Origin of the sequence: Paraburkholderia sp. RL17-383-BIF-A, from assembly GCF_046028015.1 — a bacterium.
In the GTDB taxonomy this organism is placed as follows: domain Bacteria; phylum Pseudomonadota; class Gammaproteobacteria; order Burkholderiales; family Burkholderiaceae; genus Paraburkholderia.
The window spans coordinates 1-57,021 of sequence record NZ_JARESR010000012.1; the positions used below are offsets into that span (position 1 = coordinate 1).

General features: G+C 63.6%; 52 protein-coding genes and 1 pseudogene (1 of these 53 only partly in view). 20 read left to right on the forward strand and 33 right to left on the reverse strand.

Annotated features, from left to right (window positions below; translation table 11 throughout):
* Window positions 1-308: 308 nt before the first annotated feature.
* From P0D71_RS15930 to phnS, 8 genes are all read right to left on the reverse strand, one after another.
* The gene (locus P0D71_RS15930; protein WP_408480928.1) at window positions 309-869 is read right to left on the reverse strand and encodes a phosphonate degradation HD-domain oxygenase; all 561 of its coding nucleotides are present in this window, start codon (window positions 867-869) and stop codon (window positions 309-311) included.
* Between the two features lie 4 nt (window positions 870-873).
* A complete protein-coding gene (gene phnY, locus P0D71_RS15935) occupies window positions 874-2,325 on the reverse strand; it encodes a phosphonoacetaldehyde dehydrogenase (RefSeq protein WP_408480930.1) in 1,452 nt (483 codons plus the stop codon).
* Window positions 2,322-3,608, reverse strand: coding sequence for a phosphonoacetate hydrolase (gene phnA / locus P0D71_RS15940; protein WP_408480932.1), 1,287 nt, complete (start codon window positions 3,606-3,608; stop codon window positions 2,322-2,324). Before phnA ends, phnY begins: the two co-directional genes overlap by 4 nt.
* A gap of 56 nt (window positions 3,609-3,664) precedes the next feature.
* Entirely contained in the window at window positions 3,665-4,399 is a 735-nt protein-coding gene (locus tag P0D71_RS15945) for a phosphonate utilization associated transcriptional regulator (protein WP_091808760.1), read from the reverse strand.
* A 76-nt stretch (window positions 4,400-4,475) separates the two neighbouring features.
* The gene (gene phnV / locus P0D71_RS15950) at window positions 4,476-5,339 is read right to left on the reverse strand and encodes a 2-aminoethylphosphonate ABC transport system, membrane component PhnV (RefSeq protein WP_091802269.1); all 864 of its coding nucleotides are present in this window, start codon (window positions 5,337-5,339) and stop codon (window positions 4,476-4,478) included.
* Window positions 5,329-6,282, reverse strand: coding sequence for a 2-aminoethylphosphonate ABC transporter permease subunit (locus tag P0D71_RS15955; protein WP_408300704.1), 954 nt, complete (start codon window positions 6,280-6,282; stop codon window positions 5,329-5,331). The genes phnV and P0D71_RS15955 overlap by 11 nt, the downstream gene beginning before the upstream one ends.
* Window positions 6,260-7,360 (reverse strand): 2-aminoethylphosphonate ABC transport system ATP-binding subunit PhnT, encoded by a 1,101-nt coding sequence (gene phnT, locus P0D71_RS15960; RefSeq protein ID WP_408480934.1) that lies wholly within the window; start codon window positions 7,358-7,360, stop codon window positions 6,260-6,262. The genes P0D71_RS15955 and phnT overlap by 23 nt, the downstream gene beginning before the upstream one ends.
* Before the next feature lie 128 nt (window positions 7,361-7,488).
* On the reverse strand, window positions 7,489-8,577 hold the full coding sequence (gene phnS, locus P0D71_RS15965; protein ID WP_408181860.1) for a 2-aminoethylphosphonate ABC transporter substrate-binding protein: 1,089 nt from the start codon (window positions 8,575-8,577) through the stop codon (window positions 7,489-7,491).
* Window positions 8,578-8,862: 285 nt separating this feature from the next.
* Here phnS and P0D71_RS15970 point away from each other — a divergent pair.
* Window positions 8,863-9,211 (forward strand): annotated as a pseudogene (locus P0D71_RS15970) (2-aminoethylphosphonate--pyruvate transaminase); the annotation flags it as partial.
* A 150-nt stretch (window positions 9,212-9,361) separates the two neighbouring features.
* On the opposite strand, the gene P0D71_RS15975 reads toward P0D71_RS15970, so the two are convergent.
* Entirely contained in the window at window positions 9,362-10,117 is a 756-nt protein-coding gene (locus P0D71_RS15975; protein ID WP_091802278.1) for a DeoR/GlpR family DNA-binding transcription regulator, read from the reverse strand.
* A 186-nt stretch (window positions 10,118-10,303) separates the two neighbouring features.
* Between P0D71_RS15975 and P0D71_RS15980 the strand changes: the two genes are divergently transcribed.
* The gene (locus P0D71_RS15980) at window positions 10,304-11,863 is read left to right on the forward strand and encodes an ABC1 kinase family protein (protein ID WP_408480936.1); all 1,560 of its coding nucleotides are present in this window, start codon (window positions 10,304-10,306) and stop codon (window positions 11,861-11,863) included.
* 274 nt (window positions 11,864-12,137) lie between these two features.
* Complete coding sequence (locus P0D71_RS15985; RefSeq protein ID WP_408181865.1) at window positions 12,138-13,013, forward strand: DMT family transporter; 876 nt, start codon at window positions 12,138-12,140, stop codon at window positions 13,011-13,013.
* 201 nt (window positions 13,014-13,214) lie between these two features.
* Here P0D71_RS15985 and P0D71_RS15990 read toward each other — a convergent pair whose 3' ends face one another.
* Window positions 13,215-14,285, reverse strand: coding sequence for a L,D-transpeptidase (locus P0D71_RS15990; RefSeq protein ID WP_408480938.1), 1,071 nt, complete (start codon window positions 14,283-14,285; stop codon window positions 13,215-13,217).
* Between the two features lie 348 nt (window positions 14,286-14,633).
* Between P0D71_RS15990 and nadE the strand changes: the two genes are divergently transcribed.
* A complete protein-coding gene (nadE, locus tag P0D71_RS15995) occupies window positions 14,634-15,494 on the forward strand; it encodes an NAD(+) synthase (RefSeq protein WP_408181869.1) in 861 nt (286 codons plus the stop codon).
* 118 nt (window positions 15,495-15,612) lie between these two features.
* On the opposite strand, the gene P0D71_RS16000 is transcribed toward nadE, so the two are convergent.
* The 5 genes from P0D71_RS16000 to P0D71_RS16020 all read right to left on the reverse strand — a co-directional run bounded on the left by P0D71_RS16000 (window position 15,613) and on the right by P0D71_RS16020 (window position 20,975).
* The gene (locus P0D71_RS16000) at window positions 15,613-15,879 is read right to left on the reverse strand and encodes a hypothetical protein (protein WP_091802295.1); all 267 of its coding nucleotides are present in this window, start codon (window positions 15,877-15,879) and stop codon (window positions 15,613-15,615) included.
* 428 nt (window positions 15,880-16,307) lie between these two features.
* Entirely contained in the window at window positions 16,308-16,658 is a 351-nt protein-coding gene (locus P0D71_RS16005) for a hypothetical protein (protein ID WP_091802299.1), read from the reverse strand.
* Window positions 16,659-16,749: 91 nt separating this feature from the next.
* Window positions 16,750-17,403: a hypothetical protein gene (locus P0D71_RS16010; RefSeq protein WP_408181872.1), complete on the reverse strand. Its 654-nt coding sequence runs from the start codon at window positions 17,401-17,403 to the stop codon at window positions 16,750-16,752.
* Between the two features lie 264 nt (window positions 17,404-17,667).
* Entirely contained in the window at window positions 17,668-19,341 is a 1,674-nt protein-coding gene (locus P0D71_RS16015; protein WP_408181874.1) for a S10 family peptidase, read from the reverse strand.
* A 74-nt stretch (window positions 19,342-19,415) separates the two neighbouring features.
* Window positions 19,416-20,975, reverse strand: coding sequence for a S53 family peptidase (locus P0D71_RS16020; RefSeq protein WP_091802308.1), 1,560 nt, complete (start codon window positions 20,973-20,975; stop codon window positions 19,416-19,418).
* A gap of 304 nt (window positions 20,976-21,279) precedes the next feature.
* Here P0D71_RS16020 and P0D71_RS16025 point away from each other — a divergent pair, with 304 nt between their 5' ends.
* Window positions 21,280-21,789: a DUF1993 domain-containing protein gene (locus P0D71_RS16025; RefSeq protein WP_408181878.1), complete on the forward strand. Its 510-nt coding sequence runs from the start codon at window positions 21,280-21,282 to the stop codon at window positions 21,787-21,789.
* A 108-nt stretch (window positions 21,790-21,897) separates the two neighbouring features.
* On the opposite strand, the gene P0D71_RS16030 is transcribed toward P0D71_RS16025, so the two are convergent.
* Entirely contained in the window at window positions 21,898-22,218 is a 321-nt protein-coding gene (locus P0D71_RS16030; RefSeq protein ID WP_091802314.1) for a YnfA family protein, read from the reverse strand.
* Between the two features lie 136 nt (window positions 22,219-22,354).
* Between P0D71_RS16030 and P0D71_RS16035 the strand changes: the two genes are divergently transcribed.
* Window positions 22,355-22,528 (forward strand): DUF1289 domain-containing protein, encoded by a 174-nt coding sequence (locus P0D71_RS16035; RefSeq protein WP_091802317.1) that lies wholly within the window; start codon window positions 22,355-22,357, stop codon window positions 22,526-22,528.
* 56 nt (window positions 22,529-22,584) lie between these two features.
* Here the strand turns inward: P0D71_RS16035 and P0D71_RS16040 are convergent, their stop codons facing one another.
* On the reverse strand, window positions 22,585-23,238 hold the full coding sequence (locus P0D71_RS16040; protein WP_408480941.1) for a LysE family translocator: 654 nt from the start codon (window positions 23,236-23,238) through the stop codon (window positions 22,585-22,587).
* A gap of 155 nt (window positions 23,239-23,393) precedes the next feature.
* On the opposite strand from P0D71_RS16040, the gene P0D71_RS16045 reads away from it, so the two are divergent.
* Both P0D71_RS16045 and P0D71_RS16050 read left to right on the forward strand, forming a co-directional pair.
* The gene (locus P0D71_RS16045; protein ID WP_408300727.1) at window positions 23,394-23,861 is read left to right on the forward strand and encodes an Lrp/AsnC family transcriptional regulator; all 468 of its coding nucleotides are present in this window, start codon (window positions 23,394-23,396) and stop codon (window positions 23,859-23,861) included.
* Window positions 23,862-23,926: 65 nt separating this feature from the next.
* On the forward strand, window positions 23,927-24,160 hold the full coding sequence (locus P0D71_RS16050) for a hypothetical protein (protein ID WP_091802324.1): 234 nt from the start codon (window positions 23,927-23,929) through the stop codon (window positions 24,158-24,160).
* A 76-nt stretch (window positions 24,161-24,236) separates the two neighbouring features.
* On the opposite strand, the gene P0D71_RS16055 is transcribed toward P0D71_RS16050, so the two are convergent.
* The gene (locus tag P0D71_RS16055) at window positions 24,237-24,713 is read right to left on the reverse strand and encodes an OsmC family protein (RefSeq protein WP_408480943.1); all 477 of its coding nucleotides are present in this window, start codon (window positions 24,711-24,713) and stop codon (window positions 24,237-24,239) included.
* Between the two features lie 91 nt (window positions 24,714-24,804).
* Window positions 24,805-25,143 (reverse strand): hypothetical protein, encoded by a 339-nt coding sequence (locus tag P0D71_RS16060; RefSeq protein WP_091802330.1) that lies wholly within the window; start codon window positions 25,141-25,143, stop codon window positions 24,805-24,807.
* Between the two features lie 157 nt (window positions 25,144-25,300).
* Between P0D71_RS16060 and P0D71_RS16065 the strand changes: the two genes are divergently transcribed.
* From P0D71_RS16065 to P0D71_RS16090, 6 genes are all read left to right on the forward strand, one after another.
* Window positions 25,301-25,972: an HD domain-containing protein gene (locus tag P0D71_RS16065; protein ID WP_408480945.1), complete on the forward strand. Its 672-nt coding sequence runs from the start codon at window positions 25,301-25,303 to the stop codon at window positions 25,970-25,972.
* Window positions 25,973-26,172: 200 nt separating this feature from the next.
* Window positions 26,173-28,179 carry a bifunctional DedA family/phosphatase PAP2 family protein gene (locus P0D71_RS16070; protein WP_408300735.1) on the forward strand — a complete coding sequence of 669 codons (2,007 nt, stop codon included), beginning with the start codon at window positions 26,173-26,175 and terminating at the stop codon, window positions 28,177-28,179.
* 404 nt (window positions 28,180-28,583) lie between these two features.
* Entirely contained in the window at window positions 28,584-29,840 is a 1,257-nt protein-coding gene (locus tag P0D71_RS16075; protein WP_408480947.1) for an efflux RND transporter periplasmic adaptor subunit, read from the forward strand.
* Window positions 29,841-29,855: 15 nt separating this feature from the next.
* Window positions 29,856-32,981, forward strand: a complete 3,126-nt coding sequence (locus P0D71_RS16080; RefSeq protein ID WP_408480949.1) for an efflux RND transporter permease subunit — start codon at window positions 29,856-29,858, stop codon at window positions 32,979-32,981.
* On the forward strand, window positions 32,978-36,298 hold the full coding sequence (locus P0D71_RS16085; protein WP_091802342.1) for an efflux RND transporter permease subunit: 3,321 nt from the start codon (window positions 32,978-32,980) through the stop codon (window positions 36,296-36,298). Before P0D71_RS16080 ends, P0D71_RS16085 begins: the two co-directional genes overlap by 4 nt.
* Entirely contained in the window at window positions 36,295-37,788 is a 1,494-nt protein-coding gene (locus P0D71_RS16090) for an efflux transporter outer membrane subunit (protein ID WP_408480952.1), read from the forward strand. The genes P0D71_RS16085 and P0D71_RS16090 overlap by 4 nt, the downstream gene beginning before the upstream one ends.
* A 17-nt stretch (window positions 37,789-37,805) precedes the next feature.
* Here the strand turns inward: P0D71_RS16090 and P0D71_RS16095 are convergent, their stop codons facing one another.
* From P0D71_RS16095 to P0D71_RS16150, 12 genes are all read right to left on the reverse strand, one after another.
* Window positions 37,806-38,213, reverse strand: a complete 408-nt coding sequence (locus tag P0D71_RS16095) for a universal stress protein (protein WP_408181913.1) — start codon at window positions 38,211-38,213, stop codon at window positions 37,806-37,808.
* 125 nt (window positions 38,214-38,338) lie between these two features.
* The gene (locus P0D71_RS16100) at window positions 38,339-38,683 is read right to left on the reverse strand and encodes a hypothetical protein (RefSeq protein WP_408480954.1); all 345 of its coding nucleotides are present in this window, start codon (window positions 38,681-38,683) and stop codon (window positions 38,339-38,341) included.
* 6 nt (window positions 38,684-38,689) lie between these two features.
* Complete coding sequence (locus tag P0D71_RS16105; RefSeq protein ID WP_408300745.1) at window positions 38,690-38,905, reverse strand: hypothetical protein; 216 nt, start codon at window positions 38,903-38,905, stop codon at window positions 38,690-38,692.
* Window positions 38,906-39,126: 221 nt separating this feature from the next.
* Complete coding sequence (locus tag P0D71_RS16110) at window positions 39,127-40,245, reverse strand: DUF294 nucleotidyltransferase-like domain-containing protein (RefSeq protein ID WP_408480956.1); 1,119 nt, start codon at window positions 40,243-40,245, stop codon at window positions 39,127-39,129.
* A 14-nt stretch (window positions 40,246-40,259) separates the two neighbouring features.
* Window positions 40,260-42,395 carry a 3'-5' exonuclease gene (locus P0D71_RS16115; RefSeq protein ID WP_408480958.1) on the reverse strand — a complete coding sequence of 712 codons (2,136 nt, stop codon included), beginning with the start codon at window positions 42,393-42,395 and terminating at the stop codon, window positions 40,260-40,262.
* An 8-nt stretch (window positions 42,396-42,403) separates the two neighbouring features.
* Window positions 42,404-42,790, reverse strand: coding sequence for a response regulator transcription factor (locus P0D71_RS16120; protein WP_408480960.1), 387 nt, complete (start codon window positions 42,788-42,790; stop codon window positions 42,404-42,406).
* On the reverse strand, window positions 42,787-45,558 hold the full coding sequence (locus P0D71_RS16125; protein WP_408480962.1) for an ATP-binding protein: 2,772 nt from the start codon (window positions 45,556-45,558) through the stop codon (window positions 42,787-42,789). The genes P0D71_RS16120 and P0D71_RS16125 overlap by 4 nt, the downstream gene beginning before the upstream one ends.
* Before the next feature lies 1 nt (window position 45,559).
* Entirely contained in the window at window positions 45,560-45,901 is a 342-nt protein-coding gene (locus P0D71_RS16130) for a hypothetical protein (protein ID WP_286162080.1), read from the reverse strand.
* Between the two features lie 67 nt (window positions 45,902-45,968).
* Window positions 45,969-47,633, reverse strand: coding sequence for a cation acetate symporter (locus tag P0D71_RS16135; RefSeq protein ID WP_408300755.1), 1,665 nt, complete (start codon window positions 47,631-47,633; stop codon window positions 45,969-45,971).
* Window positions 47,633-47,938 (reverse strand): DUF485 domain-containing protein, encoded by a 306-nt coding sequence (locus P0D71_RS16140; RefSeq protein WP_408181932.1) that lies wholly within the window; start codon window positions 47,936-47,938, stop codon window positions 47,633-47,635. Before P0D71_RS16140 ends, P0D71_RS16135 begins: the two co-directional genes overlap by 1 nt.
* Window positions 47,939-48,386: 448 nt before the next feature.
* On the reverse strand, window positions 48,387-49,340 hold the full coding sequence (locus P0D71_RS16145; protein WP_408480964.1) for a Tim44 domain-containing protein: 954 nt from the start codon (window positions 49,338-49,340) through the stop codon (window positions 48,387-48,389).
* Between the two features lie 81 nt (window positions 49,341-49,421).
* Window positions 49,422-49,916, reverse strand: coding sequence for a CBS domain-containing protein (locus P0D71_RS16150; RefSeq protein WP_408480965.1), 495 nt, complete (start codon window positions 49,914-49,916; stop codon window positions 49,422-49,424).
* Between the two features lie 147 nt (window positions 49,917-50,063).
* On the opposite strand from P0D71_RS16150, the gene nhaR reads away from it, so the two are divergent.
* The 3 genes from nhaR (at window position 50,064) to P0D71_RS16165 (ending at window position 52,679) form a co-directional block, all read left to right on the forward strand.
* The gene (gene nhaR, locus P0D71_RS16155) at window positions 50,064-50,957 is read left to right on the forward strand and encodes a transcriptional activator NhaR (protein ID WP_091802380.1); all 894 of its coding nucleotides are present in this window, start codon (window positions 50,064-50,066) and stop codon (window positions 50,955-50,957) included.
* Between the two features lie 257 nt (window positions 50,958-51,214).
* Window positions 51,215-51,517 carry an ArsR/SmtB family transcription factor gene (locus tag P0D71_RS16160; RefSeq protein WP_091802383.1) on the forward strand — a complete coding sequence of 101 codons (303 nt, stop codon included), beginning with the start codon at window positions 51,215-51,217 and terminating at the stop codon, window positions 51,515-51,517.
* Between the two features lie 100 nt (window positions 51,518-51,617).
* A complete protein-coding gene (locus P0D71_RS16165; RefSeq protein WP_408480967.1) occupies window positions 51,618-52,679 on the forward strand; it encodes an alkene reductase in 1,062 nt (353 codons plus the stop codon).
* Window positions 52,680-52,869: 190 nt separating this feature from the next.
* On the opposite strand, the gene P0D71_RS16170 is transcribed toward P0D71_RS16165, so the two are convergent.
* Window positions 52,870-53,397, reverse strand: a complete 528-nt coding sequence (locus tag P0D71_RS16170; RefSeq protein WP_408300758.1) for a GNAT family N-acetyltransferase — start codon at window positions 53,395-53,397, stop codon at window positions 52,870-52,872.
* A 218-nt stretch (window positions 53,398-53,615) separates the two neighbouring features.
* On the opposite strand from P0D71_RS16170, the gene P0D71_RS16175 reads away from it, so the two are divergent.
* The 3 genes from P0D71_RS16175 to P0D71_RS16185 all read left to right on the forward strand — a co-directional run bounded on the left by P0D71_RS16175 (window position 53,616) and on the right by P0D71_RS16185 (window position 56,052).
* Window positions 53,616-54,068 (forward strand): MarR family winged helix-turn-helix transcriptional regulator, encoded by a 453-nt coding sequence (locus P0D71_RS16175; RefSeq protein ID WP_408300760.1) that lies wholly within the window; start codon window positions 53,616-53,618, stop codon window positions 54,066-54,068.
* 15 nt (window positions 54,069-54,083) lie between these two features.
* Entirely contained in the window at window positions 54,084-54,647 is a 564-nt protein-coding gene (locus P0D71_RS16180; RefSeq protein ID WP_408181947.1) for an isochorismatase family protein, read from the forward strand.
* Window positions 54,648-54,711: 64 nt separating this feature from the next.
* Window positions 54,712-56,052, forward strand: a complete 1,341-nt coding sequence (locus P0D71_RS16185; RefSeq protein ID WP_408480968.1) for an MFS transporter — start codon at window positions 54,712-54,714, stop codon at window positions 56,050-56,052.
* A gap of 82 nt (window positions 56,053-56,134) precedes the next feature.
* Here P0D71_RS16185 and P0D71_RS16190 read toward each other — a convergent pair whose 3' ends face one another.
* On the reverse strand, window positions 56,135-57,021 hold the 3' portion of the coding sequence (locus P0D71_RS16190) for a CoA-acylating methylmalonate-semialdehyde dehydrogenase (RefSeq protein ID WP_408300764.1). It continues 637 nt past the right edge of the window; the window shows 887 of its 1,524 coding nt (coding positions 638-1,524); its start codon lies beyond the right edge, outside the window; its stop codon occupies window positions 56,135-56,137.

The following is a 57,021-nucleotide window of genomic DNA, read 5'->3' on the forward strand; positions in this document are numbered from 1 at the left end:
CTTCGCTACGTCGTCAACAGGTTTTTCCAACTTTCTCAACCCGCCCACGCCGCTGAAAGCCTTGCCACTGCTGGCTCTCCCGCCTCCCGCGCTCCGTTCTCCGAAGCACGAAAGAGCGAGATTCTAGCGAGCCGCCCAGCGCCTTGCAAGCCTTATTTTGATACGCATGGATTGCGCCAGAAACGATGCGGAAACGACGAACGAATCAGAAGACGAGGAAGCGCGCGTAGGGCCAAAGCCGCCTCAATCACCCCCCCCCCTCAAACAGACCTTGAACAGTTCAAGCAGCTCAAACACCGTCAAGAGGTTCAAACAGCCGCGTATTTAAGCATCGCTCGCTCGACAACGCCCAGATAGTGCGCGAGATCCGGCGTCGCGCGGTTCTCTTCCTTGGCGAGATCGTCCCATCTGCGCAGGCGCAACGCGTCTTCCGCGTGAGGCTTCTGCAGAAACGCCTCCGCCTCCTCCTTGCTGAAGATGCCGCCCTGCAATTCCAGGCTTCGCACGGAATCGGCGGAAAGCTGGCCGAAATAGGTATTGTCGATGGCGCACAGGCAGCGCTTGGCGTCGACGTGCAGCCGAATCGGCTCCAACACCGCCTCCGACAACACCGGCCGCAGGAACGGCAGCGCGAAATACTGATGCAGATCGTCGATGCCCCGCTCCGTCGGCGTCTCGCCCTGCAGATTGAGCAGGTGGCCGAGGTCGTGTAGAAACGCCGCGGCGACCAGTTCCTCGTCAGCGCCAGCCTCTTCCGCCAAAAAACCGCTCTGCAAGGCATGTTCGAGTTGCGTCACCGGCTCGCCGCTATAAGCCAGATTGCCGTACTGTTCAAACAGGGAACGGATGTCCTTCACACTCAATGCCACGCTATCACTCCCACGGTAATGAAAAGGTCTTCAGATTGGTGAAGCTCTTCATGGCTTCCTGAACACCTTCCTTATAGCCAAGCCCGGAGTCCTTGATGCCGCCGAACGGAGTCAGCTCGATCCGGTAGCCGGGCACTTCCCATACGTTGACCGTCCCCACGCGCAATTCGTTGATGAACCGCGTGATCGCATCCTGCCGGTTTGTGCACACGCCTGACGACAACCCGAACGGCGTGCCATTGCTGATGCGGATGGCGTCGTCGAGCGTGTCGAAGGTGATGATCGGCGACACCGGCCCGAAGGTTTCCTCGCGCACGAGTGTCATGGAAGGATCGACGCGGTCCAGCACCGTCGGCGCGTACAGCGCGCCGTTGCGCTGGTTGCCGCTCAGCAGACGCGCCCCGCTCGCCACCGCCTCGTTCACGCGTGCCTCGAAGAGCTGCGCCGCGGCGACGTCGATCACGGTGCCCATCTGGTTCGACGCATCGAACGGATCGCCGAAAGACCAGGCCCGCGTCTTCTCGACGACCAGATCGGTGAAGTCCGCAGCCACGCTCTTTTGAACCAGCATCCGCTTGACCGCAGTGCAGCGCTGCCCGGAGTTCTTGTACGAGCCCTGCACGGCAAGCGTCGCCGCGCGGTCGAGATCGGCGTCTTCGAGCACGATCAGCGGATCGTTGCCGCCCAACTCCAGCACTACGCGCCGGTATGCCGCCTTGCCCGCGATGTATTTGCCGATCGCCACACCGCCCGTGAACGTGACGAGCTCCGCCAACGGATGCGTGATCAATTCATCGGCGATTTCGCGCGGGTCGCCGGTCAGCACCTGCAGCATCGGCGCGGGCAAACCAGCTTCGTATAGAACGTCGGCGAGATAGAGCGCCGACAGCGGCACCTTTTCCGACGGTTTCAGCACCACCCGATTATTGGTCGCGATGGCCGGCGCGATCTTGTGCGCAACCTGGTTCATCGGATGGTTGAACGGGGTAATCGCGACGATCACGCCCGCCAGCGGCTCGCGCTGTGAGAACACGCGCCGCTTCTTGCCATGCGGCGTCAGATCGCAGGAAAAGCTCTGCCCATCGTCACGCAACGCTTCGATCGAGGCGAACTTGAACACATCGGCCACGCGGCCGATCTCGTAACGCGAGTCCTGCTTCGACAAACCGGATTCGAGCGAAATCAGATCCGATGCCTCTTCGGTGCGCTCACGCATGAGCGCCGCCGCGCGTTCGAGAATCTGCGAGCGTTCGTAACGCGTGAGCTGAGCCTGATAGGCTGCCGCATATTCGAACGCAGCGCGCACGTCGTCGACGCTCGCCAACGGGACCGTACCGACGCGTGTTCCCGTATAAGGATCGAACACGTCGAGCGTGCGCGAGCGCGTCACGCGTTCGCCTTTGAGCCGCAGCGCTTCCGCCCGAAAAGCCGGATGGTCCCGCAGCGTGGCGTTCATGATGCCGACACGCGATTCAGGGCGATGTCGAAGATATCGAAGTTACGCAGTCGCTTGCCGTCATTGCCGGCACTGCTGGACGGCAACCCTTCGACACGCCGGTTGAACAGCAGCGGCACTTCCTGCTCGGAGATACCGCCGTGCGAGCGCAACGGCACGGTCAGGCCCGACAGGTCGTGCTCATCGCGCCGCGTGCCGAGCACGACATGCTTCGTGCTGACCACGACGATATCGCCGACGCGGTCATTCGGCAGTTCGAAGCGCTCGCACGCGGCGCGGTTGTCGAGCACGGTTTCGATCCCTTGCATGCCGCCGATCCGTTCGATCACCTGCGCGACGCTGACATCGCGCGGAAGATAAATCGTTGCGAACGAGCCGAGCGCGCCGTGATGCACCACGTACGGATCCGTGATCGGCAAAATGACACGCGCGCGGCCGGCGCCGAGCCACTCGTCCAGCACGTCTTGCAGATAGATCACATTCGGCTCGCCGGTCTGCGGATCGTGCTTCGCGTTCATGCCATGGTCGGCGGTCAGGCCGATCACCCAGCCGAGCGCGTCGAGCTTTGCAAGGTAGCCGTCCATCATCGCGTAGAACGCGTTCGCGCCCTCGGTGCCGGGCGCGAACTTGTGCTGGATGTAATCAGTCGTCGACAGATACATCAGATCGAGCTTGCGCGTTTGCGCGAGCCGCACGCCGGCGGCGAACACGAACTCGGACAACCCCGCGCTGTACACGTCGGGCACCGGCAAGCCGACCAGATCAAGGACTTCGTCGATGCCGTTTTCTTCCAGCGTGACCTTGTCGGCTTTTTCCGCCGAGAAGCAGATGCCCTTCAACTGCCAGCCGAGCAGCCGGCGCAGTTTGTCTTTCGCGGTGACCACGGCCACCGCGGCGCCGGCTCCGGCGGCAGCGGCCAGCAACGTGCCGGCGCGCAAATACGCGGGATCGTTCATCATCACTTCCGCGCCTTCGCCGCCGTTCTCGTCCGGATCCCAGAAGTAATTGCCGCAGATGCCGTGCACCGAAGGCGGCACGCCGCACACGATCGAGAGATTGTTCGGGTTGGTGAACGACGGGATCACGCAGTCGCCCTTGAACGCGCCGCCGCCTTTGAGCATCTTGCCGATGAACGGCGCGACGCCCGCCGCGACCGCGGCTTCGAGATAGTCGAACTCGCAACCGTCGACGCACACCACGACCGTCGGTTGCGAAGGTAGCCGGTAGCGGCGGCCGTTGACTTCGATCGTGCGTTCGTTCGTGCCTGTGCTCGTATTTGCCATCGTTGCCTTCCATGCGTGCAGGGCACGCGTGTTGTAGTCAGTCCGTTGCCCGTCTTTTATTCGTTCGATGCCGGCGGCATCCGCACCACGCCCAGCGTTCCTTCCGGTTCGCATGCCGCATGGGCGCGCTGCAAGCCGCCGTTCACGTGCGCATGCATCAACGCCGCGGCCTGCTCGGGCTCGCGCGACGCCAGCGCCGTCAAGATCGCGCGATGCTCGGCCAGCGAGCGCTCCATCGCATCGGCATGCACGACCAGCGCGGCACGCCGAAACAGACTCAACTCGCACACCAGCCTTCGGTACGTCTCATACAGCTTCAGATTGCCCGATGCCGCTACCAGCGCATCGTGAAACGCCACATTCGCGCGCGCGTACGCATCGTGATCCTGGGCGTCGAGCGCCGCGCGCATGGCGTCGAGCCAATCGCGCAACACCGCGAGCTTGCGCGCATCGATACTCACCGCCAGCATCCGGCACGCCGCCTCTTCCAGCACCGCGCGCACCGCGTAAATCTCGTCGGCTTCCGCCAGCGACACCGTCCGCACGAACACGCCGCGGTTCTTCTCGGTACGCACGAGGCCGGCCTGCTCCAGCGCGCGAAACGCCTCGCGCACCGGACCGCGCGACACCTGCAGCCGCGTCGCCCAGTCGGCTTCGTTGAGCTTGTCGCCGGGCGCGAGCGCCCCTTCGATGATGTGCCGTTCGATTTCGTCGCGAACCAGCGTGGTCAGCGAATGCCTGCGCACAACCTCGATCGGATCGACAGAAGCAGTTTGCATATATTCGGTCATTTCGACAATTTTTGCCACATCGATAAGTGCAGGCCCGCCGTCGAGGCGCGCCTGCTGACGCATCAGAAGTTGCCCGTCAGTCCGCCCGACGGCGCGGAACGCGCGCCGCGATCAACAACAGCGCGGCCAGCGAGACCAGCAGAAGAATCAGCGACAGCGCGGAGGCCGGCAGGTAATAGCCGCGCTCCACCTGCCCGACGACCACGATCGGCACCGTCGCGAAGCCCGGCGGATACACGGTGAGGGTGGCGCCGAGTTCGCCGAGCGAGAGTGCGAAACCCAGCGCGAGACTCGCGCGGATCGCCGGCACCAGTTGCGGCAGCACGACCCGGCGCAACACCATCGAAGGCGGCGCACCCAGGCTTGCCGCCGCTTCGCGCAGAATCGTCAGCTCCGGACGCAACGCGGCGGCGGCGCAGCGGTAGCAGAACGGCAGCACCAGTGCGAGCTGCACGAACACGACGATCGCCGCGGAGCTCGACAGATCGAACGGACGCTTGTGATACGCGATCAGCACCGCGAGCCCGAGCACCACGCTCGGCACGCCGTTGGGCATCATCGCAATGGTGTCGACGAAGGCGCCGAGGCCACGCCGGTCACGCCCTTCGAGCGCGAGCGCGAGCCACAGGCCGAGAATCGTGCCGAGCACCGCGACGCCCATGCCGATTTCGAGGCTGGTGGTGAGCGCGTCGAAATCGCTCGAACCGAGACGCTCGAACCAGCGCATGCTGAAGCCGTCGGGCAGGATCGTGCCGGACCAGTGCGCGGCCACGCTCGAGAGCGCGACGACCAGCACGGGCAACACGAACAGCCAGAAGCACAGCAACGCGGCAAAACCGAGAAACAGGCCGCCGAGCATGCGCACCACCAGGCTGCGGCGCACCGGCCGGGCTTTCTTGTGCATGACCGGCAAAACGGTCGGGTCGAGTTCAACGGCCATGGCCCGCTCCTTTCACCTTGCGACGGTTGACCTGGCGGTACAACGCGTACAGCGACAAAGACATGATCAGCATCACGACCGCGCCGGCCGCGGCGGTCGGCAGATCGAGATCGACCGTGGCGGAGCTGTAGATCGCCACCGGCAGCGTGATCAGATGCGCGCTGCCGAGCACGAGCAGAATGCCGAACTCGTTGAGCGTGAGCAGAAAGCACAGGATCGTGCCCGCGGCGATGCCCGGCCATGCGAGCGGCAATATCACCTTGAATGCGACCATCCAGCCGTTCGCGCCGAGGCTGCGGGCGGCTTCGATCAGGCGCATGTCGAGCGTGGCGAACGAAGCCAGCGTGGGACGCACCACGAACGGCGCGTAGAACACGACTTCCGCGAGAATCACGCCGCCTACGCCGAACAGGAAATCGAGCGGCGGCGCCTGCAGATGAAAGAGTCGCTGCAAGCCGATGCTGACGGAACCTTGCGAGCCGTACAGAAAGATCAACGTGAACGCGACCAGAAACGACGGGAACGCGACGAACAGTTCGAGAAAGCGCGTGATCATCCGCGCGCCGGGGAACGGCTTGAAGAACAGGATCGACGCCAGCGCGACGCCGAGCAGCGACGCGAGGCCGGCACTGGCGAACAGGATCCACAACGTCGTGCCGATCACGCCGCTCGTTTCCGGATTGCCGAAGAACGCCGAATAGGCGTGCAGGCTCAAACCGTGCGGGCCGGTCAGACTGAGCAGCACCAGACGCACGAGCGGATAGATCACCAACGGCCCGAGCACGACCACGGCGATGAAAAGCAAATGCCATTGCGCGACGCGTTCGCGGCGCTTCACCGCGGCGCTATGCGAGGCGGCGCTGGCGCTGCGGCGCGCGGCGGCAGCATCGGCGGCGGCCGTGCCGAGCGGGTTGGGCGTATCAGGGGTTGATAAGGACGACATCGTCAGCCTCGTAACACAGGGAAACACGCGCGCCCTTCTCCGGCATCATGCCGTGGCCGCGCTGCATGGTAACGAGCACCGGCTCGTTGGGCATGGCGTCCAGTGCAACGGATATCGACAACACCGCGCCGTACCATTCAACCGAGGCGATCGTGCCGTGCAAGTGCCCCTCGCCGAGCGGCACGATACGCAACGCCTCGGGACGCAGACAGGCCACGCGCTCGCGCTCGTTATAGCGCGCGTCGCTCATGCTGAACGCGATCTGCGGCGGCAGCAGATTGGCCGCGCCCAGATAACGCGCGACAAACCCGTCGGCCGGCGTGTCGTACAACTGCTGCGGCGTGCCGAGTTGCGCGATGCGACCTTCACGCATCAGCAGCGTGCGGTCGGACAGCACCAGCGCGTCGTCCTGATCGTGCGTCACGCAGACGATCGTCAGATTCGGCAGGCGCTCATGCAGCGCCTTGAGTTCGGAACGCACCGACGCGCGCAGATTGGCGTCGAGTGCGGAAAGCGGTTCGTCGAGCAACAATACATCGGGTTCGATCACCAGCGCGCGCGCGAGCGCCACGCGCTGCTGCATGCCGCCCGACAGTTGCGCGGGCATCACGTGACCGGCGTCGCCGAGTTGTACCAGCTTCAACGCATCGGCGACACGCCGGGCCACGTCTTTGGCCGGCGTGCGACGCGCACGCAAGCCGAAGGCGACGTTCTCGAATACCGACAAATGGGGAAACAGCGCATAGCTCTGAAACAGCAGGCCGAGATTGCGCTTGTGCGGCGGCACGTGCGTGAGGTCGTGACCGGCCACGGTCAGCGTGCCGGACAGGCCGTCTGCTTCGATAAACCCGGCGATGAAACGCAACAAGGTAGTCTTGCCGCAACCGCTGCGGCCGAGCACGGTGAGCAATTCGCCGCGCTGGATGGTCAGCGACAGATCGTCGAGCACCGTGCGCGAACCGAAGCGCACCGTCAGATGGTCGATCTGCACGCCGCCCGGCGTATTCGAACGCGCGGCATCGAGCGCGTCCGGTGAGGCGCCGAGCGCGCCTGGGTGAGCAAGACTGGCCGTATTCACCGGGTTCATCCTCCAACTGGATTAATGCTGATGCAGCGCCTCGGGAGCGAGTCCCGAAAGCGCCGCCTGACTCTGTGACGCCACCCGGCTACGTCCCGAGTGAGGTCGATTGCGTGACGAACGACGGCTTACTTCGGCTTGACCACTTCGATCTGCTTGCCCGACGAACCGATCACTTCATTCTTCCAGCGCGCGGTCCAGTCGGCCTTCTTGGCCATCACCTGAGTCCAGTCCACCGGAATCAGCTTCACGCCGGCGATCGCCTGCTTGACGATTTCGCCGTTCTTGCCTGCCAGCGGCACGTCGGTACGGCCCGGAATACCGAAGATGTCCGGCACCTTCGACTGCACTTCCGTCGACATCAGGTAGTCGATCAGCTTCTTGCCTCCGGCCTGGTTCGGACCGTTCTTGATCAGGCCGATTGCGTACGGCAGCTGGAACGTGGTCGGCTGGCCGCCTTCGTGCGCGAGGAAAATCGGCTTGAGCGACAGGCCGCCGTTGGCCGCGTCGTCGAGATCCATTTGCAGGTCGCCGTTGGCAACCGCGATTTCGTTACGCGAGAGCAGCACGTCGAGGTAGCCCGTGCCCTTGGTGTGGAACTTGGCGCTGTTTTCGAGCTTCTTCAGATAGTCGAACGCCTTGTCTTCGCCCATCAGCGACGACGTCAGGATGATCACCGCCATACCGTCGCCCGCCGTGGCCGGGTTCGAGTAGGCAACCTTGCCGCTGAAGTCCGGGTGCAGCAGGTCGGCGAAGGTCTTCGGCGCCGTCTTGGTGACTTCCGGGTTGATCGCGAACGAGAAGTAGTTGTTCACGAAGGTCGCCCACGCGCCGTTCGACGCCTTGGCGATCGCCGGCACGTTCTTGTAGTTGGCGCTCTGGTAAGCCTGCAGCAGGCCGCTCTGGTCGGCTTGCTGGATGAACGGCGGCAGCGTGACGAGCACGTCCGCCTTCGGCTGATCTTTTTCGATGGTGGCGCGGTTCACCACTTCGCCGCTGCCCGCCGTGACGATGTTGACCTTCACGCCTTCCTTCTTTTCGAAGGCCGGCAGCACGTCCTTGTAGAGGTTCTCGAGGCCGTCGGCGGTGTAGAGCACCACGGCGTCGGCCGCGTGCGCCTGCATGGCCGTGGCGCCGAAGGCTGCCGCGGCGACCAGCGCCGGCAACAGTTTGCGTGCGAGACCGGCCGTAGCGTGAAGGGAATTCGTCTTTGTCATGTCGCTTTCTCCGAAAGGCAAAAAACCAGACGGTCGGGATATCCCGATACCTGTTGTGATTGAACGGCGGTAGCGCCGCGCCGCTTGCGTGTTGCCCGCATCAAGCCGTGTGCGGATCATGCGGATTGCAGATTGCCAACAACTTTGCTGCTTCTTGTACCCTCTTTTCCTGCCCGACTTACAGCCCACCTACGACGCTCGCGCTGCCAGCCATGCCTGAACGGGCACGGCAAGGATCACAGGTTTCCATGACAACGCCATGACGATTCTGCTCAATTCCAAAAAATGACACAATTCGCCAATAATATCCAAATGAATCTTTTCGTCATCTGGTCTCGGGCGGTGCCTCTTCCCAGACGATGGCGGAGGCTTGCGCGCTCTTCTGGAAACGCCCCGATCGTGTTGACGGCGAGGCCCGCTCACTTCCACGCGGACGCGCGAAGCACTCCCGCGCGGCTGGGATTCGTGGGACGCCGCGTTCAACCGCTTGACCGACAGCGCATGCGCCGACCCGGTGAAGATCGTACATGGCGAAAATGACTATGCATGCGCACCGCTTCAACGCAGCGGGACGATCACAGTCGAAGCGGCGCCCGGCACGCTCGTGCCGCGCCACGGCTCCCTGCTGGTTCCGGGCAAACTGACTCAGGTGGAATCGTTTCGCTTGGGTGGCATCGGCGCGATCGATGTGAGTGAACTGCTCGACGCGGCGGCCGCGATCGGCCGCACGTCCGAACGGCCCTGCACCCCCGTGGAACAGACAGGCTCGCCGTGGCACGCACGCTCAGGCGATCAGGATTTCCGGGCCATGCGCCGTGATCGCCTTGCCGAGAGCGCGCTCCGGAGCCAGTTCGGTCACGAGGTAACGCGCCGACTCGATACCGTTGATGCGCACCGGCGTCACGCGGCCGAACTTCGAATGATCGGCGACGATCACCACCATGTCCGCAGCGGCGATCATGCGGCTGCGTACCTCCGCGGCCATGCGGCTGTAGTCGGTCAGATAGCCGTCCGGCGAAATCCCGCCCGCGCCGATGAAGGCAAAGTCCGCGTGGTACTGCGTGAGTTGATGAACCGTATCGAGCCCGAAGGTGGCGTCTTCGATATCCGACAGTTCGCCGCCCAGCAGCGTGACGCGGTTGTCGTTACGCCGGCCGAGCAGCAGCGCGATGCGCCAGTCGTTCGTGTACACCGACAGCCGATGCCGGTCGAGCAGCGCCCGCGCCACCGCTTGCGTGGTGCTGCCCGAATCGATGATCAGCGACGCGCCGTCCGGCACGAACTCCGCCGCGCGCTCGCCGATGGCGCGCTTCGCGCCGGCGTTCGCCGCTTCGCGTGTGTCGAGGTCGGGCTCGCGCCGGTCGCTCGACAGCGCGCCGCCGTGAGTCGTGACCAGCAGGCCGCGCCCGGCCAGCGCGTTCAGGTCACGGCGAATGGTTTCGCGCGACACGTTCAATTCGCGTACCAGTTCCGCGACGGAAAGCGCGCCCGTTTTGGCGACTTGCGCCAGGATGTATTGGTGACGTTGTTCTGCGAGCATCGATAAAAGGCCGGAAGCCGGCACGCTTGGGTTTCGCCACGGTTTGAGAAGGCCGGCGTATTGTATTACGCGACGCGCGGCGATGCTCCCCTCGGCGCGCTTACCTGCTAACCTGAACGCTCAGGCCGCGCGCGATCGTCCTTCGATAGCTTTGAACGCACGCGTGCCCCGTCAACCGAACTGCCGATGCCGCCACTGTTTCGCCGTCTACTGTTGCTGTTCCACGCGCTGCGTTACGGCGCTCGCCTGATCTGGCTTGCCGCTCCGCAAAATCACAAGCTGCACTGGATGATCGGGCTGGTCGGCCGCTTGCACGCGGCAGGACGCGGCGGCCAGAGCCTGAACGGCGTGCTGCCCGCACTCGGGCCGCTGGCGGAGCGGTTCGCGCAAACCCTGGTCGAACGGCCCGAACTCGCGACCGGCACCCTGCACGACGCGCTCGACGCGATCGATCACATGGAAGCTCCGCTGCCGCCGCGCGAGGCGGAACAGGCACTCGCGCGCGCCTTCGGCAAGCCGCTCGCCACGCTTTTCAGTGCCGTGGATCTGGTGCCGGTACGCGGCGGCTTCGCCGAACAGACGCATTTTGCACGGCTGCTCGCGCCGGTGAACGGTCACTACGAAGTGGCGATCAAGCTCGTGCGCGCCGACCAGTTGCAGCAGATCGGCGACGAACTCGCGCTGCTGCGCTGGGTCGCGCGCTGGCTGGAGAAGCTCTCCGGCACCGCGCGCCGCCTGCAACTGCGCGCGCAGGCGCAGACCTTCACGGACGACATCCTGCGCCGTTTCGATCTGCGCGCGGAAGCCGCCAATCTGAGCCAGACCGGCCATCATTTCGACGGCGACGCGCGCATCGTCGTGCCGGGCGTGATCTGGGATCTCTGCACCCACTACACGCTGACGATGCAACGCGTCAGCACCTTGCCGGCCAACGATCTGCCCGGTCTGCACGCGCATCACATCAAACTCGCGCCGCTCGCCGCGCATATCGTCGAAGTGGTGACCGAGCAAGCGTTCGAACATGGCTTCTTTCACGCCACACTCGACGCGCGCCGCGTGCGGGTCAGCATCGAACCGGACACGCTCGGGCGTCTCGTGCTGGCGGAATTTTCGATCATGTCGAGCCTCTCGACCGGCGAGCGCGAGTTCTTCGTGCATGGCGCAACCGCGCTGTTCGACCAGGACTACGCGCGCCTCGCCGAAATGCATCGCGATGCCGGGCACGTGCCGCACGACACGCGCGCCGAGGTGCTCGAAGCCGAGTTGCGCACGCGCGCGGAAGCGCATTTCGCGGCCGAACCGGAAGACCGCTCGGCGGGTTCGCTGTTTCATCATCTGCTGCAAGCGGTGCATCCGTTCGACGGCGCGGTGCCCGGGCGGCTCGCGAGCGCGCAACGCTCGTTTCATCAAGCGGAAATGCTGGCACGTGCGCTGCATCCAGGCGTCGACACGTGGAATATCACGCGCGGCGTGCTGGCGGATATCGCGCGGCGCGACATCGACCATCGCGGCTGGATCAAGCGGATCACGCGCGAGTTGCCGCACCTCGCGCATATGCTGCCGCGCGTGCCGCAACTGGCGGTTCGGTATCTGCAGCATGAGCATGATCGTGCGCGCAAGCCGCAGCAGAATGCGCAGCTCATGGCGGAGATCGGCCGGGAATACCGGCGCACGCGCGCGCTGCTGTGGGCGTGCGCCGTGTGCGGTGGCGTGCTCGGTGCGGGGACTGTGCTGCTGATGTGGTGATGGCGTTGGTGGGGGTTCATGCGGCGGGGTGGCAACCCGCGGTGCGGTGCGGTGCCTTGCGCGTTGCGGTGCCTTGCCGCGTTGCGTTGCCTTACGCGTTGCCTTGCCTTGCGCGTTGCCTTGCCTTACGCGTTCCTTTGCCTTACGCGTTCCTTTGCCTTACGCATTGCTTTGCGTTACGCGTTGCGTTGCACTGCCTCGCCGATTGCAGCTTCGAACAAGACACGCATCGCCTATCCCGACAAGATGGCGGCTTTTTACACCCCCCTTTCCGATGCTCGCTTCTTTAATCGCCGCCGTCTTCGTCGTGTTGTGGTCGACCGGTTTCGTGGTCGCCCGCGCGATCACGCCCTATGCCGATCCCAATCTTTTCCTGCTCGCGCGCTTCGGCGGCACGGCGCTGATCTTCGCGCTGGCCGCGCTGGCGGCACGCGCCGCGTGGCCTGGCAGGCGCGACTTCGGCAAACATCTGGTGGCGGGCGCGCTGCTGCAAGGCGTGTATCTCGGCGCCGGCTACTGGGCCGTCGCCCAAGGCTTGAGCGCGGGTGTGATGGCTTTGCTCGGCGCGCTTCAACCGCTTGCAACGGCTGCCGTCGCCGCGCCGCTCTTCGGCGAGCGGTTGTCGCGGCGTGGCTGGAGCGGCATGGCGCTCGGCCTCGCCGGCGTCGTGCTGGTGCTCGAACCGAAGCTGGCGGCGGCCAGCCCGGCGACACCGCACGGCAGCGCGCCCGCCTGGCTGGTCGTAGCGATCTCGATCGCCGCGATCGGCGCGATTACCGCGGGCACGCTGTTTCAGAAGACTTCGCTTGCCAAGGCCGATATTCGCAGCGCGAGCGCGGTGCAGAACCTGGGCGCGGCGCTCGTCGCGGGCGTGCTCGTGCTGGCGCTCGGTGAGCATCGCTGGATTGCGTCGCCTACGCTGTGGGCGTCGCTGGCGTGGGGCATCGTGATGCTCTCGGGCATCAGCGTCACGTTGCTCGTGTGGATGGTCAGACGTGGAGACGCGGCCCGCGCCACCGCGCTGATGTTTCTCGCTCCACCGCTCGCCGCGCTCGAAGGGTATGCGGGCTTCGGCGAGACCTTGCTGCCGCTGCAGGTCGCCGGTTTCGCCGTGGCGCTGGTGGGCGTGGTGCTGGCGCGCTCGCGCTGAGCGGGCTGACGTGATCGCGCCAAACGGGCTGGCGCACTCTCGCCGAACGAGCTGACGTGATCACGCCAAACGGGCTAACGTACTCTCGCTGAACGATCCGACGCGATCACGCCAAACGGGGCTGGCGTACTCTCGCTGAACAAGGTGACGCGCCCGCACCAAACGGACTGGCACGCCCACATTCAGCGCCGCGACCGCGCATCAATCCGCCGTGTCCGCCCCGGCCGGCACATTGGCGCGCGCCTTGCCGCCAGGCGCGGGCGCCCATGCCGGGCGGCTCTTGCGTTCCGAATCCAGCACGACGATGTATCGCCCTGCCCACGGCGTCACCTGACGATCGCTCTTCAACACCCACAGCGATCTACCCGACTCGACGAGCGCCGCATACTCGGCGTCGAGAATGCCGTAGTGATCAAGAAACGTATTGAGCGACGCGGGAATCCTCACGCAACCCTTCGAATGACGAATGCCGAGCAGCGGTTCGAGTCGGTCAGGGTCGGTGGCATGCATCTGGAAGCGCATCTGCGACATCCCGCCTTTGCCCCAGCCACGCTCGCCCTCTGCCCAGCCGAGGTCGAAGATCCGCATGTCACGTTTGCCATAACCACGAATATGGTTTTCGTTCTGCGTGCCTTCCGAGCGGAAATCCATGTTGGCGGGCGTATGTTCGAACACGCCGAGCGGCGTGACGAAGTGGTCATACTCGCCCGGCCGCCCGGTCGAGACCGGCGACGCGCCGATCATCTGCCAGACATCCGCCGGCGCGGCGCGAAAATAGATGAAGAGTGCCTGGACATTGGCGTTTCGATCGACCAGCACGACATACTCGCCCGATAAATCGCCCAGCATGTGCGCGTCGAGCACTGCTTGCATGCGATCCGCATAGGCTTGCTGATCCGCCGCCGGCACCACCAGCTTACGTGTGACGCTCTGCGCGAACACGTCCCGCAGGATGAATGCGCGGCGCGGATCGACCACGCCGGCCGCATCGGGCGCGGCGACAGCGGACGCGCTGACGCTCGCCTGCGGACGATTCGCCACGTGCGCCGCCGACGCCGCGGCGGGTGCCGAGGCGGCGATCGCCGCGCCGCAGGACAACCCGCAAAGGGCGGCGCCCAGCGCTTGCATCAGACGGTGAAAAGAAGGCAATCTGCGCGCGATGTTCCGCACGGTGAGTCGATACGAATGACGCGACACGTCGCGCGGACAATCTACCGACGCGAAGGTCAGGCGGTCCACTACAGGCTGGCCAGGCCGATTGGAGTAGTTCATCGCTTATTGGAGCAAACCTGATTATTATTGACTGCCCGCCGGCTTATGCGGCGCTCTCAGACCGAGGATGTTACTAAGCACATGGCAATCTGTCGATAAAGTTTCGACGATTCGAATATATCGCTGTAATACCCGGACACATTTGCTGTTCCACGCGACAAATTGAAAGCGACGCGAAGGTGATTTAAAGCTGATTGACGGCGAATAAACTCTGTAAAACGGATGCGGCGCAGCGTATCAACCAAAAACTGCCGTCGTACCGGCGCGCGGCTGTGCCTCTTACGGCCGTTGCGCGCGCAACGTTAATCGTTCGACACATGCGCGAGCGCGCAAGGAGCAAAAGGAATCATGACGCAACACGATCCAGTCGCACGCCAGGCGAACATTTCTCAAGAAATGCACATTAGCGACGGGTTCGACGCCGAATCAGAAATCGAGCGGCGGGTCGCTTTTCTCGCGGATTATCTGCGCAGCAGCGGCCTGAAAACATACGTGCTTGGAATCAGTGGCGGCGTGGACTCGACAACTGCCGGCCGGCTTGCGCAACTCGCGGTCGAACGATTGCGCGCCGAGCAATACGACGCGCACTTCGTCGCAATACGTCTGCCTTACGGTGAACAAAAAGACGAAGCCGACGCCCAACAGGCATTGCGCTTCATTCGAGCGGACGAAAATCTCGCCATCGACATCAAGCCCGCTGCCGACGCGATGCTCGCCGCGCTAGACAAGAGCGGCGTGCTATTCAAGGACGAATCGCAACAGGACTTCGTGCATGGCAACATCAAGGCGCGGCAACGCATGATTGCGCAATACGCGGTGGCCGGCGCGCGGGCCGGTGTGGTGATCGGCACGGATCACGCGGCCGAGTCGGTCATGGGCTTCTTCACCAAGTTCGGCGACGGTGGCGCCGACGTGCTGCCGCTCGCGGGGCTCAACAAGCGTCGTGTGCGCGCGTTGGCGAAGGCGTTAGGCGCACCGGAAGAATTGGCGCACAAGGTGCCGACCGCCGACCTCGAGATGTTGCGCCCGCAACGACCCGATGAAGATGCCTATGGCATCCCATACGATGCGATCGACGATTTTCTGGAAGGCAAACCGGTGAACGACACGGCGCGCGCGACCATCCTGCGCTATTACGACGCCACGCGTCATAAGCGGGCGTTGCCGTACACGCCGTTCGACTGGGCGGTACAGGCAAGCGAAGATTGAAAAAGTGATGGGTGTGCAGCTGACGCGCTCAATGCAGCGGCGTTGGCGTGTCGGCTATGCGTCAGCCGAAGCGCGGTCGTCTCGCTCGCCAGATTCAGGCTCGCTCGATCGAGTCAGCTCACTCAGCTTTCGGCGGTTCGTCGGTGAACAGATCGGCGCTGGCCTCCAACGCCAGACCACCTAGCTGCTTGCCCTGAATCTGCCGCGCGATGACCTCGCCCACATAGGGCACTTCGGCGTCAAGCTCGACCGTGGCGTAGGCGCCCGGCTTGCCGGCGTCGACCACTTCGATGTTTTTTGCGTAATGCCCGAGTTCGTGCTTCAGGAATTCCCGCACTTCCTGCTCGCTACACGACTGGGCGATGTTGCGAACGATCAGGTTCATGCAGCCTACCCTCGGCGCGCGTTGCGCCCTGTGCCCTCAACGCGCACGGGGCGCAATGCGGCACGCTGTTTCGCCTGCGCGGCAGCAAGTTGGCGGATCAATGCGGCGCCCGCAGCGCCCAAGGCAGCCAATGACAAATAGAAGGCAAGCATTTAATTCTCCCCTGCGAATTTCGTCCTGTGTTCAGGATAGCCATAAATCACAGCAAAAGCGATGTGACACAGCGTAGTAAAACGGAACTCAAATCTCCGTTAATGCACTGTACCTGAATAAGCGGCGTCAAAAATAGCAAAACAGCGCTTCATTTTCCGGTACAGACCCGGCAAACGCGTCGAACGCAGTGCGTGGGCGCGAAAACCGGGCCGCGGCCACGTATCGCCACGGCATCCTGCGGGGGACGTGCGCAAAAGGCGGGCTGATCGTCGCGATCAGTCCGCCGCTTGCACGTTGGCCGCGCTGACCCACCACGTATTCTTGCCCTGCGGCAACTGCACCAGCACCGCGGACGGATCGTCGACACCGTCGTCGGCAACTTCGCATACCGCGAGACCGTCGGGCAGGCGCTTCACCTCGCCCGCGGACTGGAACAGCGCAACACGTTGCGCGCTCAACGGCCGCAACTGGCGGTACACGTCGAAGCTGATCGCCGCCGGCACATCGCCGCGAATCTGCAGCGCCCCGGCTTGACCGCAACGAACAGGCTCAGCGGCGAACACCGCGCTGCTACCGAACAGGCAGCCAAACGAAAGCGCCATGACGGCAACACGTGAATGGATCATGATGATTCTCCGAAAACAAGATGGGGGCGGGCTTGCGAACCGCAAGCCGGGCGAATGAACGAAACTGGCGACGCAGGCGAATCGGCCGCCTTCATGGCGGGTTGTCGTGCCCGGCGCCGCGGCCAATATCGCCGCCCGTGGCGACGTCGAGCCGGCTCACGTCGCAAGACGTCTGGCCGAAGCCCGAATAAACGACCGACCAGTTGCCGACAATCGCGGCCTGCGCTTCGGCGAGACTCATTTTGCCTTCGCAGACGCAGCGCTTGAGCATGACCGCGGCGCGCGCCTTGCGGCGCTCGCCCTGGTGGCCCGCCCACGGTAACAGATCGAGATTGGCGGGAGCGTCCGGCGAGCCGCCGAGCACGATCGGCACACGCCGGTCGAGCGCGAAGGCAGCGCCATTGTCCGCGTCGATGCCGCGCGCGGCGAGCATGCGGTCTTTGTGCGCCATCAGTTCGTCGAACGGCGGCGCGACCGTGTCAGCATAGCCAGGGCGGCAAATCGTCTCGCCCACCGACTGCTGCGTGACACGTTCGTCGAGCATACTGATGCCCTGTGCGCGGGCTTCGCCCATGCACACAGCGAGTAGCGCCGCCGAGCCGAGTGCGAGCACGATGCGCGCGCCGCGCGAAGGACGCGCAACGCGGCATCGGCGTGCGAGCGCCGGCGCGGCCGTTTCATACGTACTACCGGTCGGGTCGCTGAGGTGTTGAGTGCGACGCCTGTCTGCAATGCCTGCGTTCATTCGTCGGCGCGCCGGGAACGGCACGCAATAGTTCAATTCGCAGACTAATTAAAACACATTCAAAACGCTTATGTAAGAAAGCCTACGTGTGCGCGCTGCGTGCATAGATCGCAATCTGCGGGTTTCATAGACGGCAGCAACCGGCGGCGGCGCCCCTCGCGCACCGCCAATCCCCCTTCCCGCTACGGACGCCGCTCGCGGATCGCGCGCAACACCGCACGTTCCACACGAGAGGCGTCCGCCACGCTCCGTGTCAATGTGACGCTACCTCGGCACACGCGCCTGCAGCGCACGAATACGGAACATGGCCTGCGTGTCGGACACGGTGGTTTCGTACATCTTTGCGAGGTCCGCCTTCAGCGCGGTGCGCGATCCGCCGTCGAGATAGACCATATGCCCCGACGGATAAAAGCGCGCCGACAAATTCTGCCGGACCTGCTGACTGAGCAGCGGCATCTGCTGCAGATCGAGCACGGTTTGATAAAACGGCGTCACGTAATCGAAGAAACCGTTGGCCGACAGCACCTTCAGATCGGGATTGAGCGCCATGACGGCGGCAAGGTCGCCGGCGGTGTACAGAATGATGTTGCCCTTCGCGTCCACCCCCTTCTGCGCGCCTGTCGGATCGATGTGACTGAAGTCCCAGTACTGGAAGGCCTGATCGTTCAGGTCGGTGAATGACGAATTCGATGTGTATTTCAACTGCTCGTTCAGATACACGTTCCACATCGTCGTATAGACGCCGGTGACCGCCGTCATGGTCGGATCGTTGCCGCCGGAGTTCGGGTCGATCTTGCCGGCAATGCCCGTGCCGATCGCCGTCACGCGGCCGTCGTATTCGCCGAGCGCGAGACCTTTGGATTTCAGCAGCGTAGTCAGGAATAGCGAATTACCCCGGCTGTCGTACGACGCGATATCCAGACTCCAGGCAAGCAAGGTTGTTTTATCTATCCCGGTGTATTCGCTAAGTTTTTCGACCGTTGCCGAATCGGTGGTCGGAAATTTACGCAGCGCGGCCAGATAGTCGGTGCGCGCGAATTGCGCGACTTCTTCGGCGAACGTGCCGAGATCGGTTGGCCGCGGCGCGATGCCGAGCTTCTTGTGATACCACGCGTCCGCTGCCGCCGTGGGCAGCGTGCCGACCGGGTTGCCGGATTGCGTGTAATCGAGAATCGACGATTGCAGCGTAATGCCGTTCAGATCGACGCCGTCTTCGTGTAATCGGTAAGCGAGCACGCAACTACGCGCCGTGCCGTACGACTCGCCAAACAGGTACTTGGGCGAGTTCCAACGGTTGTTCTTGGTCAGAAAGCGCTTGATGAATTGCTTGATCGAGTCGGCATCCTGATCGACGCCCCAGAAGTCGCGGTTCTTCTTCGGGGCGATCGCCGCCGAGTAGCCCGTGCCGACCGGATTGATGAAGACGAGGTCGCTTTTGTCCAGCAGACTGTCCGGGTTGTCTTCCATCGAATAGGGCGCGGGCGGCGTAAAGCTCGGCATCGACGTCTTGATGCGACGCGGCGCGAACGAGCCCAGCAGCACGAACACCGACGACGATCCCGGCCCGCCGTTATAGAAAAACGTGAGCGGCCGCGCTTCTTCTTTCTGCTTGTCCTGCGTGAAGGCCACGTAGAACATCCGGGCTTCCGGTTGCGAACTGCTCGGGTCGACGATCACGAGGTGTCCCGCCGTCGCCGTGTAGTTGATCTTGCGCCCGCCGATGGTGACCGAATGATGCGTGATCGCAGCGGTCTCCGCGGTATCGGTGACGGAATCGTCCGGCCCGTTACCGTATGCGACCGGATCGAAGAACGGCTGATCGCCGGCTTTGTGCGGCGAGCTGGCCGCTGCCGGTGCCGCGGGTGCGGCCGGTGCAGCCGAAGCATGAGCATTGTGCGACGACTGCGGACTAACGGAAGCTGACTCTGTGTTCGTCATGATCGCTCCATGGGTTCGTTCACGTCTTGTACGTCGCCCCCAAAGCAGACCTGCTTCGGGGCGTGTGTTGCAGACTATAGTGCGGCCGCCACCTTCTGACCATTGGGACTGCCGAGCCCCGTGCAGGCGTCCCAGCCCGTGGCTGCCGCGAAGCTGCCGTTGTTGCCTTGCGTGATGTCGTTACACACGCCCGGCGTCTTGTACAGCTTGGGATTGATGAACCCGGCCGGCTGTCCTTTGGCCGCATTGATACGCGCGATCAGCGCGGCCCACAGCGGCGCGACCGCACTGGTGCCGCCGACCACCGTCTGCGTACCGTCGATCAATACGTTGTAGCCGGTCACCGGAGAAGCGTCGCCTGCTACGTCCGGCACGCCGCGCCCGCTGAGCGCCTTCTTGCCGCCGCTCGACGACGTGGCGGACAAACCCTTTTGCCACGTCGGCGCCGCAAAGGCATGGCTCACGCCGCCGCCGGTCGCGCCGCCCTGCGCGCCGTCGTTCCACACTACCTCGTGCGAGATCGAAGTGCCCGACGCGGTGAGGTTCGTGCCGCCGCAGGCCAGTACATACGGGCTCGAAGCCGGGAAGTCGACCTGGTCGCCGCCACTCACGCCGTCGCTCGAACCGCTGTCGCCCGACGCCGCGCATACCGTGACACCGAGGGCCGCGGCCGACTGCAGCACGCTGTTGAAGGCCTGCATCGACTGGCTGGTCCAGTTCGACTCCGGGCCGCCCCAACTGATCGAAATGACCGACGGCTTGTTGGTCGTGTCGTGTACCGCGCGGCTCACCGCGTCGATGAAACCGGAGTCGCTATTCTGCGTGAAATACACCGCGATCTTCGCGCCGGGCGCGATCGCGCCGACGATCTCGATATCGAGCGTCACCTCGCCGTCCGGTCCGTTCGGATCGCCGCTCGGCTGATTGCTGCCCTGATCGACGCCGACCGATTTCACCGTGGGCGACGCGACGCCGAGGCTCGCGAAGTAGGACTTGAGATCGGCGGTGTTGTAGCCGCCGCCCAGTTCGATGATACCCACGCACTGGCCGCCGCCATCGCCTTGCGGAAAATGGTAGAGCGACGCGAGTTGCGGCGGCGTAAAGGAAGCCTGATGGGCCCGGGCCGGCTGGAACGGCGGCCGGATGCGAAAGTGCGGCCGCGCCTGCGGACGATTGTCGAGGCCCATCACGGCTTCCACCACGCCGCGCAGATCGTCTGGCACGCTGATCGGGCCGGTGCGCCCACGGAACTGCCCGGCCGTGTGATGTTCGTAATGTTCCAGCTTGACGGAAAACGCATCCTGGAACTGGGCAATCGTGCCGCCCAGCACGACCGAGCGCGCGGCCGGATCTTCGCGCACCACGGTCAGCCCGTGTTCGGCGGCGAAGGCCTTGACCTTGGCGATATCGTCCGGCGCGGCGCCGTAGTCTGTGGCAAGCGCCTCGCGCGAGAGCGGCTTGACGCCCGGATCGCCTGCTTCGATCTTGCTCATCAGCGCGTCGAACTGCGCCTGCTGCTGACGGCGCAACATGACGAACACCTCGATCCGCTGCGCCGGATCGCATTGCCCCACGACTTTCGAACCCTGTTCCACTGTTCGTTCACTGCCTGGCAGCGGGTGCTTGTTGACCATGGTGTCGACTCTCCAGTTAGCGTGACGGCGCAATCCACACAGTGGACCCAGCACGCCACGCGCCTGCACGACCTCATTGCCTGAAGCCGGCGGCAAGTTACTGTTTCAGGGACCTCGTCAAACCGTCCGACCAATCCATTCAAACACAGTTCCGGCGTGCGCGGCAGTTGTCCGAATGGCCAGCGCCGCGCCGCACCGACACGCATACGCCACCGCTCGCGCTATGATGCTGCAGCGGCAATCCAGCCGTTACGTTGCCTCGCGCGCCATCCGCGCGCACGATCAAAGAATCAGAGGAAGCCCCATGTCAATTTCGATGTATCAAGCATCACTGCCCGTGTTGATCCGCGGCCTGACAAACCTGCAGGTCATTCTGGGCAAAGCCGAAGCACACGCTGCCGAAAAGCAGATCGAGCCTACGGTGTTCACGACCGCCCGGCTCGCACCGGACATGCTGCCGCTCACGCGCCAGGTCTATATCGCGAGCGACACCGCGAAGGGCTGCGCCGCGCGGCTGGCCGGCGTCGAGGCGCCGAAGTTCGACGACGTCGAACAGACTTTTGAAGAACTGACTGCCCGCCTTCAAAAGACGATCGATTATCTGAAGGAATTCAAGCCGGAACAGATCGACGGTTCAGAAGCGCGCGAGATCACGCTGAAAATGCGCACGGGTCCGATCGAGTTCACGGGCCTGTCGTATCTGCTCGGTTTCGTGCTGCCGAATTTCTATTTTCACGTCACGACGGCGTACGACATTCTGCGTCACAACGGCGTCGACCTCGGCAAGCTCGACTATCTCGGCGGCATCAAGTAAAACGCATGTTCCGCACGGACTCGAGGTCTGTGCGAATGCGCAATGAGTGTTGGTGAGAGACGTTTGAAGGACGCGGCAAACACGTGCGGGCCGCGCCCCGGTGTCAGCTCAAACGCGCGGCTGGAACGCGATGATCGCCATGCCGGCCAGCGTAAAGGCGACGCCGGCCGCGTCCCACAGCGTGGGCCGCACCTTGTCCACGCACCACAGCCAGGCAATCGCCACCGCCACGTACACACCGCCGTAAGCCGCATAAACGCGGCCTGCGGCGGTACCGTGCAGGGTCAACAGCCAGGCGAACAACGCGAGGCTGAGCGCGCCCGGCACGAGCAGCCAGATCGAACCGCCCTCTTTCAGCCACCGCCACGGCAAATAGCAGCCGACAATTTCAGCAACGGCGGTCACGGCATAAAGCAGAAAAGTCTTCATTAACGATGAGTAAGCAGGTGATTGTGATGCCACGAATGAGGTATGGCGCTCTATCGGCTTTATTAACACAATCACTTGGCGCGCGGGCACGGCGCGTGCGAGAGTCTTCGAGTCCTTTCCTTAATTGCCCTTCGCCATGAGCATTGCTTCACCCTGCATCGACATCTGCAAATTCGACGGCAAAACCGGTTTCTGCATTGGCTGTTTGCGCACTCGCGACGAATGCAAAAGCTGGAAGAAGATGAAAGACAAGCATCGCAGGAAAATCATCGAGGACCGTTCGCGGCGCGAGCATAAGCTGAACAAGTAAGCGATCCGCCAACGCCATGCGTAGCGCGGCGCTTCTCGTCGTGCCTTCGCGCCGCGTCAGTCCAACGAAAGCCGCAGCGCAAATCCGATCAACGCCGCCGAGAAGGTCCAGCGCTGCAGCGTTTGCGCCAGCGGATGGGCGCGCATCCAATTGGCGATGCGGGCAGCGCCGATCGCGTACATCACGTCGAAACATGCGCCTATGGCGAGCAACACCAAGCCTAGCTCGACCATCTGCAAAACCACCGGCCCCGCTTCCGGGCGCACGAACTGCGGCAGCAGCACCGAACAGAACAACAGCGCTTTCGGATTCAGCAAGTTGGTCAGCAGACCTTTGACGAAAGCAGCCCGCAGCGGGCGCGACTCGCCGTTTGCGGGAGCGCCCGCTGCGGCTTTCGCCGTGTCGCCGTCAGGCAGCGCGAACACCGGCGAACGAAAAATCTGGATGCCCACCCACGCGAGATAAACCGCGCCGCCATAGCGCACCACGTCGTATAACCACGGCGCGTTGCGCAACAGCGCGGCCACGCCGCACGCCGAGAGCGTCACGTGCGCGGCGCGCGCGAGACCCAGTCCGCCGGCAGCCGCGAAACCGCTACGCGCACCGCGTCCGATACTGGTTTGCAGCACCAGCGCCATGTCCGGGCCCGGCACGGCATAAACGACGAAAAGCGCTGCGATATAGACGGCCAGCAGGTGTGCGGAAATCATCAGAGGCTCCTGTTTTTCAGGGCTCTATCTTGCAATTGCCGGCGGAGGGTTTGTTGGCGAATTACTGGCCCGGTATCTTTGGATTTGGAGGAATGCGCTAACATTACGGCTTAGGCTTGTGTTTTCCTCCAAACCGCTATTGACATCGCCGAGCCATGACAATCGACCTCGATAAAACAGATCGCGCGATCCTCGCCGCGCTGCAGAAAGACGGGCGCATGTCGAACGCGCGGCTGGCCGAAACGGTCGGCCTGAGCGAAACGCCGTGCGCGCGCCGTCTCAAGCGCCTCGAAAACGACGGGTATATCGACCAATACCGCGCCATGCTGTCGCGCTCCGCGCTTGGCTTTGGCGTGGTGGCCTTCGTCTATGTCCGTTTTGCCGTGCACGATCGCGCGGTGGCGACGCGCTTCGAGCGCGAGGTGCAGGCGATCCCACGCATTCTGGCGTGTCACAACGTGTCGGGCAGCGCCGATTACATCCTGCAGGTGGTGGCGCGCGACCTCGACGACTACGGCACCTTCATGCGCGACGAGATGCGCAGCCTGCCGGGCGTGACATCGGTGGAATCGGCGCTGTCGTTGCGAGAGGTAAAAGCCAACGGCGGCTTGCCGCTATCCTGAACGCGGACGTGGCATAGTCACGCCTTTGAAACGGCGCGAGCCGACCCGACGAATCTGGAGTTCTCATGGATCACGAACAGGCACGAGCCGAAGAAACCGCCGCGATGACGCGCGTATTGACCGCCACGCAGCGGGTGCAGTCGGCCTTTGCATCGCTGCAATCGCAGTTCCCGCCCGCCGGCAGCGGCACGCCTTCGCAGTTCGCGCTGCAAACATTTGACGCGGCGCTGCAGGAACTCGAAGACGCGCAAGCCGCGTTCGACGAACTGCTTGGCGATCTGCTCGACGGCAATCGTTGAGAAGCCGTCAAGGCATGCCGCCTCTGAAAGAGCGGCCGGGCACGACTGCTTCAGAGCGCAGCCGGGCAAGACGCTCTCAATGCCCTTCGATTTCGACGACCGGCTCGCAGAGAATCGGAAAATTGACCGAGTTCGCGATGTAGCACTTCTCGTGCGCGACGTGATGCAAGTGCGCGGCGAGTTCGGCATCGCCGCCCGCCCGAATCACGACGTGCGGGCGCAGAACGATTTGTGAAAAACGGCCCTGCTTGGGATCGTCGAGCATGGTGCCTTCGGCATGGTCGCGATACGCGGTGACGGTGATGCCGGCGTCCGCGCATAGATGCAGATACCAGAGTTGATGGCAGGCGCTCGCCGAGGCGACCAGCAGATCCTCCGGATTCCAGCGTTTGGCGTCGCCGAGAAAGGCCGCGTCCGATGACCCGGGAAGCTCGGGTTTGTCGCCAGCGGCAATCACATGATCGCGCCCGTAGTCACGGTAGCCCGACGTGCCGCTTCCGCGATTGCCGGTCCACTGCACCGACACCTTGTATTTGTGCTCGCCGTATGCCATGCCAACCTCCCTTTGATTTGAATCGGATCCGGTCGCAGAGGCGTGCATTTTATACGCGGACATCACGCGACGGCGGCGCGCCGCTTGCTGACTAATTCGGCGAACTTGGCGGTAATGGCCTTCCGGCGAGAGGCGGCGCACGCGGGTCCGGGCTTTCGTTCAGGTTCGTGCCGTTTGCCCGCATGTTGCTGAGTGCGTGGCCTGCCCCCGCGCCGCTTGTCCTTCCCACGGCCGGCGCCCCGCTCGTGCCGGCGCCCGCCCCCAGCCCCGTCGCCGCCGCGCCGCCCGTGTTGTTGAGCCCGTTGGACTGCACGCCATTCAAGCCGAAGCCGCCCGCGTTGGCCGGTCGAGCGACAAGCTGCGCGTAAGCCGTCGCGGTGCAGCCGATCATAAGCGCCGACGCTACGATACCGCCCCATACTGTCTTCATGGCCACTCCGTTACATCGTCGAATTGCGCGGCCGCGGTGTCAGCACGGCGACCACTCGAACAGTATGACGACGCCGAGCCCGCTTCGTTCAGAAGTGAAAATCGGGGCGCGACGGACGATACGCGATAATCGACGGTTTTCTTCGCAGACCGCTTCGATGCCTTCGATAACACCCGCCTCGTTCGACCCCTTCGCCCCTTTCGCCCCGTTCCAGGAACTGGCCCGAACCCTCCTGCCGCATGCGGGCGACGACAACGGCGACGGCTCGCACGACACCTCGCATCTGCAACGCGTCTGGAAAAACGCAGCGTCGATCCACGCGGAAGAAGGCGGCGATGCGCAGGTCCTGTTCGCCGCCACGCTGCTACACGACTGCGTAGCGGTCGAAAAGAATTCGCCGCTGCGCGCGCGGGCCTCCCGACTATCGGCGGAAAAAGCGGCGCGCGTGCTGGCGTCGCTCGGTTGGGCACAAGCGCAGGTTCAGGCGACGGCGCACGCCATCGAAGCACACAGTTTTTCAGCAGCCGTCACGCCGACCACACTCGAAGCGAAAACGCTGCAAGACGCCGACCGGCTCGACGCGATCGGCGTGCTGGGCGTGGCGCGCTGCTTCTACGTTGCCGGGCGGATGGGCCGCACCTTGTACGACCCAGCCGATCCACACGCAACACAGCGCCCGCTGGATGACACGCGCTTCACGCTGGACCATTTCCATACCAAGCTGCTGAAACTGTCCGAGGGTTTTCAGACGGCCACGGGCGCGCGTCTGGCCGGCATCCGCCATGCCCGCCTGCAACGTTTCCTCGACGAATTCAGCGACGAAATCTGAACGTCGGGCCCACACTGCCAACCGCAACCGCCATGCGGATCGCCACACGCATTCACGTTCGCGGCGCTAGGTCGAGCGATTGACTGCGCGCTTCGCGAACCCTCGCCTGCGTCACTGGATGCCGGCTTCTAAAAAGGAATAAGACGGCCGCCGTGCGCGTTATGATCAATCGTTATGCCAGAAACGGCTGATCGCACACGATGGAGCACGCTTACGTTCACCTCCTGCATCTGCTGGCCGGCCACCCGGGCTGGACACTCACGGTCATCTTCCTTGCGGCGTTTCTGGAGGCCGTCGCCGTTATCGGCACCTTCATTCCGGGCAGCACCGCAATGTTTCTCGCCGGGGCGCTGGCGGGCACCGGGTCGCTCAGCCTCGGCTGGGTTTTCGTGTGGGCCATCGCGGGAGCCATCGCCGGCGACGGCATGAGCTTCTGGCTCGGCAGCCGCTATAAAGACCGGATCGTCCAGTTCTGGCCGTTCCGCAAACATCCCGAAGTGCTCGAGGCTGGCCACCGCTTCTTTCGCAAACATGGCGCGAAGAGCGTCGTGCTGGCGCGCTTCATCGGCCCGTTGCGGGCGATCGTGCCGGTGGTGGCGGGCATGCTGCGCATGCCGCCACTGCTTTTCTACGGCATGAACGTGCTCTCGGCGCTAATCTGGGCACCCGCTCACATCCTCCCCGGCATGATCTTCGGCGCTTCGGTGCTGCTGGCCGGCGCGGTGTCGTTCCGGCTCGTGGTGATCATCGCGTTGCTGGCGGGTATCGTCTGGCTGAGCTTTCGCGCCGCGCGTGTGCTGCTCTCGCATGCCAATGCGTGGTCGAGCGCGGCCGGGCTTCAGGTGGGCGCCTGGGCTTGCCGGCACCCCGGCCCGTTCGGCCGTTTCGCGCGCAAGATGCTCGACCCGGCGACACCGGACGCCAGCAGCATCCTGCTGACGTCGCTGGTCGTAATCGTGTCCGGCGCACTGTTCTTCGGCGTGCTGGAAGACGTTCTCAGCGGCGATCCGCTCACGCAAGTAGACCTCTCGGTCTATCACTTCCTGCAATCGGTACGCACGCCCTGGAGCGACACCGTTCTCGCGGGACTCTCGACGCTCGGCAGCAGCATCACGCTCGCGGCGCTGATCGTGACGGTCGTGATCTGGATGCTGCTGGAACGGCGCTGGCGCACCATGGGCTACTGGCTCGCGGCCGTAGTGTTTTCCCAATTGCTGATCTTCGCGCTGCAGTTCGCGATGCACCGCGCGCCGCCGAATGATCTGATGGTCGGCGCGTATGTATTTCCGAGCGATCACGTCGCCGCGACCGTTATCGTGTACGGCTTCCTCGCGTTCCTGCTGGCGCGCCGGGTCGGCATGCTCGAAGGCGTCATGGTGGCGGCCGCGAGCGCGATCGTCGTGATCGTGGTCGCGCTCGCGGGACTGTACTTCGGCAAATATTGGGTATCCGATGCGATCGGCGGCGCCGCGCTCGCCTACATCTGGGTCGCGATCGTTGCGCTGACCGCAATGTGGCGGCACCCGGAAACACCGCCCGAGCGCACCTTCATGCCGCTGGTGGTGCTGCTGGTCATGCTGGTCAGCGTGGGCCTGCAACTCGGCGTGGCCATGCCCGCGCCGCCGCCGGATACGGCGTTGCGGCCGCCGCCCGTGCTCGTCACCCAGGCGCAGTGGACGCTCTCCGTGTGGAAACGTCTGCCGTGTTACCGCTCGGATATGGGCGGCGACAGCATGGAGCCGCTCACACTGCAGTGGGCCTCGAACCTCGATTCGATCCGCGGGCAGTTGCGCGCCCACGGTTGGGTGGAGGGCACGGACGTGTCGGCGCACAGCCTGCTCTCGCTCGCCTCGCCCAATGTGGCGGCCGTGTCGCTGCCGGTCTTGCCGAAGCTGAACAATGGCGTGCCGTCCTCGGTGGTCTTCATGCGTCCGGGCAACACGCGCGACGAGCGCGACGTGCTGCGCTTCTGGCCCAGTGGTTACGCCGTGGAAAACGGCACGTCCGCCACACCGTTGTGGGTCGGCGCTTTCGCGCACGAGCGGCTGTCCCGGCCGTCATGGCCCATCAACATTCTGCGGGTCGACAGAGGGATCACGTCGTTGGACGCGCACGCCAAATCCAGTGCGAGTCTCGGCGCGGCGATCGTCGGCAGGGTGAGTTGCCATGGCGTGCCGGTGTCGCTGCTCGCCTCGCCGGTGGAGTAAGCGCATTCCCTGTCATGCCGAAGAAATCGCTCTGTGCTCAACCAGTTAGCCCGCTTGGCCAGGACTTGTCCACAAGGATATGAACATTTTCTGTGGGTAACTTTTCCGTCCATGCGGGGCCCTTACCCCCTTAATCCTTAGCCCGTTTTGCATGACGCTTCGGGAGCGGCTCCGTCACACCTGGGTCTCGTCGACTTACCGTAACAAACCGAAACCCCCGTCCAGGCGATGCCGCGAGAAATAGCTCCACAGTCGGATAGACTCTGCTACTGATTGTCTGGATTCCTGTCGCCGGCAACGGCGATACCCATCCTGGGAGTTCGTATGACGCGCTTCGACAGCAATTGGCCTGGCCGTCCATGGGCGGTGTTCGCCGGGTGCCACGAGTCCCGCGGGAGGCCGTCATGAGCGAAGCGCCGTCAATCCAGGCGAGGCGTCCCCGAAGAGGCCGGCTCGTACTCGCGGTCGTGCTGCTGGCGCTGATCGCGCTGGTGGCCTTCCATCTGCTGCGCTCGAAGGCGCCCAAACCCACTGTTGCGCCCCAGGTCGTGACGGTCGCCGCCGCCACCACCGGATCGATGCCGGAAATCCTGAGCGAGCTGGGCACGGTCACGCCCGTCGCCACCGTGACCGTATTGCCGCAACTGAGCGGCTACTTGACCGCCGTCGGCTACCGCGAAGGGCAGGACGTGCAGAAAGGTCAGTTCCTCGCGCAAATCGATCCGCGCCAATACGAAATCAGCAAGCGCCAGGCCGAGGCGCAACTTGCCAAGGACAAGGCGGCGCTCGCCCAGGCGCGCGCCGATCTCGCGCGCTATACGCAACTGAACGAGCGCAAGTCGATCGCCGAGCAGACCTATGCGGATCAGAAGTTTCTCGTCCAGCAGGACGAAGCGGCGATCAAGGCCGACGAAGCCAACATCGCCCAATTCGCGCTCGACCTGATCTACTGCCATATCACCGCGCCGGTATCGGGCCGGGTCGGACTGCGCCTCGTCGATCCGGGCAACTACGTTACCGCGTCAAGCCAGCCGGGCATTGCCGTCATCACGACGATGAAGCCGACCACGGTCCAGTTCACCGTGCCGCAAACCGCGCTCGACAAGGTGCTGCGCCGCACCAACGCAGGCGCGCAGCTCCCCGTCACGGTGTTCAGCAGCGACAACTCCCGGCAGCTCGCGACCGGCACGCTGTACGCGATCAACAACCAGATGGCGACGGCGACCGGCACGGTCACGCTGCGCGCGTCGTTCGCCAATGACGATGAGGCGCTGTTCCCCAACGAGTTCGTCAACGTCAAGCTGCTGGTCGACACGCTGCAAGACGTGGTGCTGGTGCCGACGCCCGCGGTGCAGAACGGCGCGCCGGGCGACTACGTGTATCTGGTCAACGCCGACAATACGGTATCGGTGCGCAAGGTCACGCTCGGACCGGGCGATGGCCAGCACACGGTGATTACGTCAGGGCTCGCAGCCGGCAACGTGGTCGTGACCGATGGCATGGACCGCTTGAGCGACGGCGTGAAGATCAAGGCATCCGCAGCCCGGCCGGCTGCGGGCGCTTCGGGCGCTTCGGGCTCGACGCCGGCTGCGGCGCCCGCGTCCGCCGCGAGCGGCACGCCGGCGGCGGCAGCGCCCGGCGCGGCGTCCATGGCTTCGTAGTCCGCCGACCCGCCGATGAACTTCTCCCGCCTGTTCATCCTCCGTCCCGTGGCGACGTCGCTGCTGATGGTCGCACTCGTGCTCGTCGGCCTGGTCGCGGTGCGCTTCCTGCCGGTTTCCTCGCTGCCCGACGTCGACTATCCGACCATCCAGGTCCAGACCTTCTACCCGGGCGCCAGCCCGAACGTGATGGCGACCACCGTCACGGCGCCGCTCGAAGTGCAACTCGGCGAGATTCCGGGCTTGCAGCAGATGGTCTCGTACAGTTCGGAAGGCGCGTCGGTGATCACGCTGCAATTCGATCTCTCGCTGAGTCTCGACATTGCCGAACAGAACGTGCAGCAGGCCATCAACGCCGCCAACAGTTTTTTGCCGACCGGGCTGCCCGCGCCGCCCACCTACGCGAAGGTCAACCCGGCCGATCAGCCGATCCTCACGCTCGCGGTCACGTCGAAGTCCATGTCGCTGACGCAGTTGCAGGACACCGCCAACAATCGTCTTGCCACGAAGATCTCCGAAGTCTCCGGCGTCGGTCTCGTCACGACCGCCGGCGGCAACGTGCCGGCCGTGCGCGTCGAAGCGGACCCGCAGAAGCTCGCCGCCTACGGCCTGAATCTCGACGATCTGCGCACCTTGCTCGCCAACGTCAATGTGAGCCAGCCAAAAGGGAATTTCGACGGACCGGAACTCGACTACACGATCAACGCGAACGATCAGATCGTCGACCCGCAAGACTACCTGGCCACCGTGATCGCCTATCAGAACGGCGCGCCGGTGTATCTGCGCGATGTTGCGCGCGTGAGCCAGGCCGCGCAGGACGTCGAGCGTGGAGCGTGGTACAACCGCACGCCGGCCATCGTGCTGAACGTGCAGCGCCAGCCGGGCGCGAACGTGATCGCTACGGTGAACCAGATCATGAAGCAGTTGCCGGCGCTCGAATCGACGCTGCCCGCCGGCCTGCAAGTCACGGTGGTGGCGAACACCACGGGCGTGATCCGCTCGTCGGTCTCGGACGCCGCTTTCGAACTGGTGCTCGCCGTGGTGCTGGTCGTGCTGGTGATTTTCGTGTTCCTGCGCAACGTGCCCGCCACGATCATTCCGAGCATCTCCGTGCCCGTGTCGCTGATCGGCACGCTCGCCGTGATGTACCAGCTCAACTATTCGATCGACAACCTCTCGCTGATGGCGCTGATCATCGCGACCGGTTTCGTCGTCGACGATTCGATCGTGATGATCGAGAACATCGTGCGCTATCTGGAGGAAGGCAAGACGCCGCTCGAAGCCGCGCTCGAAGGCGCCGGGCAGATCGGCTTCACGATTCTCTCGCTGACGGTCTCGCTGATCGCGGTGTTGATCCCGCTGCTGTTCATGGGCGGCGTGATCGGCCGGCTGTTCAGCGAATTCGCGATCACGCTGGCGGTGACGATCGTGATTTCGGCGGTGGTCTCGCTGACCGTCGTGCCGATGCTATGCGCGCGCCTCCTGCGCGCGCAGGCGCAGCGCCATCCGAGTCGCTTCGAGCGGTTCAGCGAAGGCCTGTTCGACAAGACGCTCGCGGCGTACGAACGCGGCCTGCGCTGGGTGCTCGATCACCAGACGCTCACGCTGGTGGTCGCACTCGTCACCGTCGCGCTCACTGCGATCCTGTACATCGTGATTCCGAAGGGCCTGTTCCCGGTGCAGGACGTGGGCGTGATCCAGGGCATCAGCGTGGCCGACAACTCGGTGTCGTACACGTCGATGGTCCGGCGTCAGAGCGCCCTCGCCGACGCGATCCTGAAGGATCCCGACGTGGTGTCGCTCACCTCCTATGTCGGCATCGACGGGACCAATCCGACGCTCAACAACGGCCGGTTCCTGATCAATCTGCGCCCGCGCGACGACCGCTCGGCGAGCGCCGCGGAAATCGGCCGCCGGATCCAGCAGGAAGTCGCCGAGGTGCCCGGCATTCGGCTGTATCTGCAACCGGAACAGGACCTGACGCTCGACACCTCGATCTCGCGCAACCAGTACAACTTCGTGCTGCGCGGGCCGAATCAGCAGGCCTTCAACCAGTACGTGCCCGCGCTGATCGCGCGCATGAAGCAGATTCCCGCGATCACGGACGTCACGAGCGACCTGAACACCAACGGTCTGAGCGTGAACGTCGAAGTGAACCGGCAACTCGCCGCGCGCTATGGCATCACCGCGGCCACGATCGACAACGCACTGTACGACGCGCTCGGCCAGCGCATCGTATCGACCATCTTTCAGCAGTCCAACCAATACCGCGTGATTCTCGTGGCGAAGCCCGAAACACTGCCCACCGTGCAGTCGATCGGCAACCTGTATCTACCGAGCCAGACGAGCAGCAGCGGTCAGGTGCCGCTGTCGGGCATCGCGAAGATCAGCATCACGCAATCGCCGCTGATGATCAGCCATCTCGCCCAGTTCCCGGCGGTGACGATCTCGTTCAACCTCGCGCAGGACGCGTCGCTGAGCGCCGCGGTCGCGCAGATCCGCGACGCCGAGCGCGCGGTGAACCTGCCGCCGTCGATCACGTCGTCTTTTCAGGGCGCGGCGCAGGCATTCGAAGATTCGCTCACGAGCGAGGTGTATCTGCTGATCGCCGCGCTCGTCGCCGTGTATATCGTGCTCGGCGTGCTGTACGAAAGCTATATCCACCCGGTGACGATTCTCTCGACGCTGCCGTCGGCCGGCATCGGCGCCCTGCTCGCGTTGATGATCGCGGGCAACGATCTCGACGTGATCGGCATCATCGGGATCGTGCTGCTGATCGGCATCGTCAAGAAGAACGCGATCATGATGGTGGACTTCGCGCTCGAAGCGGAGCGCGTGCATGGCAAGCCGGCGCATCAAGCGATTTTCGAAGCGTCGCTGCTGCGCTTCCGGCCGATCCTGATGACCACGCTCGCGGCCATGCTAGGCGCGCTGCCCATGCTGCTCGGCACCGGCACCGGCTCGGAACTGCGCCGGCCGCTCGGCCTCGCGATCATCGGCGGGCTCATGCTCAGCCAGGTGCTGACGCTGTTCACGACGCCGGTGATCTATCTGTTCTTCGACCGCCTCGCGCAGCGCGTGAACAGCCGGCGCCGCGCGGCCAGCGAAGGCGCGGCCGCGCCGTCGGAGAATACGCCGTGAACCTCTCGGCGCTCTTTATCCGGCGCCCGGTGGCGACCGCGCTGCTGGCGGTCGCGATCCTGATATCCGGCGCGCTCGCCTATTTCCGCCTGCCGGTCGCGCCGCTGCCGAACATTGCGTTTCCGGTGATCGCACTGCAGGCGAACATGGCGGGCGCGAGTCCCGAGATCATGGCCGCCACGGTCGCCGAGCCGCTGGAGCGGCGCCTTGCCACCATCGCCGACGTGAACCAGCTCACCTCGATCAGTTACGTGGGCTCGTCGATGATCATTGTCGTGTTCGGTCTGAACCGCGATATCAACGGCGCGGCGCGCGACGTGCAGGCCGCCATTCAGGCCGCGCGCGCCGACCTGCCCACCACGCTGCGCAGCAATCCCACGTACCGCCAGTACAATCCGGCCGGCGCACCGATCATGGTGCTCGCACTGACTTCGGACACGCTCACCAAAGCCCAGCTCTATGACTCCGCCGATTCGGTGATCCAGCAGCAGCTATCGCAGGTGGATGGCGTCGGGCAGATCACGCTCGGTGGCGGCGCATTGCCCTCGGTGCGCGTCGAACTGGAACCCGGCAAGCTGAACAGCTACGGCATCGGCCTGGAAGACGTGCGCGCCGCGATCGGCGCGGCCAACGCGAATAGCGCGAAAGGCCATATCGACCAGGGCGAGCAGCGCTATGTGGTCACGTCGAACGACCAGATCAGCAAGGCCGCGCCCTATCGCGACGTGGTGATCGCGTATCGCGACGGCGCGCCCGTCCTGCTGCGCGACGTCGCTCAGGTGCGCGATTCGAATGAGAACATCCGCAACGCCGGGCTCTACAACGGCAAGTCGGCCGTGCTCGTGATCGTCTATCCGACGCCGGGCAGCAACGTGGTGCAGACGGTCCAGCAGATCCAGTCGCGCCTGCCGATCATCGAAGCCGCGTTGCCGAGCGCGATCCACGTGAACGTCGCGATCGACCGCTCGGAGTCGGTCCGGGCCTCGGTGGCCGACACCGAGCGCACGCTGTTCATCGCCGTGCTGCTGGTAGTGGGCGTGGTCTTCGTGTTCCTGCTGTCGCCGCGCGCCACGCTGATTCCGGCGGTCGCGCTGCCGCTGTCGATCGTCGGCTCGTTCGGACCGATGTATCTGCTCGGCTATAGCATCGACAACCTCTCGCTGATGGCGTTGACGATCGGCACGGGCTTCGTGGTCGACGACGCGGTGGTGGTGCTGGAGAACATCGTGCGTCATCTCGAAGCCGGGCTCGATCCAAAGGAAGCCGCGCTGCGCGGCAGCGCCGAGGTCGGCTTCACGGTGATCTCGATGAGCCTCTCGCTGATCGCGGTGTTTCTGCCGATCCTGTTGATGCCCGGCATTGTCGGGCTGCTGTTTCATGAGTTCGCCGTCACGCTCTCGATTGCGATCCTGCTCTCGCTGCTGATTTCGCTGACCATCACGCCGGTCATGTGCGCCTACCTGCTCAGCCGCGACCGCACGATGCATGTAGAGGCGCGCTGGGCGCGCTGGGCCGAGGCGCAGTTCGAGCGCTTCAAGAACGCCTATGCCCGCTCGCTCGCGGCGGCGCTCGATCATGCGCTCGCGGTCGTCCTGCTGTTGATCGGCCTGCTCGTGCTCAACGTGTTCCTGGTCCGGCTGCTATCCGGGACGTTCTTTCCGGAACAGGACACCGGCATCCTGATCGGCCAGATCATTGCCGATCAGAGCGTGTCGTTCAACGCCATGGAAAAGAAGCTCGCGCAATTGCAGGCGATCGTGAAGCAGGACCCTGCGGTGGCATCGGTGGCGGGCTTCACCGGCGGGCGCGCGCTGAACACGGCCAACGTCTTCATCGAACTCAAGCCGCTCGCGCAACGCCATCTGTCGGCGACGGAAGTGGTCAACCGGCTGCGCCCCAGGCTCAATGCCGTGTCGGGCGCGCGGCTTTTCCTGCAGGCGCAGCAGGATCTGCAGATCGGCGGGCGCCAGGCCGCGGCCGAATATCAGTACACCCTGACCAGCGACGATGCGAACGCGCTCTTCACGTGGGTGCCTAAACTCGTCACCGAACTCGGCAAATATCGCGGGAAACTGGAAGACGTGAACTCGGACCTCCAGCAGAACGGCTTGCAGACCTACGTGAACTTCAGCCGCGCGAGCGCCGCGCGTTACGGCTTCCAGCCGAATCAGATCGACAACGTGTTGTACGACGCCTTCGGCCAGCGCACCGTGTCCACCATCTACAACGCGCTGAACCAGTACTTCGTGGTGATGGAGGTCGCGCCGGCCTACTGGCAGTATCCGCAGGCGCTCAACCAGATCTTCCTCAGCACGGCCGCCGGCAACGCGAACGGCACGCAGCAAACGCAGATGTCCCGCGCCACCGTCAAAGCCATGCAGCAGTCGACGGCCGTCAGCAGCGCGTCAAGCGCCAGTGCCAATACCAACTCGCAGAACGCCGACGCCGAAGCGAACCAGCAGACCAACAGCATCTCTAACAGCAAGGGCGGCAATTCCAGCGGCAGCGCGGACAGCACCGCGGCCGAAACCATGGTCCCGCTCGCCGCCATGATGACCTTCTCGAACAGCCACACCGCCACCCAGGTGAATCACCAGAGCGGCCTCGTGGCCGGCACCATCTCGTTCAATCTGCCGGCTGGCGGATCCTTAAGCGAAGCCGGCCAGCTCATTGCGCAGGCCGAGCGCGACATCGGCATGCCCGCGTCGGTGCACGGCGCGTTCGCGGGCGCCGCGCAGGCCTACGCGCAATCCATGGGCGCCGTCCCGCTGCTGATTCTCGCCGCACTGGTGGTGGTCTACCTCGTGCTCGGCGTACTGTACGAGAATACGGTTCACCCGCTCACGATCCTGTCGACGCTGCCGTCGGCCGGCATCGGCGCAACACTCGCGCTGCTGATCTTCGGCACGCCGTTTTCGGTGATCGCGATGATCGGCATCATCCTTCTGATCGGCATCGTCAAGAAAAACGGCATCATGATGGTCGACGTCGCGATCCAGCTGCAACGCCATGAAGGCATGAATGCGCGCGATGCGATTCACCAGGCCGCCGTGGTGCGGCTGCGCCCGATCATGATGACGACCGCGGCCGCCGTGCTGGGCGCGGTGCCGCTTGCGATCGGCATCGGCCAGGGTGCGTCGTTGCGCCAGCCGCTCGGGGTGACGGTCATGGGTGGCCTGCTCGTGAGCCAGGTGTTCACGTTGTACACGACGCCGGTGATCTACCTGTACCTCGACCGGCTACGCGCGCGACTCGCGAAATGGTCCGCGCGCCTGCCATGGAATCGCCGCGGAGAAGCACCGGATACGAGCGCATGATGAAGACGATCTCCCCCACCAGACTCGCCGGCGCATTGCTGGCGTTATCGACCGTGTTGACAGGCGGCTGCATGGTCGGCCCCGATTACCATCGGCCGCCCGTCGCGACGCCCGCCGCGTGGAAAGAACTGCCCGGCTGGACCGAGGCGCGGCCCGCCGCCGAACGCCCGAAGGGAGACTGGTGGACCGCCTTCAACGACCCGCTCATCAATGAACTCGAACCGCTCGTGTCGGTGTCGAACCAGACCGTGCGCCAGAGCTATGCGAACTACCAGCAGGCGCTGGCCGAGGTGCGGCTCGCGCGCAGCGCCCTGTTCCCCACCATCGGCATTACCGGATCCGCGACCCGCGAACGTTCTTCGACGGGCAATCTGAGCAGCAGTCTGCTGGGCCGAGCGGGCGCGAGCAGCTTCCAGCGCATCAACAACGCCGGCTCGCTCGAAGCCAACGCGAGCTGGGCGCCCGACCTATGGGGCCTCGTGCGCCGCAATATCGAGGAAAGCGCCGCGACCGCGCAGGCAAGCCAGGCAACGCTCGCCAACGCGACACTTTCCGAACAGATCGCGCTCGCCAACGCGGTGATCGATCTGCGCGTAACGGATGTCAATATCGACTTGCTCAAGCACACCGTCGAGGCGTTCGAGCAATCGTTGCGCGTGGTCGCGGAGCAGGACAAGGCCGGCACCGTGCCGCCCTCCGATCTGGTGAGCGCGCAAACGCAACTGGAGTCGGCCCAATCGAGTCTGATTGCGCTGGGTGTCGCGCGCGCTCAATACGTTCATGCGATCGCCGTGCTGGTCGGCAGGAATCCGGAAGAACTGGACGTGCCCACGAACACCACGCTGCCGACGCTGCCGTCCATTCCGGTCAGCGTGCCATCCACGCTCCTGGAGCGCCGGCCCGACATTGCCGCCGCCGAGCGGCAAATGGCGGCACAGAACGCCGCGATCGGGGTGGCCGTCGCCGCCTATTACCCGACGATTTCGCTATCCGCGCTGGATGGTTTCACGCAGTCGCCGTTGAACGGCCTGCTGCATATCGCCAACTATGTCTGGTCGTTGGGCGGCCAGGCGAGCGAGACGCTGTTCGACGGTGGGCAACGCAGCGCGCAGGTCGACGCGGCCAAAGCGTCTTACGACGCGGCGCTGGCCAATTATCGCGGCACGGTGTTGACGGCGTTCCAGGGCGTGGAGAACGACCTCGCCGGCTTGCGTATCCTCGCGCAGCAAGCCGAGGTGCTGGAGCGCGCGGTACGCGACGCGACGCGCGGCACCGAGATCGCGCGCAATGAATACCAGGCTGGCACGGTGGACTTTACAACCGTCGCGACCGCGCAGGCCACGCAGTTGAACCTTCAGCAGACCGCGTTGAACGTGCAGCAAACACGGCTGCTCGACGCGGCGTCGTTGATCGGCGATCTGGGCGGCGGATGGTCCGACAGTGAGCTTGCCGACCCTCGGAAACCGGGACAACAGCAGGTGTCGCACTAGGCCGGTTTTGTTGCCATTCAATGAACCATCGTGACCGGTGTGACTGTGCGCCTCGACAGCGACGCGAGCACGGCCAGCCTGCGAAAGAAGCCCATATGGCTCGCGTCGATCACCATCACGTCGGGCCGGGTCGTGGCCGCGTAATCCGCAACCGCTTTCGTGCGATGGCCGAAGACGCGTTTCCAGCGGTAGGGCACACCGGCTTCTTCGAGAATCGTGCGGGCGTCGATCAACGCTTTCAGCATGACCTGCTTCTCGTGACGCAAGAGGGAGCTACGCGAGTGGAAGGCTGCCGCCCGCCCCTCCCCGACCGGTTCGAGGACTTCCAGCAGCTCGACCTCCGTGACGCCACGCTCGAGGAACATGAACGCGGCGTAGCGCGCAGCCTCGACGGCGCCGCTATGGTCGAGGACGGGAATCAGCATTCGTATCATCGAGAAATCCTGGGGGTCGATCAGTGTGTAACTCGAGCTTAGCCAACGCCGCATTAACGCCGCGTAAAAAGTATCAGCCTTTTTACGCGGCCCGCCGAGATACGGCCAGTCCGCCGTTATGCCTGGATCGCCGCCGGATTGAGTTCGACATGCAGGATCACGAGCCAGCGTTTCGGGCAGTCCGCGGCGATCTGCAGATCCTGCTTGCCGTCGGCGCCGGTCTTCACGAAACCCTTTTCCCGCGCGAAACCGAAAGCACGTCGCGCGTCGGACTGTAGCCACAGCGTCACCAGCCCGCAGGTCAGACAGCTGAAAATCCACATGGAGTCGGACGGCAGCGCGGCGTCGAGTTGCTGGGTGGCGTACGTGAAAAGCGTCGTGAGAACCTGGTTGGTGACGAAAACGATGGCGATGAGCTTGCACAGCCCCCTGAACATCATGGCCTGTCTTGACGGTGTCATGGCTTGTCAGACGCCGAGCACGCGGCGCGCTTCGAGTTCGGCCAATTCCAGCGCTTGCGCGGAACTGGGCATCGGCCGTCCGCAGCCGCGCCCGGTGATCTGCTGGATCTGTTTGTCGTGTCTGATGGTCGTCACGCGCAAGGCGCCTTTGAACATGTGACCCGGAGCGGGAAACACGCAAGCCTCGACGGTCATACCGCCCTTGGTTTGTTTGAATGCCATATTAATCCCTGCTAATTTCGCGGTTTTTCCACGTCGAAAAACCAGTCGCTCACTATACGGAGGACCTCGTAAAGAGCGCGAAACGATTGCAGCAGACCGCATAAAAATCCCGTGAAAGTCAACGCACGCCGACCAGCCGGTATTCCACGCCCGACTCGGTGATGATGTGTTCGGGACGCGCCGGATTGCGTTCTATCTGCGCGTCAATTTGCTGGGTTTGCTCAAAGCCCTCGACACGTGTCGAGGTAGTCCAACGCGAGGCGCTTTTGTAGGGCACGCGCCTGGCGAAGCGTGTCGAGCAGAGCGCGCCGTGTCAGCGGGCCCAGTTCGTCTGGATTGACGTGATTGTGCATGGGCAAGCCACGCTCATAACAGCGCTGCTGATTTTCCAGCCGAAGCTTCTGGATGAAATAAAACGCCTGTATCCACGAATCCACATCGCGCTGATCCAGGCGTTGCGCCTCTCCAGCCCGTCGAAAGCGATCCGCCGTATTGCTCGTGCGAGCGCCAAGGGCGAGGCCGTAGATCCGGGCCGCGTCGACGAACAGCGTCGCGGCATGCAGTTTGAGATCGAGCGTGCCGGCGAATTCGCCCCCCTTCTCGACCACGAAATCACGCACTACGCCGAGCGGCGCCTTGCGCCGCAATGCGTTCTCCGTCATCTGGTAAAGAAAGCGCGGATTGTCCGGCACGATCTCTTCGAGCCAGTCGGCGAGCACCTCGGCCAGATCGAAGGCGCCATAGAGGGGGCGCAAGTCGAAGAAAATGCTCGCGTTAAGGAGCGCCTGCGGGTCGCCCTCGCTGATCCATGTCGCAAAGCGCTCCCGCCATTCGTGCAGGTCGAGACACCACTGCGGATTGCTCGCCATGATCTGCCCGGTGCACAAGGGAAAGCCGCAGGCATCGAGCGCTTCATTGATGCGCAGCGCAAGCGGCAACAGTTGTTTCCGCAGCGCCGTGGCGCCACCGCTGCCAGCGAAAATGATGCCGTTGTCCTGGTCGCTCGACAGCGTCTGTTCCTGACGCCCTTCGCTGCCCAGCGCGATCCAGCACCAGCGCGCTTCCTGCATGGGTGTCCCGGCGCAGGTCAACTCGATTGCGCGGCGCGTGATCTGGTCGTTCAGCGTGGAGAAAAGTCCGGTGAGCGGTGCCGGAGCCGCCTCGCCGACCGCGCAATGCACGAGCCTGCGCACCGTCGCAGCGGCCAGTTGCAAAGATGCGGCATCGTTCGCGTCGGCTATGCTGCGATGAGCGTGTCGCAGGTCGTGCGCGAGCGCGCGTCCCGCGGCGGTTTGCAGGTCGAAAACAGCATCGGGCCTGGAGGTGGCGGAATCATCCATCGAGTGTGCACTCCTCAGTAGCGGATTCGCGCGTAAAGGGTCTGCTGGGCGGCATCGCGGGCGTCCTTGAGCGTGACTATGCCTTTCTCCGCCAGCAAGGGGATCATCCGCAGGAACACCTCGCCGGTGACGATGGCGTCGCCGAGCGCGGTGTGCCGGCCGAGCACCGGCACGCCGAGGCGCGCGGCGATCGCCTCGAGCGAGTGCCCGGGCTGATGAGGGTGGATCACCTGTGACAGGAGCAGCGTATCGAGGACCGGCTGCCTGAACGCCACGCCGGTCGTAGCTTCGAGCATCTGCAGAAATCGCATGTCGAACGCGGCGTTATGCGCGACCAGCACGGTGTCCCCCGCAAAATCGCGGAACTGCGGCAGCACTGTTTCGACCCGCGGCTGTCCCTTGAGCATCGCGTGAGTCAGGCCGTGGATACTGGTCGATTCAGCGCTCAGCGCGCCTACTGGCTCGATCAGCCGGTCGAACGTTTCCTGCTGCAGCAATCGTCCATTGACGATGCGCAAGGCGCCGATCGAGATGATTTCGTCGCCCGCGGCGGGATCGAGCCCAGTGGTCTCGGTGTCGAACACCGTATAGCTGAGTTGCGAGAGCAGGCACTGATCGATCTCGGCGCTCTGTCCCGGCTGATGGAAAAGATCGAAATCGTAGAATTCGGGCCGGCCTGTCGGCGGCGGTGCAATATCGAGCGCACTCCGGGGCTCGGCGGCGTGCAGCATCACGCGGTAGCGCGCCCTGCCCTCGGCCGGCTCGCAACGATATACCGATTCGCCGCCGTGGCGCGCGATCACCGAATTCAGCGTAAGCGCCAGGCCGCCAGCACTGACCGGAAGCGGTGCGTGCTCCCACGCCCTTAACGTGTCGGCGGCCAACGGCGCGCCGCTCCAGACGAGATCCAGATGCGCCAGCCGATCGGCGCGCTGCAAATCGAAGCGCAGTTCGGTCACGCCCGCGTCAGCCGCGAGCCGCCGCGATAGATAGGCGAGCGCCTGCGTCAATGCGTAACTGTCGACCCTGAGCCACAACGTGGCGTCAATGGTGTCGCCGGCCGTAACGCGAAGTGATGCGCTCCCGATGCGCCGCAGCAGTAAAGCGATCAGGTCGGTGCCACGCATGTCTTCGAGTTCCCGACGGCTGTCCGTAGCGTTGCTGCCCTGTTGCACCGCGCGCTCGATCTGAGCGGCGAGGCGCATCGATTCGTCGCCGATGATGGCGGTGAACTGAGTCCGCTTCGCGCCGCTCATGTCCGGAAAGGTCTGGATGGTCTCGACCGCCGCGCGGATATTCGCGAGCGTTGCCCGCGTGTCTTGCGTCAGCGACTGCACCAGTGCGTCGCGCCGGTTATCCGCCTCGACGTGGCGCGTAATGTCTTCCAGCGTGAGCACGAAGCCATTGAGTGCGCGGGCGCTATCGAACACGGGCGCCATGTGCGCGCGCACGATTTGCCCGTCCGCGAGCGTGGCAACGAAGGCGCAAACGGGTGGCGCCATGTCGTCGCGCGGGTCCCGCAACTGGTGCTGGATTTGTTCCAGCGCGTGCAGGACGAGACCGCTCTCGATCACGCCGAAAACCGAGCGCCCAAGCCCGATGGCCGAGACGCCCTGATGGCCGGTTCGCAGCAACTGCCTCGCGCGAGTGTTGAAAAGCAGGATGCGCCCGTCGATATTGCACACCAGTACGCTCAGCGCGAGTTCCGCCATGAGCGCAGCGAGCCGGTTTTTTTCTTCGGCGAGCGCACGGCTCGCGAGTTCGATTTTTTCCTGTACGTCGTTGTGCAGCGTTTGATGTGCGGCGGCAAGCGCGTTCAGCTTCTCGACCAGAACGCGCACGTCGCGCGCGCCTCGCACCGTGATGCGGTGCCCAGGGTTGGCCGCGAGCAGCACGGCGTCTTCAGCCAGTTGCGCGACCGGTGTGATATAGGCGTCGAACAGCGCTTTCAGGCCGAAGCCCAGTGCGAACAGCAGCAGCGTTGAGAGGGCGATCCAGACCGCGGCCCGTTGCAGCAGCATCTCGCGCAACCACGCGCGCTGCGCGTTGGGGATGTCGAGCGCGAGAGACGCAAGAATCGCGGCGCCAATAAGCACCTGCACTGCGAACAGCAGCGCCAATGCAATGCCAAACCGGCGTCTGGCGATCATCGTGACGATCATTCGTCGCTTCGGTCATGTCGCGCGAGCAGCGAGCGCACCTGCTCGACCAGCTGCCTCGTCGAGAACGGCTTGGTGATGTACGCATCGGCCCCGAGCGCGAGGCCCTTGCTCACCTCGAGGTCGCGGCTCTTCGCCGACAACATCACCACCTTCGTTCGATTCCATGCGCTGTTTTCGCGAATCGTCTGACAGACCTCGAAGCCGTTGCGCAACGGCAGCATGACATCGAGCAGCACGAGGTCGGGTTGGAACGCGGCCATCTGCTCAAGGGCTTGCGCTCCGTCCCGCGCAATCGCCACTTCGTAGCCACACTCGGTCATCAGGAATTCCAGCGAGATGACGATGTTCGGTTCGTCGTCGACGATGAGGACTTTATAGGTCATGACGTTGTCTCCGTCGCGCTCGCGAGAGGTAGCGTGAACACGAACACGGCGCCCTCTCCTTCTCCCGGCTCTCCCGGCGCACTTTCCAGCCTCAGCGTACCACCGAAATGGCGGACGATTTCGCGGCTGATCGGCAGTCCGAGGCCGGTGCCCTGCGGCTTGCCGCTGATCGTGTCGCCTCCCTGCCGGAACTTCTCGAAGATGAGTTCCCTATCCTGCGCACGCACGCCGGGACCGTTGTCGCGCACCTCGACGCGTAGCGCTGCACCCACCCGGACGAGCCGCACCGCGACGCGCCCGCCGGCACGGTCGCAGAACTTCGCCGCATTCGACAGCAGATTGAGCATCACCTGCATCAGACGGTCATGATCGCCCAATACCTGCGGCACCGCGGCCGGCAGGTCCAGTTCGAGCTCGATGCGTTGTTCGGCGAACATCTGGCGGGTAGCGTTCGCCGCGTCTTCGATGACCTGCTTCAGGTCGAGCGGCTCGGCATGCCATTGCGCGCTGCCCGATTCCATCTTGGCGAGGTCGAGCACATTGTTGATGAGCCGCGTGAGCCGCTCGCTCTCCTTGATCACGATATCGAGGTATTCGCCGCGCTTCGCGGCCGGCAGATCGGGATGCTCGCGCAGGATTTCCGAGAACGCGCGGATCGACGTGAGCGGTGTGCGCAATTCGTGGGTGACCGTCGAGATGAAATCGTCCTTCATACGGTCGAGCTCGCTGAGCCGCGCGTTGGCTGCCTTGAGTTCCGCCGATGCACTCTCCAGCTCGCGCGACTTCTGCTCGAGCTGGTGGCTGTAGGCGACTACCTGAGAGGTTTCATCCAGTATCGCCATTACTTCGTTCAACCCGAGCGGCTCCTCGTCGACGACCGTCGCTATCATCGCCCGCGCCGACGCCGCGCCGATCGCCCCGGCAAGCTGCCTCTCCGCGAAGCGCACGAGGTCGGCGTCCGCAGTGGGCGAGTTCGTGCCACCACGTTCGTGGTGGAAGCGCGCGTATGCGTCGTCGGCAGAAGCTGAACCGAGGAAGCGCCGCAACAGCTCAAGCACCGCCTCGGTCGAGGCGCTGCCGCGCCAGATGTCCGGGCGGAGCGCGTCGCCGGTGTGCGCATAGGCGTCGACGAACAAGGCAGCCTGGGTCTTTTCCACCACGCTCTGCCCGCTTGCGAGCGACACGCCGACAAAGCCCGCGACGTTCGCCAGCATGCTCCAGAAAAGCGCATGCGAGACTTCGTCCAGCCCCTGCAGACCGAACAGTTGCCTCGGCCTGAGCCACTCGATGCCGAGCGGTCCTTGCGCGAGAAAGCCACGCGGCAACCAGCCGGATTCGGCAAACGAAGGTAGCAAGAGCGTATAGGCCCATAGCAGGAATCCCGCGCTCAAGCCGGTCAGCGCGCCGAGCCGGGTGCCGTTTTTCCAGTAGATCGCCCCGAGCATCGCAGGCGCGAACTGCGCGACCGCCGCAAACGAAATCAAGCCGATCGAGACCAGCGCGTACGCTTCGCCGGCAAGCCGGAAATAGGCATAGCCAAGCATCATCAGCAGCACGATCGCGACGCGCCTGATCGTGAGCAGCAGTCCGGGGAAATTCGCGCGCCGCTCGGATTGCAGTGATTGCAGGCGTAACAGCACGGGCATCACAATGTCATTGCAGACCATCGTGCTGAGCGCGATGGTTTCGACGATCACCATGCCGGTCGCAGCCGACAACCCGCCGATGAACACCAAGAGCGTGAGCGCCAGTTGATGCTCACGCATGGGCAGCGCCAGCACGAACATGTCCGGGTCCACGGCACCGCCGGGAAAATGCATCGTTCCGCCGAACGCGATCGGCAACACAAAGACGTTGATCGCGAGGAGATACAGCGGCAGCACCCAGACAGCCTTCGCGACGTGGTTTTCGTCCATGTTCTCCACTACGGCAATCTGGAACTGGCGGGGCAGCAGCATGATCGACAGCATCGACAACACGATCAGTGACGCCCAACTCCCAAACGCCGCACCGCCTGCGCCTGCCTCGCCGCCATGCAGCGTCAGCAAGGCGTTCAATGCGGGAACCGCCTGCGCCCGCGCAAACAGATCTCCAAAGCCATCGTAGATTCCGAACGTGACGAACGCCCCTACGGCTAGAAACGCGACGAGCTTCACGAGGGACTCGAAGGCGATCGCGGCGACCATGCCTTCGTGGCGTTCGGAAGCATCGAGGTGGCGTGTTCCGAACACAATGGTGAACGTCGCCAGAAGGAGCGCGATATACAGGGTTGGGTCCGACCACCAGGGCCCTGCTTCGGCACGCCCGCTGGCAATGCCGGGGGCATGCGTCAGGACGGCGACGCTGGCGGATACGGCCTTCAGTTGCAGCGCGATGTAAGGCACGAGTCCGACCACCGCCACCAGCGTGACGAGCCCGCCGAGCAGCGCGCTCTTGCCGTAGCGCGAAGCCATGAAATCCGCGATCGACGTGATGTGATTGTTCTTGCTGATGCGGATCATCTTGCGCAACACGGTCCACCACAGCGCCGCCACCAGGGTGGGACCGAGATAAATCGGCATGAAGCCGACGCCGCTTCTGCCCGCTCGACCAACGCTGCCATAGTACGTCCAGGAACTCGCATAGACCGCGAGAGACAGCGCATAGACGTAGGGGCTGTTGATGATGCTCGTGCCCGCATCCGCGCGCCGGTCGCCATAAAACGCGATTGCAAACAGCACACCCAGATAGACGAGCGACGCCAGTGCGATGACCCAGCCGTCCAGCATCTCAGTCCTTCGATGCCGGTTCGGATCCGACGGCCCGCGTGGATGTTTTACGCGAAGCCCCCTGTTCGACGATGACGGCAAGCAAAACGATGAAAAGCGCCCACGCGGCGAACAGATATCCGTACAGGAGCGGAAGGCCCAACCAGGTTCGCGTGTCGTTGAACAAGGCCAGCAAAGGATAGTTGAACACCAGCCAGCCCAGCACGAACAAAGCGATCAGGCGCTGGCCGGCAAGGGTGCGATGCGACATGGGCATCTCCCGCAAAAGGATTTGCGAACCATCTTTCAGCAGCGGCGATATTGCGGGCACCTGAACAATAGCGTCACGACGGCTGCGCGCCATGAACGCCCGGTTGCGTTACGAGAAGCTCCGGATCGTTTCGAGCCTTCTCGTGACGCGTCCGCGCAAGTCAATGGCCGGATGCGCCCGACGCACCGATACCGGTTTCCGAACGGACTTTCTGGGCCGGATACCCCGCGCGGTCGATGCGTGCGCGCTCGCTCCTGTCCAGAATCGAGAACAGCCAGATCCCGACAAAACCCGCGGTCATGGAAAACAGGGCGGGCGACGTATAGGGGAAAATCGCATCCTTGTGACCGAGCACATCCACCCACACCGACTTGGAGACGAGCGTCAGCCCAACCGCCGTAATCAGCCCGAGAAAGCCACCGATGGTGGCGCCGCGTGTCGTGCAATCCTTCCACAACACCGACATGAACAGCACCGGAAACGTTGCCGATGCCGCAATCGCAAAGGCCAGCGAGACCATGAAGGCGATGTTCTGCTTCTCGAAGGCAATGCCAAGGATCACCGCCACGATGCCCAGCGCTACTGTCGTGATCCGCGAAACACGGAGTTCCTTATCGCTGGCCGCCTTGCCCTTCTTGAACACCGTCGCGTAGAGATCGTGCGATACCGCCGAAGCGCCGGATAGCGTCAGCCCGGCGACAACCGCGAGGATCGTTGCAAAGGCCACGGCGGAGATGAAGCCGAGAAACACGTTGCCGCCCACTGCATTCGCAAGATGGATGGCTGCCATGTTGTTGCCGCCCAGCAGCCCGCCGAGCGCATCCTTGTACACCGGATTGGTGCTGACGAGAACGATGGCGCCGAAGCCGATAATGAATGTCAGCAGGTAGAAGTAGGCAATCCATGTGGTTGCCCAGAACACGGACTTGCGCGCCTCCTTGGCGCTCGGCACGGTGAAGAAGCGCATCAGAATATGCGGCAGGCCTGCCGTACCGAACATCAGCGCCATGCCGAAGGAGATCGCCGAGATCGGATCTTTGATAAAGGCGCCCGGACCCATGATTGCGTCCTTCTTCGCATGAATCTCGACCGCTTTGGCGAACAGCGCTTCCGGATTGAAGTGAAACTGCGCCAGCACCATGAACGCCATGAAGCTCGCGCCCGCCAGCAGCAAGCCCGCTTTGATGATCTGAACCCATGTGGTCGCCGTCATGCCACCGAACAGAACATAGACCATCATCAAACTGCCGACGATCACGACCGCGACCCAGTATTCCAGACCGAACAGCAGCTTGATCAACTGGCCTGCGCCGACCATCTGCGCGATCAGGTAAAACGCCACCACAACCAGCGTACCGGATGCCGCGAACACGCGGATTGGCGTCTGTTGGAAACGATATGCGGCAACGTCGGCGAAAGTGAAGCGACCAAGATTACGCAGGCGCTCCGCCATCAGAAAGGTAATGACCGGCCATCCGACCAGAAAGCCGATCGAATAGATCAGTCCGTCGTAGCCATTCAAATAGACCGCCGCCGAAATGCCGAGAAACGACGCAGCGGACATATAGTCACCGGCGATGGCAAGCCCGTTCTGGAAGCCCGTAATCCCGCCACCCGCCGTGTAGAACTCCGCAGCGGATTTTGTCTTGCTCGCGGCCCACTTCGTGATGAACAGCGTGAACACAACAAAAACAGCGAACATCGATATCGCTGTCCAGTTGGTCGGCTGCTTCTGCAACTGGCCGAGGTCACCCCCTGCAGCCCAGACCGTGCCGGCCACGGCACACAGCGTCAATGCGCACAAACCACGTTGGAATTTAGTCATCACAGCACCTCACTGCGAATTTGAGCGGTGAGGTCATCGAATTCCCGGTTGGCGCGCCGAACGTAGATTCCCGTAATGGCCACAGTAAAAACGATCACGAACAGCCCGATCGGGATGCCCCAGGTCATCACGCCGGAGCCAATCCTGGCGGAAAGCAGATTCTTGCCAAATGCAACCAGCAGGATGTAGCCATAGTAGACGACCATCATCATTGCCGTCAGGAGCCAACCGTACGACGAACGCGTTGCCACCAGTTGTCGGTACTTGGGATTTGACTCTATCCTTTGAACAAGATCTTCTTCCATTTTTCGTGTCTCCGGTTTTAGGCGTAAACGAGGTAATTTCCGGCAACCTCGAATGTCGTGCAGGGTTTTTACCGGCGTGGTCTAGCGAATGCAGCATCGATCATCATCCACCTCCGGGTATCCGACAGTCAGATCGCCGAGCGCACCGCATCGCGGCAGCGGATAACTGACCTCAGGCTATTTCACCCAGACGCCAGCCAATTGACGCAGGTCAACGCCTGCGTGTTCACCTGGCTTCATTCCGAAAATGGGTCTGTGGCGCGCACAGTTCGCCTGTCGGCAGCGCTCCAGACATTCATTGTCCAGACATCACGCAACCAGGGCTTCGATGTGGGCTTCTTTGACAGTGTCCGGCCGCGTGAGTATCGGCTGACAAGAATGAGGCGTAGATAGGGAATAACCGGCAGCAAGCCGCTGCCGGTTTCAACTGCGTTCCAACTGTGTTCCTTTAGCGGTCCATCTGCTGGATGCCCGCCAGTCGCCATGCCTGGTCGCCCTGTGTGCTCCTGACGATGTTCCAGATCTCCTGGAACGGCTGGGCGGTCTGTGCGTCGTCTTCCCGCATCTGACCGTAAAAGCGGACGCTGACGAGCGTTTCATTAACGGTGTCTTCCGTGCCCAGCACTTCGGCTTCGAGTTGCGTCACGTCCGTACGGCTCGGCTCGTGACCCCGTGCCTCCAGGTCCTGTTTGAGCCGCATGAACATCTCCGGCGTGGTCAGTTCGAACAGATCGCCTTGCTCATTGCGGTCCCACGCGCCCTGAAGACGCATGAACATAGCCTTCGCCGTTACCAGCAATGCAGCCTGGTCCGCGAGCGCGGGCTCCCGTGCGTTCACGCCACCCGCCGCGCCAGTCGATCCCATCGCGGCTCGTTGCCAGTCGCGCAAGTTCGTGTCAGGCCGCGATTGTCCAACCTGATTCAGAAACGGTGAGTTGTTCGATTGCTGCCGGTTCCCTGAATAAGCCAGATTCGGTCGACGCCGATTGGCGATAAAGCGGAACAGCATCACGCCGGCAAGCACCACCAGGCCGATCAACAAAGCATTCGAGAGCATTTGCGCCAGCCCTTCAGCCAGACCAAACGATGAGAGCAACGCCGCAATGCCCAGGCCGGCGGCGAGACCAGCGAGCGGGCCCATCCAGCGGCCGGCACCGGTGGCCGCTGGTGTCTGCCCTGCCTGCTGCGCGGGTTGCGCCTGCTGACTGCGTTGCCCCTGGCCGGACGGCGACGCCGCCTGCGACTGTCGCCCAATGCTTTGGCTGCCGCCGACGCGCTTCGCCTCGGCGTCGTTCGAGGCCACGGCTCCAAGGGCAAGAAGTCCGGCCAGACCGAGCGCCGCTGTTCCGCGCGTCACCGCGCCGGCAGCACTTCGAAGACGATTGATGATCTGCGTGTACATATGAAGCCTCTTTCGGTAAGTCAGGGAACTGCCCGCATGGCGCGCCACTCGGGCAGCGCAAAAACATTACGAACAGTAATATTATTGACTGGTCAAACTTGCAGCCCGTCGCGCCTGCAATCCACTTTGGGCAGCCTGAAGGCTGTTGCCGTGGATATAGTGCTCGAGCTGCTGGATGGTCTGTTCCTGCTCGACAATCAGGTTCTGGATGAGGTCACCGATCGATACCATGCCGATCACCTGCGCTGCGGCAATGACAGGCAGATAGCGGATCCGGTCCGCCGTCATGAGCGCCATGCATTCATCGGTTGTCTGGTCCGGACTGACGTAGCGCACAGTCGTCGACATGATGTCGCGCACAGGTGTATGCCGCGACGAGCGGTCCATCAGAACGATTTTTCTTGCGTAGTCACGCTCTGTCACGATGCCGGCGATACGACCGTGGTGTGCGACGATCAGCGCGCCCACCTTCCGGTGAGCCATCACCGCTATTGCGTCGTAAACCGAAGCGGATGCCTGAGTCGACCACACTGTCTGTGACGCTTTTGAGCGAAGGAGCTGCGCAACCGATGCCATATGTCACCTCTGTGAGTTGTCGTTAGCCGCCCGCTGGCGCCTAAGTACGAGGCCTCAATGTAACTGAACATGATTGAGCGAAAAATGCGTATTTTTAATGCGAATACTTCGAATAAACCGTAATGTCATGAATTTGGCGGAGGACGCGTGAACTTCAAGCATCTGCATTACTTCTGGGTCGCGGCGCACGCGGGCGGCATCGTCCGCGCCGGGGAGCAGTTGCACATCTCGCCGCAAACGCTCAGCGGGCAGATCAAGCTGCTCGAAGAAGCGCTGGATAAGAAGCTGTTCAGGAAAAACGGGCGAACGATCGAACTGACCGACGCGGGCCGTCTTGCGCTCGACTACGCGGACGAAATATTCTCATTGGGCTCGGAACTCGAGAGCGCCGTGCGGCGCGAGAGCGAATCTGGCGCGCAAACACGGTTTCGCGTCGGCATCGCGGATTCGGTACCCAAGGCGATCGCCTACCGGCTGCTGGAACCGGCGCTGAGCGCCTCCACGTCGCTGCGTATGATCTGTCACGAAGGCAAACTGCACGCGCTGCTTGCCCAACTGGCCGTACACCGTCTCGATCTGATCATCGCGGACGCCCCCATTCCCGCCGACGTCAACATCAAGGCGTTCAATCACCCGCTCGGCCGCTCGACGCTCAGCTGTTTTGGCGCAGAGGCGCTGATTCAAAGCGGCAGCAAGCGCTTTCCGCTGTCGCTCAGTCAGTTGCCGGTGTTGCTGCCGGGCACGGAATCCGCAGTGCGCCGCAAGCTGGATCACTGGCTCGCTTCGCATGCCATTTCGCCGCGCATCGTCGGCGAGTTCGACGACGGAGCGATGACCATGGCGTTCGGTCGTGAAGGCCGCGGCCTGCTTTTCGCACCCACCGTGCTGGAGCGTCAGCTACAGGCGGAGCACAATCTGAAGATGGTCGGGCAGATCAACTCGATCGTCGAAGAATTCTTTGCCATTTCGATCGAGCGCCGAATCAGCCATCCGGCTGTCGCGATGATCATGGACGCGGCGCGCAGCGACTTGTTTATGTAGCGAAACCTGCACGAATAAAGCGCAGGCATCCTGATCAAATAGCGTTCTCGCATATAGCCGCGACGGTCCAATGCTGTCATGCAGTGAAGCGCTGCCGGAGTGCGGAACGTGTGGGCGCACTTATCACCCCATAGCCTGTAGTGTCTTCATGCATATCGTAAAAACACGATATATAATTCGTCACGTAACGATGCAGGCGTTTGCGCACTAACCGGCGCCGCGCCTGCCTGTTGTTGAAGACCATGAAACCCACCCCAATGACGCTCGATATCGACGCGATTCACAAAGCGCTTGCCAACCCGGTTCGCCGGGAGATTCTCGGCTGGCTGCGCGAGCCGTACGCGCATTTCGCCGACCAGGAACTGCCGCTCGATCACGGCGTATGCGCCGGCAAGATCGACGCGGCGTGCGGCCTGTCGCAGTCCACCGTGTCGGCGCACCTCGCGGCTTTGCAGCGCGCGGGGCTCGTCACGTCGAAGCGAGTCGGTCAATGGGTGTTTTTCAAACGCAACGAGCCGGTCATCCAGGCGTTCCTCGAGCACATGAACACGAGGCTCTAGGCGCCGGATCCGCATCGCCGCACTGCTTTCCGCACTTCTTTCATCACGCAGTATTTTTGTCACGCTCGGGCCACATACCCGCCGTCAAAGGTGAACTCATATGCCGACTCTTTTCGATCCGCTGCAAATTGGCGATATCACGCTGTCGAACCGCATCATCATGGCGCCGCTCACGCGCCAACGCGCCGAAGAAATCCGCGTGCCGAACGCGCTGATGGCGAAGTACTACGCCGAGCGCGCAACGGCCGGCCTGATCATCAGCGAAGCGACTTCCGTCACACCGCAAGGCGTGGGCTATGCCGACACGCCGGGCATCTGGTCGCAGGAGCAGGTTGAAGGCTGGAAGCTCGTCACGAGCGCCGTGCATGCCGCCGGCGGCAAGATCTTTCTTCAACTGTGGCACGTGGGCCGCATTTCCGACCCGCTGTTCCTGAACGGCGAACTGCCGGTCGCGCCGAGCGCGATCGCCGCCAAGGGCAACGTGAGCCTGGTGCGTCCGGAGCGTGCCTATGTGACGCCGCGCGCACTGGAACTCGACGAAATCGCCGGCGTAGTCGAAGCATTCCGCAAAGGCGCGGAGAACGCCAAGGCAGCCGGCTTCGACGGCGTCGAAGTGCACGGCGCGAACGGCTATCTGCTTGACCAGTTCCTGCAGGACAGCACCAACAAGCGTACCGACGCTTACGGCGGCCCGGTCGAAAACCGCGCCCGTCTGCTGCTCGAAATCACCGACGCCTGCATCGGCGTGTGGGGTGCGAATCGTGTCGGCGTGCACCTCGCGCCTCGCCGCGACGCGCACACCATGGGCGATTCAGATCCGGCCGGCACCTTCGGTTATGTGGCCCGCGAACTCGGCAAGCGCAAGATCGCGTTCATTGCCGCACGTGAAGCGCTCGGCGACGACCGTCTCGGCCCGCAACTGAAGAAAGCATTCGGCGGCCCCTATATCGCGAACGAAAAGTTCACCAAGGAAACCGCGCAACAGGTGCTCGACGCCGGCGAGGCAGACGCGGTGGCGTGGGGTCAGCTGTTCATTGCGAATCCGGATCTGGTGCGCCGCTTCGCCACGAATGCGCCGCTGAACAAGCCGAATCCGGCGACGTACTACGCACGCGGCGAAACCGGCTACGTGGATTACCCGGCGCTGGAAACCGTGGAGTAAGCGCCAGAAAAACAAGCTGAAAAAGGCGAAGCTATAGGCTGAGTCGGCGGAGGTCGGACGGCTGGTTCAAAGCGTCCAATGTAAGGCAGTATGTTGAAAAAAAGGCGCGGCAGGTGCGACAGGAATGAGCTGTTCCGGTCACATCCGCCGCGCTTTTTTATGCGCGAACATAGCGCGGCCAGACGACTCGTCAGGCAAGATCACGCCGCATGAAAACGCGCTTCGATTCATCGAGTCCTCGCGCAATGTGCGCATCGCGCCGTTCGATCAGCGCTGCGTCGAGTTCGGCTTCTTCGATATCGCGAAACCCGAGCCGGCGATAGTACGGCGCATTCCACGGCACTTCGCGAAACGTCGACAGGATGAGTTGCGGGAGTCGTTGCGCACGCGCGAGTTGCGCGACCTGCTCGATCAGCGCCGCGCCGATACGCTGCCCGGCGTGCGAGGTGAGCACGTCGAGTTCCTGCACGTAGATGCGCGCGGGTTGCGGCTCGAACATCACGAAACCCACGCACGTTGCGTCGGCACCGACGGCGACGATGATCTCCCGTGCAGCTATCTTGCGGGCGACGAGTTCGAGATCCATAGGCGGCGCATCCGCGATCCCCGCCATATCGACGCTGAAAAAGCGCTGCCCCGCTTCGAATTCAATGGTGCGGATCGCGTTCGCGTCGTGCTGCCCGGCGAACCGGAAAGTGATGGCAGGAGCGTGTTGCATGAGACGTTACTCAGGTTGGTGAGGGTGGTCGTTCTGGACAACTTGCCCCGATATTGACATCGCCGCCGGGCAGTGGGCAAGTGAGCGCCGCTTCATGACACCGAACACCCGATCACCCGCCGCGCATCGGCTAACAGCCAAGCAGATCGACTAGCTCAACTTGACGCCAGACAGATACGAAGGTAACCTTCACAGGTAGCCTTCATATCTATCGCAGCATGACCCAGCAAGATCCACTAATCGATTCCGAAGCCGTGCACAGCATGGCGGAAGACTTACGCGTGCTGGCCGGCAAACTGCGCCGCCGCTTGCGCGAAGAGTCGCACGTGGGCGATTTCACCCCTTCGCAGGTGCAGGTTCTCGGCTTGCTGGAGCGCGAAGGTCCGGCAACGGTCACCGCGCTGGCGCGTGCTCATGGCATGCGTCCGCAGTCCATGGGCGAGACGCTGTCGGTGCTTAAAGCAGCCGGGCTGGTCAGCGGCGCGCCTGATCCGAACGACGGCCGGCAAACGGTTCTCTCCCTCACACCCGCGTTCCGCAAGAAGATCAAGGCCAGCCGCGCGGCGCGCGAAGACTGGCTGTTTCGCACCATCCAGACACGCTTCTCGGCGGCCGAGCAACAACAACTCGCTGTCGGCGTCGAGTTGCTCAAACGCCTCATCGACTCGTAACTCCAGGAGCCCTTCATGCCAATCACCACGCTGGATGCAAAGACCGCACTGATCGTCATCGATTTGCAGCGCGGCATCGTCGCACTGCCCACCGCGCACCCCACCGGCGCAGTCGTCGAACGCGCGGCCGCCCTTGCGCAGGCATTTCGCCGCCACGGCCTGCCCGTGGTGCTCGTCAACGTGGCCGGCGGCGCGCCGGGCCGCGCGGATCAGGCGCGCAATACAGGCGACTTCCCCGCGGATTTCGCCGAACTGGTGCCCGAACTGAACGCGCAGCCGTCGGATCATCGGGTCACCAAGCGCACCTGGGGCGCGTTCACGAACACCGATCTCGAAGCGTACCTCCGCGAGCAAGGCGTCACGCAGGTGGTACTCGTGGGCGTGGCGACCAGCATCGGCGTCGAATCCACCGCGCGCTACGCACACGAAATTGGCCTGAACGTCACGCTCGTCGTCGACGCCATGACCGACCTCCATGCGGACGCTCATACCAACAGCATCACGCGCATCTTCCCGCGCGTCGGCGAAACCGGCACGACGCAAGACGTGCTCGATCTGCTCGAACAATCGCACGCATGAACTTGAGTTCGAACCCGCGCCGTAGCGTGAACGCCGCCCGCATCCTTCATCAGGGAACAGCCCGGTGAATGGCACTTTCCGTTCGCTGAGCAATTTCAACTACCGGGTCTGGGCAAGCGGTGCGATCGTCTCCAACGTCGGCACGTGGATGCAACGCACGGCGCAGGATTGGCTCGTCCTCACGGAACTCACGCAGCACAACGCGACCGCCGTGGGTATCGTCATGTCGCTGCAATTCGGGCCGCAAATGCTGCTGTTGCCGCTGACCGGTTATGCCGCCGATCACTTCGACCGCCGCAAGCTGCTGTTCGCGACCCAGGCGGCCATGGGGTCTCTCGCGCTGGGTCTCGGCATCCTGACCGTCACCGGGCTCGTACAACTGTGGCAGGTCTATGTCTTCGCGGGGCTGCTCGGCTGCGTCACCGCGTTCGATTCGCCGGCACGGCAGACCTTCGTGTCGGATCTGGTCGGCGAGCACGATCTGTCGAACGCGGTCGCGCTGAATTCCACCTCGTTCAACGCGGCGCGCATGATCGGCCCTGCCATCGCGGGGCTACTGATTGCTTCCGTGGGCACCGGCTGGGTGTTTCTCATCAACGCGCTGTCTTTCGTCGCGGTACTCGGTTCGCTGCGCATGCTGCGGGTGAGCGAACTGCATCTGAAGCCGCGCGCGGTGCGCTCACGCGGCAGTTTCGTGGAAGGCTTCAAATACGTGTGGAAGCGTCCCGACCTGAAGGCCGCTTTGCTGATGCTGTTCCTGATCGGCACGTTCGGCCTGAATTTCCCGATCTTCATCTCGACGATGTCGGTCACCGCATTTCATGCGGGTGCCGGCGAATACGGCGTATTGAGTTCGACCATGGCGATCGGCTCCGTGACCGGCGCGCTGCTTGCCGCGCGCCGGGCGAAACCGCGCATGGCGCTGCTGCTCGGCGCGGCGGGCGTGTTTGGCGTGGGCTGTACCGTGGCCTCGCTCATGCCGAACTATGTGTTGTTCGGCCTTGTGCTGATCGTGATCGGCGTATCGACGCAAACCTTCACGACCTCTACCAACAGTCTCGTGCAACTCTCCACCGAGCCCGCCATGCGCGGCCGGGTCATCGCGATTCTGCTGGCCATCGCGTTGGGTGGCACGCCGCTCGGCGCGCCGGTGGTCGGTTGGGTCGCCGACCGTTTCGGCCCGCGCTGGGCGCTCGGCGTGGGCGCGGCATCGGGATTCGCGGCGGCGGTGGTCGGCTTGCTCTATCTGGTGAAGTACCGCCAGTTGCGTGTGTATGTCCAGGGCGGGCGGTTGCGCTATAGCGTCGACGATCCGCGCCAGGCGCCCGCGTATGTGAGCCCCGCGGTCGCCGTGCAGAACGCCGTGTTGAGCGAAGTGGAAGAAGATTCGTCTTCGGGCGTTTAACAAGCCGTTGTGAAGGCCTGATGCAAAAAAGCCGCGCCTGACCAGGCGCGGCTTTCTCATTCCGGCAGACTCGCCAGAAGACCTACTTCGCCACCGGCATCGTGAATTCAGCCCCCTTGGCAATGCTGTCCGGCCAGCGTTGCATGATGCTCTTGTAGCGCGTATAGAAGCGCACGCCCTCTTCACCATAGGCGTGATGGTCGCCGAACAGCGAACGCTTCCAGCCGCCGAACGAATGCCATGCCATCGGCACCGGAATCGGCACGTTGATGCCCACCATGCCTACCTGAATCTGCCGGCCGAACGCACGCGCCACACCGCCGTCCGACGTGAAGAGCGACACGCCGTTGCCGAACTCGTGCGCGTTGATCAACTCAACGGCGCTCGCGAAATCGGGTACACGCACCACCGCCAGCACCGGGCCGAAGATCTCTTCCTTGTAGATCTTCATTTCCGTGCCGACGTGGTCGAACAGCGTGCCGCCGATAAAGAAGCCGTCTTCGCTCGCCACCGCGTGCGCGCGGCCGTCGACGATCAGCTTCGCGCCTTCCGCTTCGCCCGAGGCGATATAACCGGCCACCTTGGCCTTATGTTCGGCGGTAACCAGCGGACCCATTTCGGCGTCGAGATTTTCGCCGTTCTTGATGACGAGCGATTTGACGCGCGGCACCAGCTTTTCGATCAGCTTGTCGGCCACGTTGCCGACCGCCACCGCGACCGAGATCGCCATGCAGCGCTCGCCTGCCGACCCATAGGCCGCGCCGATCAGCGCGTCGACCGCCTGGTCGAGATCGGCGTCCGGCATGACCACCAGATGATTCTTCGCACCGCCGAGCGCCTGCACGCGCTTGCCGCGCTTCGACGCTTCCGTGTGAATGTATTCGGCGATCGGCGTGGAGCCCACGAACGACAGCGCCGCCACGTCCGGGTGATCGATCAGCGCATCCACCGCCACCTTGTCGCCGTTGA

Excerpts from the sequence above, each read along its gene's own strand:
- phnY (WP_408480930.1), bottom strand. The coding sequence starts at position 2,325 with ATGAACGCCACGCTGCGGGACCATCCGGCTTTTCGGGCGGAAGCGCTG.
- phnA (WP_408480932.1), bottom strand. The coding sequence starts at position 3,608 with ATGGCAAATACGAGCACAGGCACGAACGAACGCACGATCGAAGTCAAC.
- P0D71_RS15945 (WP_091808760.1), bottom strand. The coding sequence starts at position 4,399 with ATGACCGAATATATGCAAACTGCTTCTGTCGATCCGATCGAGGTTGTG.
- phnV (WP_091802269.1), bottom strand. The coding sequence starts at position 5,339 with ATGGCCGTTGAACTCGACCCGACCGTTTTGCCGGTCATGCACAAGAAA.
- P0D71_RS15955 (WP_408300704.1), bottom strand. The coding sequence starts at position 6,282 with ATGTCGTCCTTATCAACCCCTGATACGCCCAACCCGCTCGGCACGGCC.
- phnS (WP_408181860.1), bottom strand. The coding sequence starts at position 8,577 with ATGACAAAGACGAATTCCCTTCACGCTACGGCCGGTCTCGCACGCAAA.
- P0D71_RS15975 (WP_091802278.1), bottom strand. The coding sequence starts at position 10,117 with ATGCTCGCAGAACAACGTCACCAATACATCCTGGCGCAAGTCGCCAAA.
- P0D71_RS15980 (WP_408480936.1), top strand. The coding sequence starts at position 10,304 with ATGCCGCCACTGTTTCGCCGTCTACTGTTGCTGTTCCACGCGCTGCGT.
- P0D71_RS15985 (WP_408181865.1), top strand. The coding sequence starts at position 12,138 with ATGCTCGCTTCTTTAATCGCCGCCGTCTTCGTCGTGTTGTGGTCGACC.
- P0D71_RS15990 (WP_408480938.1), bottom strand. The coding sequence starts at position 14,285 with ATGAACTACTCCAATCGGCCTGGCCAGCCTGTAGTGGACCGCCTGACC.
- nadE (WP_408181869.1), top strand. The coding sequence starts at position 14,634 with ATGACGCAACACGATCCAGTCGCACGCCAGGCGAACATTTCTCAAGAA.
- P0D71_RS16000 (WP_091802295.1), bottom strand. The coding sequence starts at position 15,879 with ATGAACCTGATCGTTCGCAACATCGCCCAGTCGTGTAGCGAGCAGGAA.
- P0D71_RS16005 (WP_091802299.1), bottom strand. The coding sequence starts at position 16,658 with ATGATCCATTCACGTGTTGCCGTCATGGCGCTTTCGTTTGGCTGCCTG.
- P0D71_RS16010 (WP_408181872.1), bottom strand. The coding sequence starts at position 17,403 with ATGAACGCAGGCATTGCAGACAGGCGTCGCACTCAACACCTCAGCGAC.
- P0D71_RS16015 (WP_408181874.1), bottom strand. The coding sequence starts at position 19,341 with ATGACGAACACAGAGTCAGCTTCCGTTAGTCCGCAGTCGTCGCACAAT.
- P0D71_RS16020 (WP_091802308.1), bottom strand. The coding sequence starts at position 20,975 with ATGGTCAACAAGCACCCGCTGCCAGGCAGTGAACGAACAGTGGAACAG.
- P0D71_RS16025 (WP_408181878.1), top strand. The coding sequence starts at position 21,280 with ATGTCAATTTCGATGTATCAAGCATCACTGCCCGTGTTGATCCGCGGC.
- P0D71_RS16030 (WP_091802314.1), bottom strand. The coding sequence starts at position 22,218 with ATGAAGACTTTTCTGCTTTATGCCGTGACCGCCGTTGCTGAAATTGTC.
- P0D71_RS16035 (WP_091802317.1), top strand. The coding sequence starts at position 22,355 with ATGAGCATTGCTTCACCCTGCATCGACATCTGCAAATTCGACGGCAAA.
- P0D71_RS16040 (WP_408480941.1), bottom strand. The coding sequence starts at position 23,238 with ATGATTTCCGCACACCTGCTGGCCGTCTATATCGCAGCGCTTTTCGTC.
- P0D71_RS16045 (WP_408300727.1), top strand. The coding sequence starts at position 23,394 with ATGACAATCGACCTCGATAAAACAGATCGCGCGATCCTCGCCGCGCTG.
- P0D71_RS16050 (WP_091802324.1), top strand. The coding sequence starts at position 23,927 with ATGGATCACGAACAGGCACGAGCCGAAGAAACCGCCGCGATGACGCGC.
- P0D71_RS16055 (WP_408480943.1), bottom strand. The coding sequence starts at position 24,713 with ATGGCATACGGCGAGCACAAATACAAGGTGTCGGTGCAGTGGACCGGC.
- P0D71_RS16060 (WP_091802330.1), bottom strand. The coding sequence starts at position 25,143 with ATGAAGACAGTATGGGGCGGTATCGTAGCGTCGGCGCTTATGATCGGC.
- P0D71_RS16065 (WP_408480945.1), top strand. The coding sequence starts at position 25,301 with ATGCCTTCGATAACACCCGCCTCGTTCGACCCCTTCGCCCCTTTCGCC.
- P0D71_RS16070 (WP_408300735.1), top strand. The coding sequence starts at position 26,173 with ATGGAGCACGCTTACGTTCACCTCCTGCATCTGCTGGCCGGCCACCCG.
- P0D71_RS16075 (WP_408480947.1), top strand. The coding sequence starts at position 28,584 with ATGAGCGAAGCGCCGTCAATCCAGGCGAGGCGTCCCCGAAGAGGCCGG.
- P0D71_RS16080 (WP_408480949.1), top strand. The coding sequence starts at position 29,856 with ATGAACTTCTCCCGCCTGTTCATCCTCCGTCCCGTGGCGACGTCGCTG.
- P0D71_RS16090 (WP_408480952.1), top strand. The coding sequence starts at position 36,295 with ATGATGAAGACGATCTCCCCCACCAGACTCGCCGGCGCATTGCTGGCG.
- P0D71_RS16095 (WP_408181913.1), bottom strand. The coding sequence starts at position 38,213 with ATGCTGATTCCCGTCCTCGACCATAGCGGCGCCGTCGAGGCTGCGCGC.
- P0D71_RS16100 (WP_408480954.1), bottom strand. The coding sequence starts at position 38,683 with ATGACACCGTCAAGACAGGCCATGATGTTCAGGGGGCTGTGCAAGCTC.
- P0D71_RS16105 (WP_408300745.1), bottom strand. The coding sequence starts at position 38,905 with ATGGCATTCAAACAAACCAAGGGCGGTATGACCGTCGAGGCTTGCGTG.
- P0D71_RS16110 (WP_408480956.1), bottom strand. The coding sequence starts at position 40,245 with ATGGATGATTCCGCCACCTCCAGGCCCGATGCTGTTTTCGACCTGCAA.
- P0D71_RS16115 (WP_408480958.1), bottom strand. The coding sequence starts at position 42,395 with ATGATCGCCAGACGCCGGTTTGGCATTGCATTGGCGCTGCTGTTCGCA.
- P0D71_RS16120 (WP_408480960.1), bottom strand. The coding sequence starts at position 42,790 with ATGACCTATAAAGTCCTCATCGTCGACGACGAACCGAACATCGTCATC.
- P0D71_RS16125 (WP_408480962.1), bottom strand. The coding sequence starts at position 45,558 with ATGCTGGACGGCTGGGTCATCGCACTGGCGTCGCTCGTCTATCTGGGT.
- P0D71_RS16130 (WP_286162080.1), bottom strand. The coding sequence starts at position 45,901 with ATGGCGCGCAGCCGTCGTGACGCTATTGTTCAGGTGCCCGCAATATCG.
- P0D71_RS16135 (WP_408300755.1), bottom strand. The coding sequence starts at position 47,633 with ATGACTAAATTCCAACGTGGTTTGTGCGCATTGACGCTGTGTGCCGTG.
- P0D71_RS16140 (WP_408181932.1), bottom strand. The coding sequence starts at position 47,938 with ATGGAAGAAGATCTTGTTCAAAGGATAGAGTCAAATCCCAAGTACCGA.
- P0D71_RS16145 (WP_408480964.1), bottom strand. The coding sequence starts at position 49,340 with ATGTACACGCAGATCATCAATCGTCTTCGAAGTGCTGCCGGCGCGGTG.
- P0D71_RS16150 (WP_408480965.1), bottom strand. The coding sequence starts at position 49,916 with ATGGCATCGGTTGCGCAGCTCCTTCGCTCAAAAGCGTCACAGACAGTG.
- P0D71_RS16160 (WP_091802383.1), top strand. The coding sequence starts at position 51,215 with ATGACGCTCGATATCGACGCGATTCACAAAGCGCTTGCCAACCCGGTT.
- P0D71_RS16165 (WP_408480967.1), top strand. The coding sequence starts at position 51,618 with ATGCCGACTCTTTTCGATCCGCTGCAAATTGGCGATATCACGCTGTCG.
- P0D71_RS16170 (WP_408300758.1), bottom strand. The coding sequence starts at position 53,397 with ATGCAACACGCTCCTGCCATCACTTTCCGGTTCGCCGGGCAGCACGAC.
- P0D71_RS16175 (WP_408300760.1), top strand. The coding sequence starts at position 53,616 with ATGACCCAGCAAGATCCACTAATCGATTCCGAAGCCGTGCACAGCATG.
- P0D71_RS16180 (WP_408181947.1), top strand. The coding sequence starts at position 54,084 with ATGCCAATCACCACGCTGGATGCAAAGACCGCACTGATCGTCATCGAT.